Source organism: Prescottella defluvii, from assembly GCF_000738775.1.
Taxonomy (GTDB): domain Bacteria; phylum Actinomycetota; class Actinomycetes; order Mycobacteriales; family Mycobacteriaceae; genus Prescottella; species Prescottella defluvii.
In genome coordinates this window covers 1-56,360 of record NZ_JPOC01000041.1, presented here as the reverse complement: position 1 = coordinate 56,360, position 56,360 = coordinate 1, and the positions used below count along the sequence as shown (strand labels likewise).

At 69.0% G+C, this 56,360-nt stretch carries 58 protein-coding genes and 1 pseudogene (1 of these 59 running past the window's edge); 39 read left to right on the top strand and 20 right to left on the bottom strand.

Annotation, left to right across the window (positions count from 1 at the left end; all coding sequences use genetic code 11):
- The 18 genes from IJ15_RS0116070 to IJ15_RS0115985 form a co-directional block, all read left to right on the top strand.
- Positions 1–140: the final stretch of a hydrogenase maturation nickel metallochaperone HypA/HybF gene (locus IJ15_RS0116070; protein WP_031939370.1), read on the top strand. Its footprint begins 190 nt before the window's first position; the window shows 140 of its 330 coding nt (coding positions 191–330); its start codon lies off the left edge, out of view; its stop codon occupies positions 138–140.
- A gap of 3 nt (positions 141–143) precedes the next feature.
- Entirely contained in the window at positions 144–944 is an 801-nt protein-coding gene (hypB, locus tag IJ15_RS0116065) for a hydrogenase nickel incorporation protein HypB (RefSeq protein ID WP_051918998.1), read from the top strand.
- A gap of 79 nt (positions 945–1,023) precedes the next feature.
- A complete protein-coding gene (locus IJ15_RS0116060; protein ID WP_031939368.1) occupies positions 1,024–2,109 on the top strand; it encodes an NADH-quinone oxidoreductase subunit B family protein in 1,086 nt (361 codons plus the stop codon).
- 40 nt (positions 2,110–2,149) lie between these two features.
- Positions 2,150–3,943, top strand: a complete 1,794-nt coding sequence (locus IJ15_RS0116055) for a nickel-dependent hydrogenase large subunit (protein WP_031939367.1) — start codon at positions 2,150–2,152, stop codon at positions 3,941–3,943.
- An 8-nt stretch (positions 3,944–3,951) separates the two neighbouring features.
- Entirely contained in the window at positions 3,952–4,887 is a 936-nt protein-coding gene (locus IJ15_RS0116050; RefSeq protein ID WP_031939366.1) for a NifU family protein, read from the top strand.
- Positions 4,884–5,555, top strand: a complete 672-nt coding sequence (locus IJ15_RS0116045; RefSeq protein WP_031939365.1) for a DUF5947 family protein — start codon at positions 4,884–4,886, stop codon at positions 5,553–5,555. Before IJ15_RS0116050 ends, IJ15_RS0116045 begins: the two co-directional genes overlap by 4 nt.
- A complete protein-coding gene (locus IJ15_RS0116040) occupies positions 5,552–6,193 on the top strand; it encodes a DUF6084 family protein (RefSeq protein ID WP_031939364.1) in 642 nt (213 codons plus the stop codon). Before IJ15_RS0116045 ends, IJ15_RS0116040 begins: the two co-directional genes overlap by 4 nt.
- Positions 6,190–7,629 (top strand): hypothetical protein, encoded by a 1,440-nt coding sequence (locus IJ15_RS0116035; RefSeq protein ID WP_031939363.1) that lies wholly within the window; start codon positions 6,190–6,192, stop codon positions 7,627–7,629. The genes IJ15_RS0116040 and IJ15_RS0116035 overlap by 4 nt, the downstream gene beginning before the upstream one ends.
- Positions 7,626–7,745, top strand: coding sequence for a DUF6893 family small protein (locus IJ15_RS27075; protein ID WP_031939362.1), 120 nt, complete (start codon positions 7,626–7,628; stop codon positions 7,743–7,745). Before IJ15_RS0116035 ends, IJ15_RS27075 begins: the two co-directional genes overlap by 4 nt.
- Positions 7,746–7,749: 4 nt before the next feature.
- Complete coding sequence (locus IJ15_RS0116025; RefSeq protein WP_031939361.1) at positions 7,750–8,244, top strand: hydrogenase maturation protease; 495 nt, start codon at positions 7,750–7,752, stop codon at positions 8,242–8,244.
- 3 nt (positions 8,245–8,247) lie between these two features.
- Complete coding sequence (locus IJ15_RS0116020) at positions 8,248–8,514, top strand: HypC/HybG/HupF family hydrogenase formation chaperone (protein ID WP_031939360.1); 267 nt, start codon at positions 8,248–8,250, stop codon at positions 8,512–8,514.
- On the top strand, positions 8,511–10,895 hold the full coding sequence (gene hypF, locus IJ15_RS0116015) for a carbamoyltransferase HypF (RefSeq protein ID WP_231569558.1): 2,385 nt from the start codon (positions 8,511–8,513) through the stop codon (positions 10,893–10,895). Before IJ15_RS0116020 ends, hypF begins: the two co-directional genes overlap by 4 nt.
- Complete coding sequence (locus tag IJ15_RS0116010) at positions 10,892–11,638, top strand: phosphoheptose isomerase family protein (protein WP_031939358.1); 747 nt, start codon at positions 10,892–10,894, stop codon at positions 11,636–11,638. The genes hypF and IJ15_RS0116010 overlap by 4 nt, the downstream gene beginning before the upstream one ends.
- A complete protein-coding gene (locus IJ15_RS0116005) occupies positions 11,635–12,342 on the top strand; it encodes a D-sedoheptulose-7-phosphate isomerase (RefSeq protein ID WP_031939357.1) in 708 nt (235 codons plus the stop codon). Before IJ15_RS0116010 ends, IJ15_RS0116005 begins: the two co-directional genes overlap by 4 nt.
- A gap of 2 nt (positions 12,343–12,344) precedes the next feature.
- Entirely contained in the window at positions 12,345–13,442 is a 1,098-nt protein-coding gene (gene hypE, locus IJ15_RS0116000) for a hydrogenase expression/formation protein HypE (RefSeq protein WP_031939356.1), read from the top strand.
- A gap of 18 nt (positions 13,443–13,460) precedes the next feature.
- Positions 13,461–13,733: a HypC/HybG/HupF family hydrogenase formation chaperone gene (locus IJ15_RS0115995; protein WP_031939355.1), complete on the top strand. Its 273-nt coding sequence runs from the start codon at positions 13,461–13,463 to the stop codon at positions 13,731–13,733.
- 28 nt (positions 13,734–13,761) lie between these two features.
- Positions 13,762–14,892 carry a hydrogenase formation protein HypD gene (gene hypD, locus IJ15_RS0115990; protein WP_031939354.1) on the top strand — a complete coding sequence of 377 codons (1,131 nt, stop codon included), beginning with the start codon at positions 13,762–13,764 and terminating at the stop codon, positions 14,890–14,892.
- A complete protein-coding gene (locus tag IJ15_RS0115985; RefSeq protein WP_031939353.1) occupies positions 14,889–15,650 on the top strand; it encodes a DUF6390 family protein in 762 nt (253 codons plus the stop codon). The genes hypD and IJ15_RS0115985 overlap by 4 nt, the downstream gene beginning before the upstream one ends.
- On the opposite strand, the gene IJ15_RS0115980 is transcribed toward IJ15_RS0115985, so the two are convergent.
- The 6 genes from IJ15_RS0115980 to IJ15_RS0115955 all read right to left on the bottom strand — a co-directional run bounded on the left by IJ15_RS0115980 (position 15,634) and on the right by IJ15_RS0115955 (position 20,439).
- On the bottom strand, positions 15,634–16,389 hold the full coding sequence (locus IJ15_RS0115980; protein ID WP_031939352.1) for an energy-coupling factor ABC transporter ATP-binding protein: 756 nt from the start codon (positions 16,387–16,389) through the stop codon (positions 15,634–15,636). The genes IJ15_RS0115985 and IJ15_RS0115980 overlap by 17 nt on opposite strands.
- 1 nt (position 16,390) lies before the next feature.
- Positions 16,391–17,149: a cobalt ECF transporter T component CbiQ gene (gene cbiQ, locus IJ15_RS0115975; protein ID WP_031939351.1), complete on the bottom strand. Its 759-nt coding sequence runs from the start codon at positions 17,147–17,149 to the stop codon at positions 16,391–16,393.
- 1 nt (position 17,150) lies between these two features.
- On the bottom strand, positions 17,151–17,501 hold the full coding sequence (locus IJ15_RS0115970; RefSeq protein ID WP_031939350.1) for a PDGLE domain-containing protein: 351 nt from the start codon (positions 17,499–17,501) through the stop codon (positions 17,151–17,153).
- Positions 17,498–18,181, bottom strand: a complete 684-nt coding sequence (locus tag IJ15_RS0115965) for an energy-coupling factor ABC transporter permease (RefSeq protein ID WP_031939349.1) — start codon at positions 18,179–18,181, stop codon at positions 17,498–17,500. The genes IJ15_RS0115970 and IJ15_RS0115965 overlap by 4 nt, the downstream gene beginning before the upstream one ends.
- 135 nt (positions 18,182–18,316) lie before the next feature.
- Complete coding sequence (locus tag IJ15_RS26720; RefSeq protein ID WP_231569557.1) at positions 18,317–18,499, bottom strand: hypothetical protein; 183 nt, start codon at positions 18,497–18,499, stop codon at positions 18,317–18,319.
- Positions 18,500–18,846: 347 nt separating this feature from the next.
- Entirely contained in the window at positions 18,847–20,439 is a 1,593-nt protein-coding gene (locus tag IJ15_RS0115955; protein WP_031939347.1) for an ABC-F family ATP-binding cassette domain-containing protein, read from the bottom strand.
- Positions 20,440–20,709: 270 nt separating this feature from the next.
- Here IJ15_RS0115955 and IJ15_RS0115950 point away from each other — a divergent pair, with 270 nt between their 5' ends.
- The gene (locus tag IJ15_RS0115950) at positions 20,710–21,201 is read left to right on the top strand and encodes a beta-class carbonic anhydrase (RefSeq protein ID WP_031939346.1); all 492 of its coding nucleotides are present in this window, start codon (positions 20,710–20,712) and stop codon (positions 21,199–21,201) included.
- Positions 21,202–21,272: 71 nt separating this feature from the next.
- On the opposite strand, the gene IJ15_RS0115945 is transcribed toward IJ15_RS0115950, so the two are convergent.
- The gene (locus IJ15_RS0115945; RefSeq protein WP_031939345.1) at positions 21,273–22,016 is read right to left on the bottom strand and encodes an alpha/beta fold hydrolase; all 744 of its coding nucleotides are present in this window, start codon (positions 22,014–22,016) and stop codon (positions 21,273–21,275) included.
- A gap of 89 nt (positions 22,017–22,105) precedes the next feature.
- Between IJ15_RS0115945 and IJ15_RS0115940 the strand changes: the two genes are divergently transcribed.
- Positions 22,106–22,801, top strand: a complete 696-nt coding sequence (locus tag IJ15_RS0115940) for a helix-turn-helix transcriptional regulator (RefSeq protein ID WP_031939344.1) — start codon at positions 22,106–22,108, stop codon at positions 22,799–22,801.
- Between the two features lie 31 nt (positions 22,802–22,832).
- Here the strand turns inward: IJ15_RS0115940 and IJ15_RS0115935 are convergent, their stop codons facing one another.
- Together IJ15_RS0115935 and IJ15_RS0115930 are read right to left on the bottom strand one after the other, a co-directional pair.
- Complete coding sequence (locus IJ15_RS0115935) at positions 22,833–23,486, bottom strand: maleylpyruvate isomerase family mycothiol-dependent enzyme (protein ID WP_031939343.1); 654 nt, start codon at positions 23,484–23,486, stop codon at positions 22,833–22,835.
- Positions 23,487–23,628: 142 nt separating this feature from the next.
- Positions 23,629–25,257, bottom strand: a complete 1,629-nt coding sequence (locus IJ15_RS0115930) for an ABC-F family ATP-binding cassette domain-containing protein (RefSeq protein ID WP_031939342.1) — start codon at positions 25,255–25,257, stop codon at positions 23,629–23,631.
- Between the two features lie 272 nt (positions 25,258–25,529).
- On the opposite strand from IJ15_RS0115930, the gene IJ15_RS0115925 reads away from it, so the two are divergent.
- A complete protein-coding gene (locus tag IJ15_RS0115925; protein ID WP_156112127.1) occupies positions 25,530–26,069 on the top strand; it encodes a hypothetical protein in 540 nt (179 codons plus the stop codon).
- Here the strand turns inward: IJ15_RS0115925 and IJ15_RS0115920 are convergent.
- Both IJ15_RS0115920 and IJ15_RS0115915 read right to left on the bottom strand, forming a co-directional pair.
- Positions 26,044–26,613, bottom strand: a complete 570-nt coding sequence (locus tag IJ15_RS0115920; protein ID WP_031939340.1) for a hypothetical protein — start codon at positions 26,611–26,613, stop codon at positions 26,044–26,046. The two genes, IJ15_RS0115925 and IJ15_RS0115920, sit on opposite strands and share 26 nt — an antisense overlap.
- A gap of 113 nt (positions 26,614–26,726) precedes the next feature.
- Positions 26,727–27,308 (bottom strand): TetR/AcrR family transcriptional regulator, encoded by a 582-nt coding sequence (locus IJ15_RS0115915; protein ID WP_031939339.1) that lies wholly within the window; start codon positions 27,306–27,308, stop codon positions 26,727–26,729.
- Positions 27,309–27,394: 86 nt separating this feature from the next.
- Here IJ15_RS0115915 and IJ15_RS0115910 point away from each other — a divergent pair, with 86 nt between their 5' ends.
- The 8 genes from IJ15_RS0115910 to IJ15_RS0115875 all read left to right on the top strand — a co-directional run bounded on the left by IJ15_RS0115910 (position 27,395) and on the right by IJ15_RS0115875 (position 36,512).
- Positions 27,395–28,423 carry a beta-ketoacyl-ACP synthase III gene (locus tag IJ15_RS0115910; protein ID WP_031939338.1) on the top strand — a complete coding sequence of 343 codons (1,029 nt, stop codon included), beginning with the start codon at positions 27,395–27,397 and terminating at the stop codon, positions 28,421–28,423.
- Positions 28,424–28,479: 56 nt separating this feature from the next.
- The gene (locus IJ15_RS0115905) at positions 28,480–30,228 is read left to right on the top strand and encodes a penicillin-binding transpeptidase domain-containing protein (RefSeq protein WP_031939337.1); all 1,749 of its coding nucleotides are present in this window, start codon (positions 28,480–28,482) and stop codon (positions 30,226–30,228) included.
- 142 nt (positions 30,229–30,370) lie between these two features.
- The gene (locus IJ15_RS0115900) at positions 30,371–32,053 is read left to right on the top strand and encodes an NTF2-like N-terminal transpeptidase domain-containing protein (RefSeq protein WP_081880766.1); all 1,683 of its coding nucleotides are present in this window, start codon (positions 30,371–30,373) and stop codon (positions 32,051–32,053) included.
- A gap of 73 nt (positions 32,054–32,126) precedes the next feature.
- A complete protein-coding gene (locus IJ15_RS0115895) occupies positions 32,127–33,086 on the top strand; it encodes an ABC transporter ATP-binding protein (RefSeq protein WP_031939335.1) in 960 nt (319 codons plus the stop codon).
- Entirely contained in the window at positions 33,083–33,892 is an 810-nt protein-coding gene (locus IJ15_RS0115890; protein WP_031939334.1) for an ABC transporter permease, read from the top strand. Before IJ15_RS0115895 ends, IJ15_RS0115890 begins: the two co-directional genes overlap by 4 nt.
- A complete protein-coding gene (locus IJ15_RS0115885; RefSeq protein WP_031939333.1) occupies positions 33,889–34,455 on the top strand; it encodes a TetR/AcrR family transcriptional regulator in 567 nt (188 codons plus the stop codon). Before IJ15_RS0115890 ends, IJ15_RS0115885 begins: the two co-directional genes overlap by 4 nt.
- Positions 34,452–35,063, top strand: a complete 612-nt coding sequence (locus IJ15_RS0115880) for a TetR/AcrR family transcriptional regulator (protein ID WP_031939332.1) — start codon at positions 34,452–34,454, stop codon at positions 35,061–35,063. The genes IJ15_RS0115885 and IJ15_RS0115880 overlap by 4 nt, the downstream gene beginning before the upstream one ends.
- A 207-nt stretch (positions 35,064–35,270) precedes the next feature.
- Positions 35,271–36,512, top strand: a complete 1,242-nt coding sequence (locus tag IJ15_RS0115875) for a DUF1254 domain-containing protein (RefSeq protein ID WP_197059844.1) — start codon at positions 35,271–35,273, stop codon at positions 36,510–36,512.
- Between the two features lie 66 nt (positions 36,513–36,578).
- Here IJ15_RS0115875 and IJ15_RS0115870 read toward each other — a convergent pair whose 3' ends face one another.
- Complete coding sequence (locus IJ15_RS0115870; protein ID WP_031939330.1) at positions 36,579–37,637, bottom strand: M48 family metallopeptidase; 1,059 nt, start codon at positions 37,635–37,637, stop codon at positions 36,579–36,581.
- Positions 37,638–37,780: 143 nt separating this feature from the next.
- Here IJ15_RS0115870 and IJ15_RS0115865 point away from each other — a divergent pair, with 143 nt between their 5' ends.
- The 5 genes from IJ15_RS0115865 (at position 37,781) to IJ15_RS0115845 (ending at position 42,068) form a co-directional block, all read left to right on the top strand.
- A complete protein-coding gene (locus IJ15_RS0115865; RefSeq protein WP_031939329.1) occupies positions 37,781–38,995 on the top strand; it encodes an acyl-CoA dehydrogenase family protein in 1,215 nt (404 codons plus the stop codon).
- Positions 38,992–40,023, top strand: a complete 1,032-nt coding sequence (locus tag IJ15_RS0115860) for a phosphotransferase family protein (RefSeq protein ID WP_031939328.1) — start codon at positions 38,992–38,994, stop codon at positions 40,021–40,023. The genes IJ15_RS0115865 and IJ15_RS0115860 overlap by 4 nt, the downstream gene beginning before the upstream one ends.
- Positions 40,020–40,757: an SDR family NAD(P)-dependent oxidoreductase gene (locus IJ15_RS0115855; protein ID WP_031939327.1), complete on the top strand. Its 738-nt coding sequence runs from the start codon at positions 40,020–40,022 to the stop codon at positions 40,755–40,757. The genes IJ15_RS0115860 and IJ15_RS0115855 overlap by 4 nt, the downstream gene beginning before the upstream one ends.
- Before the next feature lie 28 nt (positions 40,758–40,785).
- Complete coding sequence (locus tag IJ15_RS0115850; protein ID WP_031939326.1) at positions 40,786–41,385, top strand: histidine phosphatase family protein; 600 nt, start codon at positions 40,786–40,788, stop codon at positions 41,383–41,385.
- A gap of 101 nt (positions 41,386–41,486) precedes the next feature.
- On the top strand, positions 41,487–42,068 hold the full coding sequence (locus tag IJ15_RS0115845; protein ID WP_156112126.1) for a hypothetical protein: 582 nt from the start codon (positions 41,487–41,489) through the stop codon (positions 42,066–42,068).
- Here the strand turns inward: IJ15_RS0115845 and IJ15_RS0115840 are convergent.
- Together IJ15_RS0115840 and IJ15_RS0115835 are read right to left on the bottom strand one after the other, a co-directional pair.
- Positions 42,030–43,502, bottom strand: coding sequence for a peptide MFS transporter (locus tag IJ15_RS0115840; protein ID WP_031939324.1), 1,473 nt, complete (start codon positions 43,500–43,502; stop codon positions 42,030–42,032). The genes IJ15_RS0115845 and IJ15_RS0115840 overlap by 39 nt on opposite strands.
- Positions 43,503–43,542: 40 nt before the next feature.
- Positions 43,543–43,917 carry a DUF3054 domain-containing protein gene (locus IJ15_RS0115835; protein ID WP_031939323.1) on the bottom strand — a complete coding sequence of 125 codons (375 nt, stop codon included), beginning with the start codon at positions 43,915–43,917 and terminating at the stop codon, positions 43,543–43,545.
- Positions 43,918–44,107: 190 nt separating this feature from the next.
- On the opposite strand from IJ15_RS0115835, the gene IJ15_RS0115830 reads away from it, so the two are divergent.
- Positions 44,108–46,273 carry a phosphocholine-specific phospholipase C gene (locus IJ15_RS0115830; protein WP_231569555.1) on the top strand — a complete coding sequence of 722 codons (2,166 nt, stop codon included), beginning with the start codon at positions 44,108–44,110 and terminating at the stop codon, positions 46,271–46,273.
- A gap of 69 nt (positions 46,274–46,342) precedes the next feature.
- On the opposite strand, the gene IJ15_RS0115825 is transcribed toward IJ15_RS0115830, so the two are convergent.
- Both IJ15_RS0115825 and IJ15_RS0115820 read right to left on the bottom strand, forming a co-directional pair.
- The gene (locus IJ15_RS0115825; RefSeq protein WP_197059843.1) at positions 46,343–46,789 is read right to left on the bottom strand and encodes a DUF1579 family protein; all 447 of its coding nucleotides are present in this window, start codon (positions 46,787–46,789) and stop codon (positions 46,343–46,345) included.
- Between the two features lie 199 nt (positions 46,790–46,988).
- Positions 46,989–47,543, bottom strand: a complete 555-nt coding sequence (locus tag IJ15_RS0115820; RefSeq protein ID WP_031939320.1) for a YceI family protein — start codon at positions 47,541–47,543, stop codon at positions 46,989–46,991.
- A gap of 307 nt (positions 47,544–47,850) precedes the next feature.
- On the opposite strand from IJ15_RS0115820, the gene IJ15_RS0115815 reads away from it, so the two are divergent.
- The gene (locus IJ15_RS0115815) at positions 47,851–48,465 is read left to right on the top strand and encodes a hypothetical protein (protein ID WP_031939319.1); all 615 of its coding nucleotides are present in this window, start codon (positions 47,851–47,853) and stop codon (positions 48,463–48,465) included.
- A gap of 66 nt (positions 48,466–48,531) precedes the next feature.
- Here the strand turns inward: IJ15_RS0115815 and IJ15_RS0115810 are convergent, their stop codons facing one another.
- Positions 48,532–50,241, bottom strand: coding sequence for a 2-isopropylmalate synthase (locus tag IJ15_RS0115810; RefSeq protein ID WP_031939318.1), 1,710 nt, complete (start codon positions 50,239–50,241; stop codon positions 48,532–48,534).
- 166 nt (positions 50,242–50,407) lie between these two features.
- Between IJ15_RS0115810 and IJ15_RS0115805 the strand changes: the two genes are divergently transcribed.
- The gene (locus tag IJ15_RS0115805) at positions 50,408–51,091 is read left to right on the top strand and encodes a FadR/GntR family transcriptional regulator (RefSeq protein WP_031939317.1); all 684 of its coding nucleotides are present in this window, start codon (positions 50,408–50,410) and stop codon (positions 51,089–51,091) included.
- 9 nt (positions 51,092–51,100) lie between these two features.
- On the opposite strand, the gene IJ15_RS0115800 is transcribed toward IJ15_RS0115805, so the two are convergent.
- On the bottom strand, positions 51,101–52,264 hold the full coding sequence (locus IJ15_RS0115800; RefSeq protein WP_031939316.1) for a lysylphosphatidylglycerol synthase transmembrane domain-containing protein: 1,164 nt from the start codon (positions 52,262–52,264) through the stop codon (positions 51,101–51,103).
- A 28-nt stretch (positions 52,265–52,292) separates the two neighbouring features.
- Positions 52,293–53,750 (bottom strand): adenylate/guanylate cyclase domain-containing protein, encoded by a 1,458-nt coding sequence (locus IJ15_RS0115795; RefSeq protein ID WP_031939315.1) that lies wholly within the window; start codon positions 53,748–53,750, stop codon positions 52,293–52,295.
- Between the two features lie 167 nt (positions 53,751–53,917).
- Between IJ15_RS0115795 and IJ15_RS0115790 the strand changes: the two genes are divergently transcribed.
- Together IJ15_RS0115790 and IJ15_RS0115785 are read left to right on the top strand one after the other, a co-directional pair.
- Positions 53,918–55,090 carry an AI-2E family transporter gene (locus IJ15_RS0115790; protein ID WP_031939314.1) on the top strand — a complete coding sequence of 391 codons (1,173 nt, stop codon included), beginning with the start codon at positions 53,918–53,920 and terminating at the stop codon, positions 55,088–55,090.
- Between the two features lie 17 nt (positions 55,091–55,107).
- Positions 55,108–55,785, top strand: a complete 678-nt coding sequence (locus IJ15_RS0115785) for a DUF1707 SHOCT-like domain-containing protein (protein ID WP_031939313.1) — start codon at positions 55,108–55,110, stop codon at positions 55,783–55,785.
- 3 nt (positions 55,786–55,788) lie between these two features.
- Here IJ15_RS0115785 and IJ15_RS26450 read toward each other — a convergent pair.
- Positions 55,789–56,360 (bottom strand): annotated as a pseudogene (locus IJ15_RS26450) (MMPL family transporter); the annotation flags it as partial.

The window sequence follows — 56,360 nt, the reverse complement described above, 5'->3', positions numbered from 1 at the left end:
CTCCCGGACTGGCGCACTGCCGAGGCTGCGACACGGACTTTCCCCTGCAGGACCTGGTGCTGCTGTGTCCGTGCGGCAGCGCCGACGTCGAGGTCCTCTCCGGCCGCGAACTGCGGATCATGTCGATGGAAGTGGGTTGAACCATGTGTGCAACGTGTGGCTGCGGCAAGATCGACGAAGCCGGACATATCCATTCGCACGATCATTCGCACGATCATTCGCACGACCATTCGCACTCCCACGCGCCGAGCGCGACGGAGACGATCACGCTCGAGGAGAAGATCCTGGCCAAGAACGACCTGCTCGCGGCGGCCAACCGCACGTGGCTCACCGAGCGCGGCGTGCTCGCCTTCAACCTCATGAGCTCGCCCGGATCGGGGAAGACCACGCTGCTCGAGCGCACCGTTCGAGACCTGTCCGAGACCGGCCCGATCTCGGTGATCGAGGGTGACCAGGAGACGATGCTCGACGCCGAACGGATCAAGGCGACGGGATGTTCTGTGGTGCAGGTGAATACGGGCTCCGGATGTCACCTCGACGCGGCGATGATGCGCGGTGCGCTCGACACGCTGCATCCCGTGAACGAATCGTTGGTGTTCGTGGAGAATGTCGGAAATCTGGTGTGCCCGGCCCTGTTCGACCTCGGCGAGCAAGGTAAGGTTGTCCTGATATCGGTGACGGAGGGCGACGACAAGCCGCTCAAGTACCCGCACATCTTCGCGGTGGCCGACCTCGTGATCGTCAACAAGACGGACCTGCTCCCGTATGTCTCGTTCGACCCGGCGGTGTGCGAACGTAATGCAAGATCGGTGAATCCCGGTGTGCAGGTGGTGAATCTGTCCGCGACCAGCGGTGAGGGGCTGGACCGGTGGTATCGGTGGATCGCCGAGCGTCGCCTGGGATGGGCGACCGACGTTGACATCCGACCCCGGTCCGCGCCTTAATTGTGGTGGGCGTCGCGCAAGTGGGCCGAGGGTCGACTCCGGCGACGCAGGGGCGGATGCGCCCCGGGGAGTGGCCGACATGTCGACACCGACCAAAGCTGCGAACAAGTCAGGGCACGCCGAGGCCGACGATACGGACGAGGGACTCATCCACGTTCTGTGGATCAATGCGGGGCTCAGTTGCGACGGCGACTCCGTCTCACTCACCGCCGCGACGCAGCCGAGCGTGGAGGAGATAGTTTTCGGCGCACTGCCGGGCCTGCCCAAGATCGCCGTGCACTGGCCGTTGATCGACTTCGAGTGCGGGCCCGAGGGCGGCGCCGACGACTTCCTGGAATGGTTCTGGAAGGCCGACCGCGGGGAGCTGGAACCGTTCGTGCTCGTCGTCGAGGGTTCGATTCCGAACGAGAAGTTGCACGACGAGGGCTACTGGTGCGGGTTCGGCAACAATCCGGAGACCGGGCAGCCCGTCACCACGAGCGAGTGGCTCGACCGGCTGGCGCCGAAGGCGACGGCGATCGTCGCGGCGGGCACGTGTGCTTGCTACGGCGGTATCCACGCGATGGCCGGCAATCCGACCGGGGCGATGGGCGTGCCCGACTATCTCGGGTGGGATTGGAAGTCCAAGGCCGGTCTGCCGATCGTGTGCGTGCCGGGGTGCCCGATCCAGCCGGACAACCTGTCCGAAACCCTGACCTATCTGCTGTACCAGGTGACCGAGCAGGCGCCGATGATTCCGCTCGACGAATCGCTGCGACCGCAGTGGCTGTTCGGGCAGACCGTGCACGAGGGCTGTGACCGCGCCGGCTACTACGAGCAGGGCGACTTCGCGACCGAGTACGGCTCACCCAAGTGCATCGTCAAACTCGGCTGCTGGGGTCCGGTCGTGAAATGCAATGTGCCCAAGCGTGGTTGGATGGCCGGAATCGGCGGCTGCCCCAATGTCGGCGGCATCTGCATCGGCTGCACCATGCCGGGATTCCCGGACAAGTTCATGCCGTTCATGGACGAGCCTCCGGGCGGCAAGCTGTCGAGCACGGCGTCCGAGGTCTACGGATCGGTGATCCGCACCCTGCGCAGTGTCACCGGCCGGACGCTGGAGAAGGAACCGCACTGGCGTGCACCAGGGCGCCTGCTCAGGACGGGGGCCGTCCGCACCTGGTAGCGCGACCGCACGCGAACGCCGAGGGAAGAGAGGCATCTCGATGACTGCAACCGTGCCCGAGCCGAAACGGGGGACGGCCGACGACAAGGGCCTGGTCGAGATGGCCTGGGATCCGATCACCCGCATCGTCGGCAGCCTCGGGATCTACACGAAGGTCGACTTCGCCAACAAGACCGTCGCCGAGTGCCACAGCACGTCGTCGATCTTCCGCGGCTACTCACTGTTCATGAAGGGCAAGGATCCGCGCGACGCGCACTTCATCACCAGCCGGATCTGCGGCATCTGCGGCGACAACCATGCGACCTGCTCGTGCTACGCGCAGAACATGGCGTACGGGGTGCAGCCTCCACACCTGGGGGAGTGGATCGCCAACCTCGGTGAGGCCGCCGAGTACATGTTCGACCACAACATCTTCCAGGAGAATCTGGTCGCGGTGGACTACTGCGAGAAGATGGTGTCCGAGACCAACCCCGGGGTGCTCGCGCAGGCCGAGAACACTCCGGCGCCGCACGCCGACCAGCACGGGTATCGGAGCATCGCCGACATCATGCGGGCGCTCAACCCGTTCACCGGCGATTTCTACCGGGAAGCACTCCAGGTCAGTCGGCTGACCCGAGAGATGTTCTGTCTCATGGAGGGTCGGCACGTTCATCCGTCGACGCTGTATCCCGGCGGCGTGGGCACGGTGGCGACCGTGCAGTTGATCACCGACTACACGACGCGGCTGATGCGCTACATCGAGTTCATGAAGAAGGTCGTGCCCATGCACGACGACCTGTTCGACTTCTTCTACGAGGCGTTGCCGGGTTACGAGCACGTCGGTGAGCGTCGGGTGCTGCTCGGGTGCTGGGGCGCCTTCCAGGACCCCGAGGTGTGCAACTTCGCGTACAAGGACATGACCGACTGGGGGCGGAAGATGTTCGTCACCCCGGGCGTGGTCGTGGACAACAAGCTGGTGACGACGGACCTCGTCGACATCAACCTGGGCATCCGGATCATGCTCGGCTCGTCGTACTACGACGACTGGTCCGACCAGGAGATGTTCGTGAGCACCGATCCGCTGGGCAATCCCGTGGACCGGCGGCACCCGTGGAACCAGCACACCAATCCCAAGCCGCAGAAACGGGACCTCGAGGACAAGTACAGCTGGGTGATGTCGCCGCGGTGGTTCGACGGCAAGAACAACCTCGCGCTCGACACCGGCGGCGGTGCACTGGCCCGGATGTGGTCGACCGCGCTCGCCGGAATGGTCGAGACCGACGAGGTGCTGGCCACCGGCCACAGTGTCAAGATCGAATTCCCGAAGACGGCGCTCAAGGGGCCGGCGAGCTTCGAGTGGCGGATTCCGCAGTGGAGCAACACGATCGAGCGAAATCGGGCGCGGACGTACTTCCAGGCGTACGCGGCCGCGATGGCACTGCACTTCGCGCGCAAGGCGCTCGTCGAGATCAACGCCGGCCGGACCAAGACGTGGGAGCCCTTCGAGGTGCCCGACGAGGGCATCGGCTGCGGCTTCACCGAGGCGGTGCGCGGCGTGCTCTCGCACCACATGGTGATCCGGGACGGCAAGATCGCAAACTACCACCCGTACCCGCCGACGCCGTGGAACGCGAGTCCCCGCGACGCCGAGGGCATCCCGGGGCCGTACGAGGATGCGGTCACGGATCTGCCGATCTACGAGGAGAACGGCCGCGACGACTTCAAGGGCATCGATATCATGCGGACCGTGCGCAGCTTCGATCCCTGCCTGCCGTGCGGTGTGCACATGTACCTCGGCGACGGGAAGACCCTGGAGAAGCTGCATTCCCCGACGCAGTCCATGACCGGCGAGTGAGGTGAGGAATGGGGCCGGTTGACGACGAGACACAGATCCGGACACACGAATCTGATCGCTGGCGGGGCGCCGGCGATCGGATCGAGACGCTGCTCGACGCCTCCGCGGCCGGAGGCCCGGTCGCGCGGGAACGCGCCGAGCAACTCGTCCGCGAGGTGGTGGACCTCTACGGTGAGGCGCTCGGTCGCATCCTGGCGATCGGTGAGCACACGCCCGGACTGGTCGACGAACTCGCACGTGACGAACTGGTGTCGAGTGTGCTGCTGGTGAGTGGGCTGCATCCGCACGCCGTGGGCACCCGGGTGCGGACGGCGCTCGACAGTGTCCGCCCGTACCTGGGATCGCACGGCGGTGACGTCGAACTCGTCGACGTGTCCGAGGACGGGGTCGTGCGCCTGCGTCTGCTGGGCAGCTGCCACGGGTGTCCGTCGTCGGCGGTGACGCTGCAACTCGCGGTGGAGGGCGCCGTGCAGGCGGCCGCGCCGGAGGTCACGACCATCCAGGTGGAGACCGACGAGGGCGAGAGCGCGCCCACGCCGGGTGTCTTCCCGGTCGACTCGCTGCTCGCGCACGTGCGGGAGAGCGCTCAGCCCAGCGGAAACTGGCTCGCGGTACCGGAGTTCGGTGAGCTGGAACCCGGCGAGGTGGGCGGGTTCACCGTCGGGGGACTGACGATGCTGGTGTGCCGCCTGGGTGACGAACTCTTCGCGTACCGGGACCGGTGCCCCGCGTGCGGGAACTCGATGGCGGGCACCGCGATGGCGCGCCGTGCCGGCGGTCCGGTGAACGATGCGGTCCTGCGATGTCCGAGTTGCCGTGCCCACTACGACGTCCGCCGCGCCGGGGCCGGGGTCGAGGCGCCGGACGAGCACCTCGATCCGCTGCCGGTCCTGGTGCGGGACGGCGTGCTCTCGGTGGCCGTGCCCACGGCGGTGACCGGGTGAGTGCGCCGCGCGGACCAGGCACCCCCACCGGATCGGCGTTGGGGGTGCTGCGTCGTATCGCGGCGACCAGGCCGGGTGCGCCGGCGGGCGAGCGGTGCGAGATGTGCGCGGTCCCGATCGCCGACGAGCACTCGCACGTCGTGAACATGGCCGGACGACAGTTGATGTGTGTGTGCCGACCGTGCTACCTGCTGTTCACCGAACCCGCTGTGGGGCTGAAGTATCGGGCCGTGCCGGACCGGTACGTGTCGTTCCCGGAGTTCCGGCTGGGTCCGGGGCAGTGGGACGGGCTGGAGATCCCGGTGGGACTGGCCTTCTTCTTCCGCAACTCCGTGCAGGAGCGCACGGTCGCGTTCTATCCGGGGCCCGCCGGTGCGACGGAATCGGAACTGCCGATCGCGGCCTGGGATGCCGTCGTCGAGGCCAATCCCGCGCTCCGCGCGGTGGTCGACGACGTGGAGGCGTTGCTGATCCGGGTGCCGACCACCGGTCCCGGCGGCGCGGAGTGCCACCTGCTGCCGATCGACGCCTGCTACGAACTGGTGGGCCGGCTACGGCGCTGCTGGCGCGGATTCGACGGCGGGCAGGACGCCCGAGGAGAACTCGACGACTTCTTCGCACGGATCGAACGCCGCAGCATCGCGGCCCGCGGGGGAGGTGTGTCGTGACGGCGGTGGATTTCACGGTGCTGTCGATCGCGCCGGAGTCGTTCGCGGTGACCCCCAACCTGATCGCGCGACTGCGGATCACGGAGAGCACCGGTGCGACGGTGCATGCGCTGGTGCTGCGCTGTCAGATTCGGATCGAACCGCGGCGGCGTCGCTACTCGGACGCCGAGGAGGCGGGGCTGCTGGACCTGTTCGGGCCGCGGGAGCGCTGGGGCTCGACCCTGTCGACCTTCCCGTGGCTGCACACCACAGCGGTGGTGCCGGGGTTCACCGGCGAATGCGTGACCGAACTGGTCATGCCCTGCACGTACGACTTCGAGGTGACCGCGTCGAAGTATCTGCACGCGCTCGAGGGCGACACGGTACCCCTCAGCTTTCTGTTCAGCGGAACGGTCTTCACCAAGGGCAGCAACGGTTTCGGTGTCGAACAAGTGCCGTGGGACCGCGAGGCGCAGTTCGACATGCCGGTCGAGGTGTGGCGCGATGTGGTGCGGCAGAACTTCCCGTCGAACGGGTGGATCCGGCTGGACCACGACACGATCGCGGCGCTGGTGCGGTTCAAGGCGGCACGCGGCCTGCTCGGGGTCGATCAGGCCGTGGCCGAACTGCTCGACGGTGTGGGGGAGGTCGCGACATGACCGGGGTCCGCGACCTGGCGCAGCTGCGCGCAGTGGCCGACGCAATCCTCTACGAGGGCTACCTGCTGTACCCCTATCGGTCCACATCGGGAAAGAACCAGTCGCGCTGGCAGTTCGGTGTCGTGGGGCCCGTCGGCGCCGCCGAGCGGGGGCTCGGGGAGGACGCGTCGATGCACGTCGACTGCGTGCTCGACCGGGCATCGGACGACGTCGTCGTCGAGCCGGTGCTGCGGTTCCTGCAACTGCAGGTCCGCACCGCGGAGGCGTCCGGCGCCGCTGGGTACGCGCCCGTCCCGGAACTCGTGGCCGACGGGCAGACCTGGGTGAGCTGGGACGAGGCCGTGGAGGTGGAGATTCCGCTCGGCGCGGTCACCATGCCCGAATTGCTCGCCGGCACCGAACGCGAGATCAGGGTTCCTGGCGGCAGCGACACCGAATCGGTCGGCGCCGCGGGTCGTCTCGTCCGCGAACGGTTCCCGTTGCGCGGCAGGGTCGATCTGCGCGCGACGACTGTGGGTGCTGCGGTCCGGTTGGGTGTCGACGTCCGGAACGAGGCGCGCCTCGACGACCTGGCCCGCCCGGACGTCGCGGCGAAGGACACCGCGATCCGGCACTCGTTCATCGGTGCCCACCTGGTGCTCTCGGTCGCCGGCGGTCGTTTCGTGTCGCTGCTCGACCCACCCGCCGGGTTCGCCGACGCGGTGGCCGGTTGCCGGCAGTTCCGGTGCTACCCGGTGCTCGCGGGTGAGCCGGACCCGTCCGCGCCGGGGACCGGTGACATCGTGCTGGCCACGCCGATCATCCTGTACGACCACCCGGAGGTGGCGCAGGAGAGCGGCGGAGACCTGTTCGACGCCACCGAGATCGACGAGATCCTCACCCTCCGTGTCATGACGATGACCGACGCGGAGAAGGCGCAGGCGCGCGCGACCGACCCGCGGGCGGCGCAGATCATCGACCGGTGCGACAGCATGACGGCCGCCGAGATGCAGCAGTTGCACGGGGCGCTGCGCGATCCGCGGGCCTTCGGTGCCGGGCTCGCCGAACCCCCGACGTTCGTCACCCCCGGTGGCCTGGTCCCCGAGGTGCCCGACGACGTCCCGTGGTGGGATCCGGCCGCCGATACCACCGTTCGTCCCGGGCAGGACGGCGTCCTCGTCGGCGGCGTACGTGTCGCGAAGGGGAGCCTGGTGCGGCTGCGGCCGTCCCGGCGCGCCGACGCGCAGGACCTGTTCTTCGCCGGCCGGGTGGCGCGGGTGGCGACCGTCCACGCGGATGTGGACGGCGGCACACACGTCGGGGTGGTGCTCGTCGACGATCCCGCGGCGGAACTGCACGACTGGTACGGCCGCTACCTGTACTTCGCGCCGGACGAAGTGGAACCACTCGATTCGCAGGGAGTTTCGGCGAACGAGCGAGAGGAGAATCAGTCATGAGGGCAGTAGGAATGTTCTCCACCGTGTTGTTCGCGGCGGTGGCAGCGGCCGGCGTGTGGATCACGGTGCGTTCGATCCCGGACATGCAGCGGTATCTGCGGATGCGTCGGATGTGACGCCGTGACGTCCGCACCTCCGCGTGTCCTGCTCGCAGGTATCGGCAACATCTTCCTCGGCGACGACGGCTTCGGGCCGGCGGTGTTGCAGGCGGTGGCCGGGGGATCACTCCCGGAGGGTGTGCGTGCGGAGGATTACGGGATCCGGGGCATGCACCTCGCGTACGACCTGCTGGGCGGCTGGGACGGGTTGATCCTGGTGGATGCGGTGCCGGACCGCGGAACCCCGGGCGCGATACGCGTGTTCGAGGTGAACCGGGAACTGCCGGACACGTCGCCGCGACTCGACGCGCACGGGATGGATCCGGCGTCGGTGTTCGCGAGCCTCGCGGCATTGGGGGGCGCGCTGCCGCGCACCGTCGTGATCGGGTGCCAGGTGCGGGACGTCGACGAGGGGATCGGGCTGTCCGGACCGGTCGCGCGGGCGGTCCCCGCCGCCGTGGACGCGGCCCGCGCGGTCCTCGCGGAGTTCGGTGCCGGCGTCGGGGTGGAGGGCTGAGTGATGTGTCTGGGAATCCCGGGTCGAGTGATCCGGATGCTCGACGGCTACGGCGGCCAGTTGGCGCTCGTGGACGTGGCGGGCAGCGCGCGCAAGGTCAACATCGGCATGCTCGACGACACGACCCTCACTCCCGGCGACTGGGTGGTGATCCACATGGGGTTCGCGGTGGAACGCGTCGATGCTGCCGGTGCCGAGCAGGCGATGGCGGGGCTGGAACTGATGGGGCGCCCTCGCGACGTGCCGGGCGAGCTGGGCGGTCCGCCGTGACGGCCGAGGCGGCCGACACCGTGCTGGCGAACCGGGCCGCGGTGGCGCGGCACCGGGTGATCGTGCGCGGGGTGGTGCAGGGTGTGGGGTTCCGTCCGTTCGTGGCGCGCCTGGCCGCCGGTCTCGGGCTGACCGGACACTGCGGCAACGACGAGGTGTCGGTGTTCGTCGAGGTCGAGGGCTCGCCGGGGGCGCTGGCCGAGTTCGCCGAGCGGGTGCGGCGGGACGCACCGCCGCTGGCGGTGGTGCTGGAGGTGACGGTCGCGCCGATGCCGGTCCACGGCGACGGCGCGCGAGACTTCCGGATCGTGCCCAGCAGGCACGCCGCCGGTGTGCGGACCCTCGTCCCTCCCGACGTGGGGATCTGCGAGGACTGCGCGCGCGAGATGGCCGATCCCGCCGACCGGCGGTACCGGCACCCGTTCGTGAACTGCACCAACTGCGGTCCCCGCCTCACCGTCGTCACCGACCTGCCGTACGACCGGCCCGCGACGACGATGGCGCGGTTCCCGATGTGCCCGCGGTGCGCTCGCGAGTACCACGACCCCACCGACCGGCGGTACCACGCGCAGCCGATCTGCTGCCCGGACTGCGGGCCGCGAATCTTCCTGGAGGCGAACGGGGTCCGAATCGACGGCGACGACGCGGTGCTCGAGCGGGTGCATCGGGAACTCGGCGCCGGGGGCATCGTCGCAGTGAAGGGGATCGGCGGATTCCACCTGGTGTGCGACGCCGGCAACCCGGACGCGGTGCGACGACTGCGGGAGCGAAAGCACCGTCCTGCCAAACCGTTCGCGGTGATGGCGGCGGACCTGTCGGCAGCGCGGGCGGTGTGCCGCGTCGACGCTGCCGAGCGTGCGGTGCTGCGGAGCCCTCCGCGCCCGATCGTGTTGCTGCGGAAGACCGCGGGAGTCGCCGTGGTCCCGGACGTGGCGCCGGGTCTGGACGAGGTGGGCGTGCTGCTGCCGTACGCGCCGCTGCACCACCTGCTGTTCGTCCCGGTGCCCGGCAGCGACGTCCGGCCGCCGCGCCTGCTGGTGATGACGTCCGGGAACCGTGGCGGCGAACCGCTGTGCTTCGACAACGACGATGCGCGGCACCGTCTCGGTGGCATCGCCGACGCCTTCCTGATGCACGACCGGGACATCGCGGTGCCGTGCGAGGACTCGGTGCTCAGGGTCGTGGACGGCGAGATCCAGCCGATCCGGCGGTCCCGCGGCTACGCGCCGCTGCCGGTGCTGTTGGATCGGCCCGGCCCGGCCGTGCTGGCGGTGGGTGCGGAGGTGAAGAACACCTTCTGCCTCACCCGGCAGGACTTCGCCTTCTGCTCCGCGCACCTCGGTGACATGGGCAGCCTGGAGAGCCGACGCGCCTTCGACGCGTCCGTGGCGCTGCTGTCGGCGCTGCACGACGTCCGGCCCACACTGGTGGTGGCCGACGCGCATCCCGGGTACGCGACCCGGCGGTGGGCGGAGGACTTCAGCGACCGGGCCGGCGTGGACCTGCACACCGTCCAGCACCACCACGCGCATGTCGCGGCGCTGGCCGCCGAGCACCGGCTGATCGGAACACCGTTGCTGGGCATCGCCTTCGACGGAACCGGCTACGGCTGTGATCGCACCGTGTGGGGCGGTGAGATGCTCCGGGTGGGCACCGATCTCCTCGACACCGCCCGTGTGGGGCACCTGCAGCCGTTCTCGCTGCCGGGCGGCGATGCCGCGGTCCGCAACCCGGCACGGGTGGCGCTGGCGCTGCTGCACGAGGCCGGTCTCGATTCCGCCGACCTGCCCTGCGGCCGGGCCCTGGAGGCCGACGAACGAGCAGTTGTGGCAGCGCAATTGGAGTCGGGACAGGGCTGCGTCCGGACCACGAGCGTCGGACGGCTGTTCGACGGCGTCGCCTCGCTGCTCGGGATCCGGCACCGGGTGAGCTACGAGGCGCAGGCCGCGATCGAACTCGAGGCGCTGGCCCGCACCGCCCGCAGCCCCGCGCCGATCGGGATGCAGGCCGCCGGCGGGCAACTGCTTCTCGGCGAGTTGCTCGACGGACTCGTGACGAGTGTCCGCGCGGGCACGCCGGTTCCGGAACTGGCGCTCGGATTCCATCACGCCCTGGCCGCGGCCACCGCACGCCTCGCCGTGGGCGTCGCCCGGGCGGCGGGCATCGACGTCGTCGGACTGACTGGCGGGGTGTTCCAGAACCGGCTGCTGACGTCGCTGCTGCGCCGCCGACTGGAGGGCGCGGGGCTGACCGTGCTGACCCACCACGTGGTGCCGCCCAACGACGGCGGGTTGTCGCTGGGGCAGGCGGTGCTGGGACTCGCGGCGCTCGAGGCGGAGCGGTGCGGACGGACCGAGGCGACCGAGGGGATGCAACCATGACGACGAGCGACACCCGGGTGGAACTGATCGACCGCGAACTGTCCGCGGATCTGGCGGCATCTGCGCTGGCACTGGCCCGCAGATTCCACAACGGCGCGACACTGTGGGTGGTCTCGCCGCAGTGGGAACCGCACGCGCACCACGTGGCGGTCGAGTTCGTCCATCCCGTGATCATGGGGAAGCGGGCGTTGCCGTCGGTGTCGCTCGTGGAACCGGATCCGGTGGCGCAGTGCCGTGTCGCGGCCCGGCCGGGCGATGTGATCCTCGCGGTGGCGTCCGCGGACCAACCGCAGGTCCGCGACATCATGCGCCGCGCGCCGGCCTGGGGCACCGACACGATCTGGATCGGCTCGGGTCCCCGACCCGGCGCCGGCGCGGCCACCCACATCCTGTGGGTGGACTCCGACGACCCGATGGTCCCCGCAACCGGACGGTTCGTGCTGATGTACCACCTGCTGTGGGAACTCACGCACGTGTGCTTCGAACATCCGGGACTGCTCCGCGACCCGGAACCGGCCGACTGCGCCGACGACGTGTGCGTCACGTGCAGCGACGAGGCACGGCTCGCGGAAGTGGTGCTGGTACCGGTGAATTCGTTCGACGGCGTCCTGGTGCGCACCGCGGCGGGGGAGGAACGGGTGGATGCGACGTTGATCGACGACGTCGCCGAACGGGATTTGCTGCTGATCCACGGCGGCGCGGCGATCACCCGCGTCGAATCCGGCGAGGAGGTGCGGCGATGAGCGGCACGGGTCCCGAGTCCGCGCCGGAGGGCACGGACTTCCTGTATCCCTTCATCGAGGCCCACGAGCAGGGCGCCGACACGCTCCTCGACGACCTCGCCGCGTCGGCCCGGGACAAGGCAGCGGAAAGTGCCCGGCTGCAGCGCGACTCGGTCACCGAATGGGGCGAGCGCATCGACGAGGCCGGGGCCCGGATGGCCGAGCGGTTCGCCGACGGCGGTCGGCTCTACACGTTCGGCAACGGCGGTAGTTCGACGGATGCCGCGACGCTCGCATCGCTGTTCAGCCGACCGGCCCGCGGGCGGCCCGTCGCGGCGTGGTCGCTGGCCGCGGACCAGGCGGTCGTCACCGCGCTCGGCAACGATGTCGGCTTCGACCTGATCTTCTCGCGGCAGATCATCGCGCACGCCCGCCCGCACGACATCGCGATCGCGCTGTCGACGTCCGGTAATTCGGACGACCTGATGATCGCGCTGGCGGAGGCGCGCCGACGTGGGCTGCTCACGATCGGATTCGCCGGCCACGACGGCGGCCGGATGGCCGTCAGCGACGACCTGGACTACTGCTTCACCATCCGGTCGCAGAGCATCCACCGCATCCAGGAGAGCCACGCTCTCGTCGGCTACCGGTTGTGGGCGGCGGCCCAGGGACGACTTCTACCGGAACCCGAGCGTTCGACCGCGACACCGGGACAGGAGGGTTAGCCATGGCAACCGAACCCAGGACGGCCACCGAGCGCGAGGACCGGGTGCTGGACCGCATCGCGTCCTTCCGTAAACGTCGGCCCAGGTTGCTCGAGGACGTGGTGACGCTGGCCCACGGGGCGGGCGGGAAATCGTCGGCTGCACTGGTGGACTCGGTGTTCGTGGAGGCGCTACGCAATCCGCACCTCGAGCAACTCGGTGACGCCGCGGCGCTGAGCCTGCCGTCGGGCGAACGAATCGCCTTCTCCACCGACTCGTTCGTGGTGCAGCCGTTGCAGTTCCCGGGCGGATCGATCGGCAACCTCGCCGTCCACGGCACCGTCAACGACCTCGCGGTCTCCGGTGCGCGGCCGCTGTGGCTGTCGGCGGCCTTCGTCATCGAGGAGGGATTTCCCATCGCGTTGCTGCGCGAGATCGTCCGGGACATCGCCGATTCGGCGGCGCAGGCCGGTGTGCACGTGGTCACCGGGGACACCAAGGTGGTCGGGAAGGGCGCGGCGGACGGCGTCTACATCTGCACCGCCGGCGTCGGCGCGCTGCCGGTCACGACGCGGTTGGGCCCCGAGTACGTGCAACCGGGGGACCGGGTGCTGTTGTCCGGCACCATGGGCGAGCACGGCATGGCCGTGATGCTGGCGCGCGGCGAACTCGCGATCGAGGCCGACATCCGTTCCGACACAGCGCCGGTCAACGCTCTGGTGCATGCGCTGCTGGATGCCGCACCGTCCACCCGGTGGATGCGCGACGCGACGCGCGGTGGTGTCGGCACAGTCTGCAACGAGCTGGCCCAGTCCACCGGGTTCGCCGTCGTTCTCGACGAGGAGGCGCTGCCGGTGCAGCCGCAGGTGCTGGGCGCGTGCGACCTGCTCGGCATCGACCCGCTGTACGTCGCGAACGAAGGCAAGTTCGTGGCGGTGGTCGCGGCAGCCGAGACGGAGGCCGCGGTGACGGCGCTGCGCAGCTGCCCGGGTGGCGAGGACGCTGCCGTCGTCGGCGAGATCCTCGCCGAACCCGAGGGCATCGTCGCGCTGCGAACGGCGTTCGGCGGCAGCCGGATCGTGGACATGCTCGTCGGTGATCCGCTGCCGCGGATCTGTTGAACGAGGAAGGAGCCGACCATGTGTCTGGGCATTCCGGGGCAGGTGGTGCAGATGGTGGACACCGAGCAGCACCTCGCGAAGGTGGACGTGAATGGGGTCCAGCGGACGATCAGCGTGCGCCTGCTCGCCGACGACGGACTGGTCGTCGGCGACTGGGTCCTCGTCCACGTGGGCTTCGCGATGGCGAAGATCGACGAGGCCGAGGCCGCGCTGACGCTCGACCAGGTCCAGAAGATGGGCGCCGACTACGTCAACGAGATCGACGCGTTCAACTCGTCGAGAATCAACTGACGCACGCGCGTCACCGAGGAGGGGCACCATGAAGTTCGTGGACGAATTCCGCGATCCGGCGGCAGCACGGGCGCTGGTCCGGTCCATCACCGATCTCGCCGGCGACGACGAGTTCAAGTTCATGGAGGTGTGCGGCGGACACACCCACACCATCTACCGGCACGGTATCGAACACCTGCTGCCGCGGTCCGTGGAGCTCGTGCACGGACCCGGGTGCCCGGTGTGTGTGATCCCGATGGGGCGCGTCGACGACGCGATGTACCTCGCCGAACAGCCCGACGTCATCTTCACGACGTTCGGCGACATGATGCGGGTGCCCGGTTCCCGCGGGAACCTCATCGAGGCCAAGGCCCGTGGCGCGGACGTGCGATTCGTGTACTCACCGCTCGACGCCCTCAAGATCGCGCTCGACCATCCCGACAAGCAGGTGGTGTTCTTCGCGGTCGGGTTCGAGACCACCGCCCCGTCCACCGCGGTGACGTTGGTGCGGGCCCGGCAGATGGGCGTCACGAACTTCAGCATCTTCTGCAACCACGTGACGATCGTGCCGCCCATCAAGGCGATCCTCGAGTCGCCGGACCTGCGGCTGTCGGGCTTCCTCGGCCCGGGCCACGTCTCGACGGTGGTGGGGTTGCGGCCGTACCGTTTCGTGCCCGAGGTGTACGGGAAACCGATGGTGGTCGCCGGGTTCGAACCACTCGACATCCTCGCATCGGTGCACATGCTGCTGCAGCAGATCCGGGACGGTCGGTGCGAGGTGGAGAATCAGTACATCCGCGTGGTCCGTCCCGAGGGGAACACGCAGGCGCTGAAGCTGATGAGCGAAACCTTCGCGCTGCGTCCGCATTTCGAATGGCGCGGACTGGGTTTCATCTCCCAGAGCGCCCTGAAGATCCACCCCGACTACGCCGAGTTCGATGCGGAGGAGCGCTTCTCGATGCCGGGCGTGCGGGTCGCGGATCCCAAGGCGTGCCAGTGCGGCGAGGTACTCAAGGGTGTCATCAAGCCGTGGGAGTGCAAGGTGTTCGGCACCGCCTGCACCCCGGAGACCCCGATCGGCACGTGCATGGTGTCGCCGGAGGGCGCATGCGCGGCGTACTACAACTTCGGGCGCCTGCACCGGGAGACGGCGCTGCTGGTGGGGCGGAGACCCGAGTGAGCGGCCGGGCCGGTCGGGCCCTGTTCGCGCGGTACGCATACGCGCCGAATGCGCTGGGCTACTGCGGTCCTGCCGCGGCGGGACTCGAGGCGGTGGCGTGCGGGGCCGGGACGGACGTCGACGTCGGTGCCGCGGCTCGGCAGTTCAGCGGCGCGTGGCCGTACCAGCAGTTGCTCGCCGAACTGGCGGGGGTGGACGACCCCCTCGACGCGGCGGTGGTGCGCGGCTACTGGACCGGCAACGAACTGACCGCGTCGGTGGATCGGGAGCAGTTCGGCCGGGAACTGTTGGCCCGCTTGGGGGCGCAGGCCGGGCACTACTGGAAGCACCTCACCGAGGACCTGCTGCCCGAGGCGGCGCCGACACATGCCTTCCATGTGTTCGGGGTGTATCCGTGGACCCGACTGCTCGGCACCGGCATGCCGCAGCCGCTACAGGTGCTGGACTCGTGTCGCATCCGCAACGGCGTCGTCCTGGAGTTGCGGCCGGACACCGCCGTGGTGCATTCGCGGGGACTGCAGTTCGACGGCACGAAGCTCTCGTTGGGCCCGCTCGAGGACAGGGCGGTTCGTCGACGTGTCCCGGCCGGCTCGTTCGTACCGGACCTGCGGGTGGGCGACCGGGTGGCCGTGCACTGGGATCTGGTGTGCGACCGGCTCGACGCTGATGAGGCTGCCTCCCTGGAACACTGGACGGACTGGCAGCTGGGGCGGACGAACGTCCGGCTCGCACACGAAGCCGTCACCGATCCGGCGTAGGCGCGGGAAGTACGAATCCCCACGGCAGCTCCAGGCGGTGCGCCGCCAGCAGGTCGGTGTCGCCGAGTATGCGTTCGATCCGTTCGTCCGCGACCAGACATCCGTCATCGAGAATCACTGCACGATCGCATAATTGGGCGGCGTACGGCAGGTCGTGGGTGACCAGCAGCAGGGTGGTGTCGAGGCCTTGGAGCACCTCGGCGAGTTCGCGCCGGGCCACGGGGTCGAGGTTGCTCGACGGTTCGTCGAGCACCAGAACCTCCGGTCGGCACGCCAGTACCGTGGCAAGCGCGACCCGTCGGCGTTGACCGGCGGATAGATGCCCGGCGCTGCGCTGTGCGTGCTCGGCCATCCCCACATGCTCGAGGGCGTCGGCCACGCGGCGTTCGAGATCGCTGCCGCGGACCCCGAAGTTGGCCGGCCCGAACGCGACATCCTCGGCGACAGTGGGCATGAACAGTTGGTCGTCGGGATCCTGGAACACGACACCCACCCGGCGTCGGATCTCGCGGACGCTCCCGCGGCCCAGCTCGAGCCCCCCGATCGACACGCTGCCCGCGGTGGGGGTGAGGACCCCGTTGAGTTGGAGCATCAGCGTGGTCTTGCCGGCCCCGTTCGGTCCCAGCACGGCGACCCGGGCGCCCGCCGCGACCGTGATATCGATGCCGTCCAGCGCCCGGCGTCCGTCCGGGTACGTGAAGGTCAGCCCGCGTACGTCGATCGCTGTCGGGGAAGTCATCTCACACGATCCACGCTGTCGTCGCGATCGACACCACGCACACCGCCGGCGTCAGGCCCGCGCACCAGGCAGCTGGGGGCGCGGGTGTGTCCGCCAACGGCACGGTGCCGGTGAACCCGCGGGACGCCATCGCCAGGTGCACGCGTTCGCCGCGCTCGTAGGCGCGGAGGAAGACGCCGCCGACGCCGCGGGCGGTCGCCCCCACCTGATGCAGGGTGCGCGGGTCGTCGCCTCGGGCGATCCGGGCGGTTCGCATCCGATCGATCTCCCCGGCGAGGATGTCGACGTACCGGAGCATCAGCGTCACGACCGTGACGACGATGCCGGGCACGTGCAGGCGCGACAGCCCGGCCGGCAGCGCGCGGACGGGAGTGGTGGCCGCGAGCGTCAACGACACCAGCACGCCGAGGGTGCCCTTGACGAGGATGTTCCACGCCGCCCACAGCCCGGGCACCGACAGCGAGATCCCGGCGACCGTGACCCGGTCACCCGACTCGGCGAACGGCAGCAGCACCGCGAGCACGACGAACGGCAGCTCGATGAGCATCCGTGGTGCCAGCCAACGCACTCCGATGCCCGCGATACGCCACACCACGACGAGGACGCCGAGATAGAGGGCGAACGCCCACACCGCCTCGCGTGGTGTGGCGACCACCGCGAACACGCCGACGAAGGCCGCGAGGATCTTCACCTCCGCCGGCAACCGGTGGACCGGGGACGTGCCCTCGCGGTAGAGCGGGTGAGTGTGTGCACCGGACACGTCACGGCCCCTGTCGGCGGCGCGCGAGCGCCCGAAACAGTAGTCCGGCCAACACGAACACCGCGATGACCCCCAGTACCCCGGCCACGCCGGTGAGCGCGGAGTCGCCGCGGATCGAGTAGTCGGCGAACGGTGACGAGGACAGGTGGTGATCGGTGGCGCTCTGTGCGATGCAGTCACCCACCAACTGTTCGCCGCCGTCGGTCTCGACCACCTGGCACCCGCGCTGTGTGGTGGAGTCCAGTCCGTCGGGACTGGAACTGGCGAAATAGGACAGCACGCCGGCGATCAGCAGCGCCGCGACCGCGAAACCGACCAGGAACCACGAACGGGTGGCCGCGGGCCTGCTCACGGCGTCGCCGCCGTCCGTGCTGTTCGCACCGGCTGTGTCCGCAGCAGATACACCAGATCGGGTCGGGCCCGGGCGACCGCGACCACCGTGAACGCGGTGATGATGCCCTCCCCGATCCCGATCAACGCATGCGTGCCGAACATGTAGGCGGCGACGGTGTGCAGCGACGTCACCGACGCGCCGCCGATCGCGTACTCGACCACGAACATCGACGCCGCGAGAACCGTTGCGCACCAGGCGGAGATGAACGAGAGAACGCCGATCCCGGCGTCACCGCGTCGAACGAGCAAGGGCCGCAACGCGACGGCCACGCCGTACCCGACCGCGGTCCCGACGAGGGCCATGTTGGTGACGTTCGCGCCGAGCGCGGTGAGCCCGCCGTCCGCGAACAGCAGTGCCTGGACCGTCAGCACGATCGTGATACACAGCGCGCCGGTATACGGCCCCACCAGAATTGCCGCCAGCCCGCCCCCCAACAGGTGACCACTGACGCCGGGCAGAATCGGGAAATTGATCATCTGGACCGCGAAGATGAAGGCCGCGACCAGGCCGGCCATGGGGGCGGTGCGTTCGGTGAGTTCGGTTCGGGCCCGCCAGATCGCGATGCCCACACCGACGATCGCTACGGCCCAGAACAGAGCCGACGTCGGAGCGTTGATGATGCCGTCGCTCATGTGCATGGCGACGATCTGACTCGGCCCACCCGTGTATTCGACAGCCACACTGCCCTCCTGGGGCGAGGGGATCGGTGGTGTCGAGTTTATCGAGTCATGTGAACACCTGAACAGGCTTTCCGGAATAGTCCCGTTCGGGCGTCAGCGCGGACGAAGCAGGAGGTACGCGAGGGCCACCGGAACGACGGTCAGGAGCAGGACGCGGAAGGCCTCGCCCGCCCGGACGCCGATCATCGTGGCCAGGACCGCCGGGCCGAGCGCACCCAGCGTGGACGCGAGAACCAGCAGGATCCGCCGTGTGCGTATCCGCCTCGCACGGGCCACTGTGGCCACTGTGGCCTCTGTGGCCTCTGGGGCTATCGAACGGGCCTGCCACTGCGCGCGGATGTGATCCGTCGTATCGATGCTCGTGCGGTCGCTCGTGGTCGTCTCGGTGGCGTTCACGGCATCTACCTCTCGGCTCGGTCGCCCCCCAGGCTACGGGCAATTTCGGCGCGTTCGGACGCCGTTCTTCGGGGGTCGGAAACCGAAGCAGCGCAATCGGTTCGTTTGATGCCCGTGTGGCTGGTGTGGCGACATTCCGGGACGTTCGTCGCTAGTGCCGTCGATGCCCGCCGTGTTAGCCGCTGCCGCGGGCTCCGTCATCTGTGGCGGATGTCATACGGGCGGCGTCAGGCGTCGACCAGCCCGTCCTCCGTGAGTTCGAGCCGGCGCGTGATGCCGATGTCGCGCAGGAACTGCCGATCGTGACTCACGACGATCAGCGCTCCGCGGAACTCGTTCAACGCCTGCACGAGATGGTCCAGCGAGGGCAGGTCGAGGTTGTTCGTCGGCTCGTCGAGCAGCAACAGTCGCGGCGGTGGCTCCGCCGTCAGCAGCAGCGCGAGCGCCGCCCGCAGTCGTTCGCCGCCGGACAGCGTCGCGACTGCGGCATCGGCCTCGGCACCGCGGAACAGGAACCGGGCCAGGCTGCCCCGGATCCGTTCGACGGAGGCGTGGGGCGCCGCGGTCGCGACGTTCGCCGCCACCGACAGCTGCTCATCGAAGATGTCGAGGCGCTGCGGCAGGAAGCCGAACGGCACCCGGGTGCCGCAGTGCGTGATCTCCTGCAGTGCGGTCGTCTTGCCGACGCCGTTGCGGCCGGTGAGCGCGATCCGTTCCGGTCCGGTGACGGTGAGATCGACAGTCTGGCCGGTGCGCAGTCGCGTGCCGGCCAGTTCGATCACCTGCTGCCCCGGATGCACCGCGGTGTCCGGGAGGTCGATGCGGATCTCGCGGTCGTCGCGCACCCGATCCTGCGCCTCGGTGAGCGCCTTCTTCGCGTCGTCGACCTTCTCGATGTGGTTGCCGCGCAGCTTGCCTGCCGATTCCTGGGCAGCCCGCTTTCGCATACCCATGATGATCTTGGGTTCGCGCTTGTTCTCGAACATCTTCTTGCCGTAGCGCGCGCGACGATCCAGTTTGATCTGCGCCTCGATCAGCTCGCGGCCCTGCTTGCGGACATCGCTGCGCGCGTCGCGGACGGCCGCCTGCGCGGCCTGCTGCTCCGCCTCGATCGCCCGCCGATAGTCGTCGAAGTTACCGCCGAACAATCGAATTCGACCGTCACGCAGTTCGGCAATCGCGTCGACCGACTCGAGCAGATCACGGTCGTGGCTGACGAGCAGGACGGTGCCGGGGAACTGCCGGACTGCGGCATCGAGCAGATCGCGGCTGGTCTCGTCGAGGTTGTTGGTCGGTTCGTCGAGCAGCAGGATGTCCGGCTCGGCCAGCAGTTGTGCGGTGAGCCCGAGCAGCGTCGTCTCGCCGCCGGACAACTCTCCCACCGTCCTGTCCAGGTCGGCGATGTCGGCGACGATGCGCCGCAGGCCCAGCCGGTGCAGGATGGACACCGCACGCTCCTCGATGTCCCACGCCGCACCGACGGTGTCGAAATCGCTGTCGGTGCCGACGCCGGACTCGATGCGCGCCAACGCTTGTCGGACATCGGCGATTTCGAGGATCGCGTCGACCCGCACGCCCGGATCGAGCGTCAGATCCTGCGGAAGGTAGCCGACGGTGCCGTGCGTGGTGATCGACCCGCGCGCCGGTTGCAGGCGGCCCGCGATCAGCTTCAACAGCGTGGACTTGCCACAGCCGTTGAGACCGACGAGCCCGGTTCGTCCCGAACCGAAGACGGCGTCGAGGCCGTCGACGACGGGGGAGCCGTCGGGCCACGAGAAGGTGAGATCGGACAGGGATACGGACGTGGAGGGATGTGCCATGGAGACTCCGAGAGGTTTGCGTGCGAGGCGCAGTCCTGTGCCGTGGCACACGACGCGCAGGGCGCGGGATCACCTCTACAGGAGCAAGGGCCTGTCCTATCGATCGGAAACACGAACGTCGACCACGGTATGACCGGTTCAACCGCCGCGCAACCGGTTTATTCCGCTCACGGGGAGCGGAAGGGTTCCGCGGGCGCGCAGGCGCGACGATCATGGAAGGCGTGCGCGGGCATTCGACCCCGCTCGACCTCAGGAACCCGGGAGACGCCGATGACGGTCACCGACGAATACCTCGAGAACAACAAGCGCTACGCCGAGACCTTCTCCGGACCGTTGCCGCTCCCACCGAGCAGACATGTCGCGGTGGTCGCGTGCATGGACGCGCGACTGGACGTGTACCGGATCCTCGGGCTCGGTGCCGGCGAGGCGCACGTGATGCGCAATGCGGGCGGCGTCGTCACCGACGACGAGATCCGGTCGCTCGCGATCAGCCAGCGACTGCTCGGAACACGGGAGATCATCCTGATCCACCACACCGACTGCGGCATGCTCACCTTCACCGACGACGCGTTCAAGCGCGCCATTCAGGACGAGACCGGCATCAAGCCGAACTGGTCGGCGGAAGCGTTCCCCGATGTGGAGGAAGACGTCCGGCAGTCGCTGCGGCGCGTGGCGAACAGCCCGTTCGTCACCCTCACCGAGTCGTTGCGGGGCTTCGTGTTCGACGTCGCCACGGGACGGCTCACCGAAGTCCGGGACTGAGCGGTTCGCGGTGCCCGGTCGCGCCCGTCGACCGAGCACCGCGGCCATCCTTCCTCGAGTCTGTCTGCGGTTCAGCCGGCTGGGGGAGTCGCTGCTGCGGCGATGACGCGGGAGAGGTCGCCGGGGCGGCTCCACATGGGCCAATGCCCGGTCGGGAGGTCGACGAGGTCGACATGCTGGAGGTTCGACACCTCGGCGAACATGGGATGACCCGCGTCGGCCAGTTCCACGATCTGCGCGCTCGGGATCGAGCAGCACACCAGAGTGGTCGGGACCGCCAGACGCGCATCGTTGGTGAGCTTCACTTCCTGGCGGAGCACGGGACCGGGTTCCGGAACGGCCCTGGCTCGAAACCGCTCGAGAGCTGCGGAGCTCAGGCCCTCGAGGCTGGCCTGCTCCCCGAGCGCGTCGAAGGGCGGCAGGGGAAACTCGTTCAGATCCTCGGGCGCATCCGGGGCGAAGACACTGCCGGACGCGACGGGTCCACTGTCGACCCACACCACCCGGCGGACAAGTTCAGGATGCTGATCGAGCACCAGGCTCACCGGCGCGTTGGCTCCGCTGTGCGCCACGACGACCACCGGCCGGGCCTCGGACTCCTCGGCCTGGGTCATGGTCTGCACGATCGCCTTCGCCTGGTCGTCGAGCGTCCTGGACGCCCGCTCGGGGTCCCGCTCGTCGAGGCCGGGAAGCGTCATCGGGATGGTTCGCCAGCCGTCAGCGGTCAGGTGTTCGCGCACCTCGTCCCATGCCCAAGCCCCCAGCCAATGGCCGGGGATCAGGATGATGGTCGGGTTGCTCGCGTTCGTCGTCACATCACGATGCTCTCAGGCCTCCGGGACAACGGTGTGTCACCATTTTGGCATGAATTTTCGGCGGGGTGGGAAATGAGCCGGGGAGTGAGATGAAGAGGGCGGAGCGGCTCCACGCACTGTCCGAGATGCTGCGGCGCAGCGGATCGCGTGGATGCACTGCCGAGCGACTGGCACAAGAGTTCGGCGTGTCCGTGCGGACGGTCAAGAGAGACCTCACCGCACTCGAGAACAGTGGCGCGCTGATCTGGTCGCGCCCGGGCCCCGGCGGTGGCTACGGGCTCGTCGCCCGCAGCACGCTGCCGCCGGTCAGCCTGACCCCCGTGCAGGCAGTGGCGCTCCTCGCGGCAGTCTCGGCCGCACCCGATGCCCCCTACGCCGATCTCGCCTTGGCGGGCGTTCGGAAGATCATGGACGTACTCGATCCACGGACCCGGACGAAGGCCGATGAGCTGGCCAGTCGCGTCTGGGTCGATGCGCCTCCCACTCCGCGCACGATCAAGTCGGCACTGGAGGAAGCGATGGCCGAGCAACGGGTGGTGCGCATCCGCTACACCTCGGGTGACGGCGACAAGACCACCCGCGACGTCGAGCCGGTGATGTTCGCCTCCAGGAACGGCCATTGGTACCTGATCGGATGGTGCCGGCTACGCGGCGATATGCGGTGGTTCCTGGTGTCCCGGATCGAGCACGCCAGTGCAACCAGGATTGCCTGTAGCGGCCATACCGTCGACGAGATCGGCATCCCCCCACCGACAGCGAGACCTGTTAATGGCCAACGTGATTGAGGAACTCGATCAACCTGTCCGGTCAGTACGATCAGACGTTCGGCGGCGGGCAGTCAGATGCGCTGCCGGTCCGGCCTCTCAGCGTCGCCAGGCCGGGGCCCTCGAGCTCGCCCGTGACATCGTGGCGGCCGGCGATGGACATGAGCAGCGCCTCGCCTGATCCGCGGATCTCGGGTCCGCGTCCCGCGGCCCAGTCCAGGTCGGTGGCGACCAACCGAAGGCCCCGGATGCGTCTGCGCGCACCGATCGGGGGCGCGATGCGCGCGAAGCTCAGCGCGGGCGCGAGCCGCTCGGCGGGAATGTCCCGGGGGATGCCGAGCGGTCGACGAATGTCCTGCTGGTGGATCATCCCGTCGACGAGCGCGATTCGGCTCCCGAAGGCGGTGGTCAGCCCCCTGGGTTGCAGGCTCCGGTCCAGTAGATCGACGAGCTGTTGCGGGCCCTGCCCATCGAAATCTGCCAGTCCGATGTCGTTGGCGCGATCGAACCGCAGCCGGCCGCGCATGAACCGGCTCACCACCCCGACCGGGCCCAGCTCCTCGTAGCTCAGCATGTGGGCAACGACGTCGCGGACAGTCCAGCCGGCGCACAGCGACGGCTCTTGCCACTGCTGCGCGGTCAGTGATTTCAGGAGAGCTGCGAGCTGGGCCCGCTCGGCGTGAGCCAACTCCGTCACGTCACGCATCAGACCTCCCGGACCGGTGACAGCTGCGCGGTCGCAGCTGTCACCGGTGTCCCGGTTTCGGCGGCGGCAGTCATGGACGCAGTATTTCCCACGCCGAGCCGGCTGTCGGCCGAATCGCGTCAGGCGGGGTGCCGCCTCGCCTTCACCGCATCTCGGCACCGAGGGCGAGCCGGGGCCAGCGCGCCAGGTCGGCGAGTAGCTGCCGATCGTGGGTGGCCACGACGACAGTGGCAGGCGTAACCGACAGTGCGGCGGTGAGTTCCTCGACCAGAGATACCGACAGGTGATTGGTGGGTTCGTCGCAGAGGAGCATCGTGGGCCGGGCCGCGAGTTGCATTGCGAGGTGAAGTCTGCGCTGTTGGCCTTGCGAGAGCTTCCCGACGGGAACGCCTCGGGATCGCTTCTCCAGCAGGCCCGTCGATGCGAGGGGGAGTGGATCGACGTCGAGGTGCAGGTCGAGACTCCGGATGTGGCGCTCGTAGAGTTCGTGCGCGGTCAGTTCGGGTTCCCACGCCGGAACTTCCTGGCCGATCAGCGCGATGCGGGCACCGGCGCGGCGATGAACGCTGCCCGTTGTCGGCGTCAGCTCACCGGCGAGCACGGCGAGCAGCGTCGATTTGCCTGCACCGTTGTGGCCGGTGACGAGCAGCCGGTCACCCGCATCCAGGGAAAGCCCGACCGGGGAGTCCAGCCGGTCTGCCACCGTGACGTCGTCGCAGCGAAGCAGCGGGGCACCCGAGCGGACCACCAGGTCGGGAAACCGCAGTCGCAGAGGGGGTTCGGGCACGGTGACGGTATGGGCCTCGAGATCGGATCGGCGCCGCTCGAGTGCCTGCACCAGACCGGGTGCGCGGGACTGGCGCTGGTGCTTGCCGTGCCCCTTGTCGGGGCGCCAGCCGGTGCGGAGCCGGTCGCGGGCCTGCGCGACGGCTTCCTGCAGGCGGGCACGCTCGGTGAGCTGTTCGTCATGCTCGTGCACCCATCGTTCGCGAGCCCGCCGTCGCCCGTCCTGCCATCCGGTGTAGCCGCCGGCGAAGAGTTGCGGGCGATCGTCCTGGCTCGGATCCAGATCCAGGAACTGCTCGGCAACCTCGTGCAGGAGCGCGCGATCGTGGCTGACGATCGCGAGTCCGCCGGAGCGGGATCGGAGGCGTTCGGTGAGGAAGTCCAACCCGTCCCGATCCAGGTGATTCGTCGGTTCGTCCAGCAGGAGGATGTCCTGTGCGGACCCGAGCAGACAGGCGAGGCGTATCCGGTAGCGCTGGCCGACGGAAAGCGTCGCCAGCGGGCGCTCCCGGTCGCTGCACGCATGTAGAGCAGCCAGCGCGATATCGATGCGGCGCTCCGCATCCCAGGCATCGAGCCGGGTCGCGGCATCCAGGGCCGTGGCGTAGGGCTCGTCGGCCCCCGGCTCGCCGGCCGCGAGCCGAACCGCCTCGATGTCCAGTGCCCGCAACGCCAGGACGGATGGTTCGATGGTTTCGGCGATCAACGTGCCGACGGTCTCATCCGCACGAAAAGGTATGGCCTGCTGAGCGATACCCAGTGAGCCGACTCGGCTGACCGACCCGGCGTCGGGCTGCCGAATTCCTGCGAGTACGTGCAGGAGAGTGGTCTTGCCGCGGCCGTTCTCGCCGACGACGGCAAGCCGTGAACGATTGGACACCGTGACGGAGACATCCGTCAGGACCGGTCGGGATCCGAGGGTGACGTGGACCGACTGTGCTCGGATGTGGGCCTGCGCGCCGGCAGGAAGGGGGAAGACGGACATCGATTCTCCGCAGCTCGAGATGGAGCCGGGACAGCACGAAATTGCCGCCCGGCGTGAATTCCCGGGACGGCGGCTTCAGAGAGGAGTGGAAACTCGGGTCGCCGCCGTCAGCGGAGCGACCAGGGCTTCATGAATCCGGTGCCTGCAAACATGTGCTGGACAGTAGTCGATGCCTCGAACAGTCTCCACCGGATATCGAGGTCACGCTGATCCCACGCAGGCCGTCAGGGAGTCGGCGGCCCGGATCCGTGCGGGTCTGTGAGGATGGGCGCATGACCACTCGGGAGCGAGGCCATGTCCGTGGTGTTCCGTCCGACGTGGTCAGTGCTGCGTTCTGGGTGACGGCGGCGTCGGCACTGGCGCTGACGCTGTTCGCGTCGAACACGTGGGTGTGGGTGTTGTACGTCGTGGTGGGCGCCGGGATCAGCATTGCTTGGTGGAAGTATCGGCGGCACAGCAGGTTCCGGATCCTGTTCGGAGTCGTGTGCGCGCTTCTCGCCGCCGGGGCTCTGCTGCTCGCCGGGCGAGCGGCCGTCGCGACCGTCGTCGTGCCCATCGACAGCATGGGGCAGCGGACGGTGGAGTGCGGCTCCGTCGTCCGCCCGGCACCGGAGGGTCGGCTGCAGGTGTCGGGGATTCCTCAGCGCGAGTTGGCGAGAGTCTGCGCCGATCGGCGCGGCTTCCGCGCGAACGGTGTCGCAGGGCTGGTGGTCGTCGGCCTCCTCATGACAGTCCGGGCGACCGGGCACTTACTTCCCCGACGTGGCGTGACATCGACAGTCTCGGTCAGATCTGCGGTCCCTCCGATCTGAGGTCGTCGACCTTGCGCATCGCCTCGCGCAGTTCGGCGAGCCACTCCTCGGCGTGCTGGCCGGCGAGCTTGACCGTCCACGCCAAGGCGTCGGACCTGGAGCGGGCGACGCCGGCGTCGACGAGGGTGTCGAGGACCTTGCGCTCGGGTTGTCGCAGCCGCGTCATCACCGGAACGGCGAGGTGTGTGAACAGGATTCGCCGACCGCCGATCGTGACGCTCCACGCAACTTTCCGGCCGTAGCGAGCCTCGGCCTCGTCGGCGATCTGCATGCGTTCAGGCCGGGTGGATTCCCGGAACCGGGAGACGCGCCCCGCCGCGGCGGCCTCGGAGCCCTCGGAGTCCTCGGTCTCGCCGGCTTCGACCGGTGGAAGTTCGCCGGTCACGACGATCTCCTCGCGATCCACCTCGACGGTGGCGGGGCCGGTGAACCAGTCGTCGGGGAGTCTGCCGGCGAACCAGTCGGCGGCGTCCGAGGCGTCGGGTGAATCGGCCTGCTGCCAGCCGCCGGGGCGTCCGAATCCGTGGCCGTGTGCCTTTCTCATGATCGTCCTCCTCGGGTCGATCTGCTTGCACTGATTACATGATTACTCCGCTGGGGCGGGAGCGCCACCGCCGAACGGGTCTGTTTCGCGCCCGCGGATCGGTACTGCGGCGGTCAGCGAGCGAGATGGAACTCCAGCAGGATGCGGAGCTGGGTGTGCGCGTCGGCGAACGGGCGACTCGACTCGAGCGCGCGGCTCTGCACGATCGCACCCTCGATCGCGGACAGGAGAAACCCTGCCGTCGAGCGCGCGGCCGCTGCTTCGATTCCGGCGGCCACCATGCCGTCCGCGAGCCGGGCGGTCCAGTCGTCGAACGCCTGGCCGGCGGCCGCCTGCACCGTCGGGTCCAGTTCGTCGAGTGCGGCCGCCATCATGAACGAACCGAGGCGATACTCGCTGGACTCGAGTGGTTCGAGCCAGAATGCGAAGAGTTCGTCCAGCCACCGCGACACCGACGGCGTGCTCGCCAGCTTGTCCGCCGTCACGGCCACGTGCGAATGGACGACCCGCGACACGATCCGTGCCGCCGTCTCGACGAGTTGGCCCTTGCCCGCCGGGAAGTGCTGATACAGGGAATTGCGCGACGCGTTGCTTCGCTTGAGCAGCTCGGTCAGGCCGGCGGCATGCACCCCGTGCTCCTGCACCACGGCGATCGTGCTCGTGAGGAGTCGAGCTCGCGGCCGTGGGGCGGTCATGCGGGGTCCTCCAGGGTTGTATGAACCGATCGGTTCATGTTAGATCGCATCCATGTGAACTGATCGGTTCACATGGAGAGGATGCCGTGCCAGCCCCCATCGCCACCGCCGGTCCCGTCGCTCACGCTGCCCTTCTGGGTCTCGGGGCGTACCGACCCCGCCGGGTCGTGCCCAACGCGGAGATCGTCGACCGGATCGACTCGTCCGACGAGTGGATCCGGACCCGCTCCGGAATCACCGCTCGTCGCTGGGCCGAGCCGGACGAGACCATCGTCTCGATGAGCGTCGCGGCCTCCCGCGACGCGCTCGCTGCCGCCGGTCTCGCCGCAGACCAGATCGACGCCGTCGTGCTGGCCACGTCCTCACAGATGGTGCTGGGACCGTCGGCGGGGGCGGTGGTCGCCACCGAACTCGGCATGCACGACACCGCCGCCTACGACATCTCCGCCGGCTGCGCAGGCTTCTGCTACGCGCTCGGCAATGCCGCTAGCCTCGTCCGCGCCGGGCAGGCGCGACACGTCCTGGTGATCGGCGTGGAACGACTGTCCGACCTGCTCGATCAGACCGACCGGACCTGCGCGTTCATCTTCGCCGACGGTGCCGGCGCGGTCGTGGTGGGGCCCGCCGAGGCCGAGGGTATCGGTCCCGTCGCGTGGGGATCGGACGGAAGTCAGACCGCGGCGATCAAGCAGGACAAGGACTTCCAGCAGTACTTCACCGAGGTGGCGGAGCGCGGATCGGATGCGGAGCGACCCTACATCCGCATGAACGGCCAGGCCGTGTTCCGCTGGGCGGTGACCTTCCTGGAGAAGGCGTGCCGTGATGCCCTGGAGAAGTCCGGAATCACCGCCGCCGACCTCGACGCCTTCGTGCCGCACCAGGCCAACAGTCGCATCACCGACGCCCTGATCCGGACCCTCGGCCTGCCCGACACCGTCGCGGTGGCCCGCGACATCGTCGAGACGGGCAACACCAGCGCGGCGTCGATCCCGATGGCGATGGAACAACTCCTGCGGTCCGGCGGCGCGAAGCCCGGCGACACCGCACTGCTGCTCGGATTCGGTGCCGGATTGGCGTATGCCGGACAGGTCGTCCGGCTCCCGTCGATCGCCTGAGCTGCCCGGAGTGGCGTGGACAGCGAATCGCCCACGGTGCGGGCATCATCGATGTCATGCCCGCACCGCGCCTTTCGTTCCGTACGAACCTGATCGCACTGACCGCCGCGTCCGCGCTCGTGCTGGCCGGATGCGGAGGGAACGATCCCTCCGCGGAGCAGCAGTTCGCCGACGCCCTCGCGACCGGTGACGTCCGGACGGCCGCGGACCTGACGACGGATCCGGCCGCCGCGTCGACCGCGATGACCGCGATGTTCGACGGTCTGTCCGCGCAGGGGCACAGTTTCAGCGTCTCGCAGAGCGGCGACTCGTTCACCCTCGACGCGGACTGGGACTTCGGCGACGGGAAGCAGTGGCGCTACTCCACCGAGGGCACGGTCGTGAACGTCTCCGGTGAGCAACGGCTCTCGTGGGATCCCGCGCTGCTGGTGCCGGGTCTCGTCGACGGTTCGACGGTGCAGTTCACTCCGACGTCCGGTCCGCCGCCGCAGGTGCGGGCGAGCGACGGCCGGCCGATCATGGCGCAGCAGGTGGTCACACTGGTGAATCTGCAGCCGTCGGTGGACCCCGCTGCCGTGGCGCCGTTGCTCACCCCGATCGTCCCGACGATCACCGCCGAGTCGCTGCGCGGTGACCTCGCGCAGGCGGGCGGCAAGCCCGTCACGGCGGTCACGTTGCGTGAATCCGACATCGCCCCCATCCGGGCGCAGTTGGCGGCGATCCCGGGCGTGGAACTGGTGGACCAGACTCGACTGCTCACCGTGGACAAGGCACTGTCGTCGCCGGTGTTCGCCGACCTCGCGACCCTCTGGCAGGAAGGGCAGGAGGCGTCGGCCGGGTGGGCGGTGCAGATGGTGGAGTCGGACGGACGCACCCAGTGGCTCGCCGGGCAGGACGGCGCCGCCGCCCCGGACATCGACACCACGCTGGACCTGACGTTGCAGACGGCGGCCGAGAACGCGCTCGCGGGCGTCCCGCAGCCGGCGGCGATCGTGGCGTTGCGGCCGTCGACCGGCGCGGTCCTCGCCGTCGCGCAGAACGCCCCCGCCGATGCGGAGGGGCCGATCGCCCTCACCGGCCTGTACCCGCCCGGGTCCACGTTCAAGACGGTGACGACGTCGGCGGCGCTGCAGGCCGGGACAGTCACGCCCGACACCGTGCTGCCCTGCCCGGGCACCGAGAACGTCGAGGGGCGCCAGATTCCCAACGACGACAACTTCGATCTGGGGTCGGTGCCGCTGCATTCGGCGTTCGCGCACTCGTGCAACACAACGATGGCGCGGTTGGCCGTCTCGCTGCCGCCGGATGCGCTGCAGCAGGCCGCGCTGCAGTTCGGTCTGGGGCTGGACTACACGACGCCGGGGCTGACCACCGTGACCGGGGCGGTGCCGGCCGCGGACACCCCGGCGCAGCGGGTCGAGTCGGCGATCGGGCAGGGGGAGGTGACGGCGTCACCGTTCGGGATGGCGTTGGTCGCCGCATCCATCGCCCACGGATCCACGCAGGCGCCGATGCTCGTCGCCGGGAAACCCGGCACGGCCGACCGTACGGTCGCACCGGTTCCGGCGACCGTCGACGACGACCTCCGGTCGATGATGCGGGAGACGGTCACGGACGGGACCGCGAAGGTCCTCGCCGATCTTCCGAACCTCGCGGGCAAGACCGGCACGGCGGAGTACGGTGTGGGCACAGGCTCACACGGATGGTTCGTGGGCATCGACAACGACCTCGCTTTCGCGGTTTTCGTTGCGGGAGCGGATAGTTCGGGCCCTGCTGTGGACGCCGCCGGTCGTTTCCTGCGGTAGCTCCATCGGGGTCGGGTGGGTCTCGAGGCGATCTCGCGTGGTCACGAAGAGGTATAGGCACTGGGGGTCAGTGCCGCAATCGTGACTTCTTCGTAGGCGATCCGTGCTTGTTACGCATGTGACAAAAGGGAGGATTGTTGCCATGGGTTTCCGAGCCTCGCCCCGCTTACGGCGCCACCGTGCGATCGCCCTGCCGCTCGGACTCGTCGCCGTCCTGGCCGTCGCCCTGGTGTCCTGCGTGGGACAGAAGACCGACGCGAGCGCGGAGTCGGTCGTCACCGATTTCGTCCAGGCGCTCAACGACCGGGACGCCTCGGCCGCGGCGTCGTTGACGTCGTATCCGAACGCGGCCGAGGATTCCATCCAGCAGATGTTCGACGGACTCGACGCGAAGGAATCCACGTGGACCCTCGCGCAGTTCATGGAACTCAACGGCGATTCCGGCTTCTTCACCGTCGACACCGCCTGGAACTTCGGAGAAGGCAAGGACTGGAGCTACTACGTCGACGGCGGTGTCCGGAAACTCTCGGTGGGCTGGCGGGTGTCGTGGGATCCGACCCTGCTCGCGCCGCCGCTCGGACACGGGCGCATCGTCCAGTACGACCGGACCGATGCCGCGGCGCCGCGCGTGCTCGACGGCGCGGGCAACCCACTGATGGCGGAACAGACGATCAACGCGATCACACTCGACCCGTCCACGATGCCCGATCCGGTCGTGACGACCGATCGGGTGGCGAAGGCGCTCGAACCCGTCGCCCCACTGGTGACCGCGGACGCGCTGCGCAAGGACCTCGCCGCGAAGCCGGGGGAGAGAGTGGTCGCGGTGCTGCTGCGCGACCAGGACTACCAGTACCTCGAACGTGACCTCCAGGGCATCCCCGGCGTCGTCGTCGACAAGCAGCCCAAGCTGATCACCACCGACCGCCGGATCGTCACACCGCTGCTCGATCCGCTGCGGGCGGTGTGGCAGGCGAACCGTGACGCCACCGCCGGGTGGGCGGTCAACGTCGTCGAACCCGGCGGTGCGATGCAGCAGCAGGTGGGCTACCAGGGCCCGCCCGGCCCCGACATCAAGGCCACCCTCGACTCCCGGTTGCAGTTGGCGGCGGAGAATGCCGTCGTCAGTGTCGGAACGCCGTCCGTGATCGTCGGGATCCGGCCGTCGACCGGTGCGGTCGTCGTTGCGGCGCAGAACAATCAGGCATTCGAACAGGGGCCGATCGCCTTCTCGGGCCTCTACCCGGCCGGCTCCTCGGTGGACCTGGTGCGCCGGGCCGCGGCGCTGCAGTCGGGGGTCGATCCCGGGGACGTCAGCGACGACGACCTCGAGCGCGCCGGTCGGCAACTCGGCGTCGGCCTGAACTACGAGATGCCCGGCCTCGACCCGGAAACCGCGGTCCTCACCGCGTCTCAGTCGGGGGTGGACCAGGTGATGAAGTCGCGGAACGGATCGGAACCACAGGTCAGTCCCTTCGGTCTCGCGATGATGGCGGCGTCCGTCGCCCGCGGCAGTGCCCCGATGCCGATGATCGTGGAGGGCCAGCAGGCCACCGCGAAGAACGTCGAGGACGCACTGCCCGCGCATGTCGCCGACCAGTTGCGGAACGCGATGCGCGACAACGTCCAGGCCGGGCCGGCATCGTTCCTCAAGCAGTACCCCGACCTGATCGGGATGGCGTCCGGCAACGACAGCGACCGATGGTTCTTCGGCTCGCGTGGCGACCTCGCGTTCGCGGTCTTCGTCGCCGACGCCGACGGTGGGGACCGGGCGCTGAAGATGACCGACCTGCTGATGCGGGAGATGGCCAAGCCGATCGAGAAGTAGGCGAACCGGGAAAGTCGCCGACCGGATCGACGCCGCTTCGACAAACCTACCTACATGTAGGTAGGTTGACGGCATGACCGAACCCCCTGCCATTCACCTGCACGAACTCACCAAGAGATACGGGAACCGGACTGTCGTCGACCGGTTGACCCTCCGCGTCGAGCGCGGCGCGCGGACGGTCCTGGCGGGCCTGAACGGGGCCGGAAAGTCGACGACGATGGAGATCGTCGCGACCCTCCGCACGCCGACGTCGGGCACCGTCGAGGTGTTCGGACACGACGCGGTCCGCGACGCCCCGTCCATCCGTCGCCTGCTGGGGCTGACGCCGCAGAGCAACACGCTCGACCCTCTGATGACGCCGACCGAGGTGCTCGTCCTGCAGGCGATCGTCCTCGGGCGGACCTCGGGTGCCGCGAAGCGCCGCGCCGGCGAACTCGTCGATCTGTTCGGGCTGTCGGCGCACGCGTCGACACGCCTGTCGAAGTTGTCCGGCGGTACCCGCCGCCGCGTCGACCTGGCACTGGCGCTGGTCGGGGATCCGCAGCTCATCGTGCTCGACGAGCCCACCGCGGGGCTCGACCCGTTGAGCCGGCTGGAGCTGTGGGACGAGTTGCGTCGGCTCAACCGCGAGCGCGGAACGACGCTGTTCATCTCCACGCAGGACCTGCACGAGGCGGAGGTGCTCGCGAGCGAGTTGCTGGTCCTGCGCGCCGGGCGACTCGCCGGCCGGGGCAGCCCCGACGAGCTCAAGAGTCACACCGGCACGCGGACCCTCGCCGTCACCGTCGCGACGCCGGACCGGCTCGCCGAGATCGTCACCCGGCTGCGGATGCCGCACACACTCGCGCGTGACGAGTCCACCGAGATCCGGTTCGCGCTCACCGGCGCCGGCCGAACGGGGGAGTCGTGGCCGGCGGTCATCGGCGAGCTCGCCGCCTTCACCGACGACATCACCGGGCTCCGGCTCGAGGAGCCGACGCTGGACGACGTGTTCGCCAGGCTGGCAACCGATCACGAGGGGGCACCGGCATGACGACGGCAATCGACCTCGGCGGTCCCCGGGCCGACGCGGACGGCGGTTCACCCGTCGGCGTCCACGTCGCTGCTGCCGCCCGTTCCCTGCGGACCGTGGTGCGACTGCCGATGCTGCTGATCAGTCCGCTCAGCATGTCGCTGTTCTTCATGCTGATCTACTCGGGCCAGCTCTCGCGGGCAGGCGACGCCTACCTGGACGGCACCACGTTCATCGCGTTCATTCTCCCGCTGATCCTGCTGACCGGTGCCGTCACCGGCGCCGCGACCGCCGGGGAGCTGGTGGCCCGCGACGTCGCCGGCGGATACCTCGACCGGTTGGCGCTCGCCCACGGCAGCACCCGGCCCTTCGTCGTCGGTCCGTTGATCGCGGCGTCGATGGTGGTGCTCGCCCAGGCGGTCCTCACGATTCTGGGTTCGCTCCTCCTGGGACTGCGGCCCAGCAGTTTCGGCGACATCGTCCTCCTGGTCGCGTGGACCGTCGCGGTCGGCGTCGGGGTGGCATCGGTAGGGGTTGCCGCGGCCGTCCGATCCGGGACCTCGTCGACGGTCAACGGCGTCACGATGCTGTTCTTCGGGCTGTCGTTCTTCACCGGTGTGCTGGCCCCGGCCGATCAACTCGCCGGATGGATGCGCGTGATCGCGTCGGTGAACCCGATCACCTATCTCCTCGAGGCGATGCGGGGCACGGTGGGCAGCGCGGGTGTGCAGGCGCCGCTCGCCGCCGCCGTCATCGTCACTATCCTTGTCGTCGGTGGAATCGCAGCCTGCGCCGCCGCACTGACGCACCGGAGCAAGACACGATGACACCCACCGACACCAAGGCGCGCCTCGTAGAGACGTTCGCCCGGCACCTCGCGACGAACGGATACGCGGGGCTCTCCCTCATCGAGGTGGTCCAGGAGGTCGGCATCAAGAGGCCGTCGCTCTACCACCACTTCCCCGGCGGCAAGGATGCGCTGTACGCCGCTGCCGCACACGATTTCATCGATCGGCAGCACGAGAAGCTCCAGGCCGGGCTTGCGTCGGACGGCGACCTCACGGATCGGCTCGTGGCGATCGTGCGCGCGGTGGCCGACCCGAGCGGGGCGCAGGTGTCGTTCGACCAGCGACTGTTCGACGCGCTGCCGCTCGTCGACGACCCGATCCGGGACGAGGTGTCGCGGGCGTACGTCACCAAGCTCCTCGACCCGGTCGAGGCCGTCATCCGCGATGCCGTCGAGGCCAGGGAACTCGCCGGTGACGAGGGCTTCCTGACCAACGCCCTCCTGCATCTGGCGCGTGCCACGGACCTGCGGCCCGACGACGACTCGCTCGCACCGAAGCTGGTCGCGCTCTTCCTGAACGGCGCGCATACGGTGGGGGCATGACATCGGACGGGGCAGCGGGATCGTGGCGGCACTACGGCGACACTGCGCTGCCCGGGCCGCTCGCGGCGGCGCTGGAGGTGTTCGCCGAACGCGGGTACGAGGGGGCGTCGATTCGTGAGATCGCCGCGCGGGCAGGCCTGTCGGTGCCGGGGCTGTACCACCACTACCCGTCCAAGCAGTCGATGCTGGTGGCGCTGACGCAGGTGATCATGGCGGACCTGCTCGACCGCAGCCGACGCGCCCTCGCCGAAGCGGGCCCGTCGCCGCGCGAGCAGTTCGACGCCGTCGTCGAATCGCTGTTGCGGTTCCACATGGTCCGGTGGGCACAGGCATTCGTCGCCTCCACCGAGATGCGCAGCATGGAACCGGAGGGACGCGCGGAGTACGTCGCGATGCGCGACGAACAGCAGCGCATGCTCGACGCCATCGTCCTGGCCGGGGTGCAGGCCGGCGACTTCCGGACGCCCTACCCCGGCGATGCGAGCCGCGCCGTCGCCACGCTCTGCATCGCCGTCGCCGGCTGGTACCGACCCGACGGGCCGCTCAGTCCCGACGAACTGGTGGAGCGGTATCTCGTGATCGCGCGGGGTGCGGTCGGTGCTGTGTGATCAGCCCGAGTCCCAGCGTCCCGATCGATGCCAGCGCGGCGCGGCAGTGCGCGTTCGGTCCGAAATAGGCACCGCGACTGTGCGCGCCATTGGGTAACTTCAGTCCGGGGACGCGGCGCGTTGCCGACGGATGTTCGTAATCCGACGTGTTGCAATGGCGGTGCGGCCGTCCGGCCGTTCGACAACGACACTGAGGAAGTGGTTCGAGTGGCGATTTCCGAGAAGCTCGCGTGCGACGCGTATCTGTACGCATACTCGATCGACGAGGCGTACAAGTTCCTCTACGAGACGACGATCGAGCCGGGGCTCGCCCTCAACCAGTTCCAGCTTCTGCGTGATCTCGCCGACGACACCTACACGGCGCATCCCACGATCAACAACGACACGTTGCATCTCCAGGGCTGGTTCGACGTCGGTGCGGAGCCGGTGATCGTCACGATTCCGGACTTCGACGAAGACCGCTACTGGATTTTGCACACGATGGACTTGGGGCACTACACGAACGCCATGATCGGCTCTCGCACGCGCGGTGCTCGTGGCGGACGTTTCCTCTTCGCCGGCGCCTCCTGGGAGGACGAGGTCCCGGAGCAGATTGATCTGGTCGTGCGTTCGGAGTCGGACCTCGTCAAGGTCATGGGTCGCATCATGACGACCGGTGGGGACGACCTCGAAGTGGCTCGCAGCCTTCAAGACCGGTGGAAACTGGAGACGCTCTCGGCATTCCTCGGGGTGCCGGGCCCCGAGCAGCTCACCCGCGAGTATCCCGACCCGGCGGCTACGAACTGGCTGCAGCGCGTCAATTTCGTTCTCGATGCTGGTTCGATGGCGCAGGCGGACGCGACGTGGTTGGCGAAGTACAAGGAAATCGGCCTCGAGCCCGGGAAGACCGATTTCGTGCCCGAACAGTTGGAGGCTGCCGAGCGGGGCGAGCTGCTGGGACGGGCTCACCTCCGTGACCTGGCTCCGCGAATGACGAACTCGGGCAAGCTTCTGGGCACACGGGACGACCTTCAGGACGGGCCGCGCGACCTCTTCGCCGAGGGCACAGTCATCGGTCAGTGGGGCCTGCCGCCGGTCGAGTCGGTATACCTGAAGGTCGAGACCGGCTCCGACGGGAGGTCGATCAACGGGTCCGACGGCAAGACCTACCGCGCCCGCTTCCTGCCTCCGGACGTGAGTGAATTCTGGTCGTTCACCGTGTACAGCACCGACGACCGCCTCATGGCGCACAACGCGATCAACCGGCACAGTCGAGGCGACCGCACCATGACCCCCGACACCGACGGCTACTACACGATCGTGTTGAGCGCCGACGCCGACGCCCGTGCAGACGACCCGAGCTTTCTACCTATCCCGGAGAAGGACTCCTACCTGATCCTGCGCATGTACGGCCCGAGTAAGGCTGTCCGGGAGATCGGGTACACGATGCCCGCGTTCGAGGTGGTCTGAACCCGCGGCGTGCCTGCCCGGAACTGTAAGTCGATGTTGTTCGGCGAGTGGAAGATCGGTGCCAGGTCAGTCGCCGGAGCCTCTGCGCCAGTGTGAGAAGCGCTCCTTGATGTCCGCCGCGACCTCGCCGACGCCGTGTCCGACCGCGCCGACGGCATCGCCGAGACCGCTGCCGACGTCGCGCAGCACCCGGATCAGCGGATCGTCGGACTGATCGAAGTTCTGCTTGTACGTCTTGGCGGCGTTGCGGAACTCGTCGCCGATCCGGGCATCGTCATCCGTTGAACGGTGCGGGTACTCGCCGCGGAGAACCTGTGCGTACTCGCCGCCGTCCACCCACCGCTTCAGCTCGGCCGCCCGGAGCACCGAGAACGGGTGGGAGAGCAGTTCGATGTTGAGCAGCTTGAGGACACCGTCGCGCAGATCGCCGCTCGCGTCGTACTCGGCGGCCTGCGCGAGGAACGCGTCCGGGTCGATCTCCTCGACCCGGGACCCGCCGGCCAGCTTCATCTGGACCCGTAGGGCGGTGTGCACGTCCTGACTGCACAGCAGGCCCGCCCGATCGCCGGACAGCTCCGACTTGCGTTGCCACTCCATCAGTCCCGCGATGATCGCACGCAGTGCCCAGCCGCCGACCGGCACCCAGCCGATGGTGCCGGCCAGCCGCATCAGGTGCAGCAGGATGGTGCGGTACACCGCGTGCCCGGACAGCGCGTGGCCCAGTTCGTGGCCGATGACGAAACGCTGTTCCTCGTAGTTCATGACGTCGAGCAGGCCGGTGGTGACCACGATGAACGGCTTGTCCATGCCGATCGTGAACGAATTGACCGCGGGGGACTGGAAGACGAACAGCTCGGGGGTCTCGTCCGCCCCGAGGATCTGCACGCAGTCGCGGAGCAGGTCGTCGAGATCGGGGAACTGGCGCTCGTCGACGCGGATCGAGGTCGCGAGGTACATCAGCCGATGCTGGCGCTCGCGCAGCAGACCCGACACGGTCCGCAGAACGGTGTCGAACCCCTTGAGCGTGCGGAGCGTGACGAGCGCCGCCCGGTCTGCCGGATGCTCCCAGGCGCGCGAACTGATGCCGGGAAACTCGATTCGTGTGCGATCAGGGCTGGTGGTCACATCGTCCTCCCCTAGTCGATGGTTTCCATCAGAGTAGCGACTGGCCGGTTTGTCCGGTCGGGGCTTGACGGCCGATCGCCACTGTGCGACGGTAAGCCCGACCGACCGAGCGATCGCTCGGTCGCTGTAGTCGGAGGTGTGGCGTGGCTGTTGATCTGTCGTACTCGCCCGAGGTGGACGCGCTGATCGCGCGCACCACCGAGTTCGTGCGGGACGTGGTCCTGCCGATCGAGGACGCCCACGGCGGCGATATCGCCGCGGCCGGAGGCGACGCGCTGCGGGTCGAACTCCAGGCCGAGGCGAAGGGGCGGGGACTGCTCGCCCCGCACGCACCCGTCGAGTACGGAGGCCTGGGCCTGGACATGAGCGATCGCGCGCCGGTGTTCGAGGCCGCCGGGTACTCGTTGTTCGGGCCGACGGCCCTGAACATCGGCGCACCCGACGAAGGCAACGTGCACCTGCTCGCCCACGTCGCCGACGCCGCGCAGAAGGAACAGTTCCTCGGGCCGCTCGCCCGCGGCGAGGTGCGCTCGGCGTTCGCGATGACCGAACCCGCGCCCGGTGCCGGCTCCGATCCGTCGGCGCTGACCACCCGCGCCGAGAAGGCGCCCGGCGGTTGGAAGATCAACGGCCACAAGTGGTTCATCACCGGTGCGGACGGTGCCGGCTTCTTCATCATCATGGCCCGCACGTCCGGGACGCCCGGTGACCGCGGTGGCGCGACGATGTTCCTCGCGCCGGCATCCGCACCCGGTATCCGCGTCGGCCGGCACATCGACACGCTCGACCGCGCGATGATCGGCGGCCACTGCGAGGTGTTCTTCGAGGACCTGTTCGTGCCGGACGAGGCCGTCCTGGGCGCCGTCGACGAGGGCTTCGCCTACGCGCAGGTCCGACTCGGGCCGGCCAGGATGACGCACGTGATGCGGTGGCTGGGGGCGGCGCGCCGCGGGCACGACGTCGCGGTCGCGTACGTCGCGCAGCGCGAGGGTTTCGGATCCCGGATCGGCGATCTCGGGATGACCCAGAAGATGGTCGCCGACAACGAGATCGACATCGCCGCCACCCGGTCGCTGCTGGTCCGCGCGTGCTGGGAACTCGATCGCGGGCAGACCGCGTCGGACTCCACCTCGATCGCGAAGACGTTCGGGTCCGAGGCGATCTTCCGGATCGTGGACCGCTCCATCCAGATGTGCGGCGGCATGGGCGTCTCCGGCGACCTGCCACTCGCCCGCCTGTCCCGTGAGGTGCGTCCGTTCCGGGTGTACGACGGTCCCTCCGAGGTGCACCGCTGGGCGCTGGCCAAGCGTGTCGTGGGCAAGGCGAAGCGTGCCGCCCGCGAGGCGGGTCGCTCGTGACCGCGGCACGGCTGGACGGCCTCGACCTGGTTGCGCTGCAACGGTTCTTCACCGAGTCCGAGGTGTCCACCGTCGGTGACCTTCGCGCCGACCTGATCTCCGGGGGCAAGTCGAACCTCACCTACCGGGTGTTCGACGACGCGTCGCAGTGGGTGCTGCGGCGTCCGCCGACCGCGGGTCTGACCCCGTCGGCGCACGACGTCGCCCGGGAGTACCGGGTGTGCGCCGCACTGCAGGACTCTCCGGTGCCGGTGGCGCCCACGGTGGTGCTGTGCGAGGACGAGTCGGTGATGGGCGCGCCGTTCGCGGTCACCGGATTCGTCGACAGCCGGGTGATCCGGACCGTCGACGACCTCGCCACCCTGACCGATGCCGAGATCGGCACGTGCACAGATGAACTGGTGCGAGTGCTCGCGGCGATGCACGAGGTCGACTACCGGGCCGTCGGGCTCGGGGATTTCGGCCGGCCCGACGGGTACCTGACCCGGCAGATCGCGCTGTGGGCGCGGCAGTGGGAGCGGGTCCGCACCCGTGAACTGCCGGACCTGGATCGGCTGCACGGACTGCTCGCCGACTCGATCCCGGCCACCTCGCAGTCCGCGATCGTGCACGGCGACTACCGGATCGACAACACCCTCGTCGCGCTCGACGACCCGGGCCATATCGTGGCGGTGGTGGACTGGGAGATGTCGACCCTCGGTGACCCGCTCTCCGACCTCGCTCAGATGTGCGTCTACCGGCATCCCGCGCTCGACGTCATCCTCGGCGAACCCGCCGCATGGACCAGCGACCGTCTGCCGTCCACCGACGCCATCGCGCAGATGTATGCCGACGCGAGCGGCCGCACCGTCGACCACTGGTCGTTCTACCTGGGGCTCGCTAGCCTCAAACTCGCGGTGATCGCCGAGGGCATCACCCACCGCCACCGTGAGGGCGCCACCACGGGAGAGGGATTCGCGCAGGCGCACGAGGCCGTCGCGCCGCTGGTCGCGGCGGGTCTCGCCGCCCTGGCAGGAGGAGAACGATGACGAACAGTGCACTGATCACCGGAGCGTCCCGCGGCATCGGGCTGGGCATCGCGCAGCGCCTCGCCGGCCAGGGCTACGCGCTCACCGTCACCGCACGGGACCGGACGCGGCTCGACAAGGTCGCCGCGCAGTTGCGGTCGGCGGGGGCACCCGACGTCGTGGCGGTCGCCGCGGACATGGCCGACCCCGATGCGGCCGCCTCCATCGCCGAGACCCACGAGGACCGGTTCGGATCGATGCGGGCGCTCGTCCTCAACGCCGGCGTCGGCACCGCGGGACCCGTCGCAGAGTTCCCGATGCGACGGTTCGACAAGACCATCGCCGTGAACTTCGCCGCCCCGTTCGCGCTCCTGCAACGGTCGGTGCCGCTGTTGCGCAAGGGCGCCGCCGACAATCCGGGCCGAGGCGCGAAGGTGGTCGCGATCTCGTCCATCACCGGCGTGTACGCCGAAGCGAACCTGTCGGTGTACGGCGCGACCAAGGCCGCGCTGATCTCGCTCGTCGAGACCCTCAACCTGGAGGAGTCCGGCAACGGGATCTCGGGCACCGCGATCGCCCCGGCCTACGTCGACACCGACATGTCGGAATGGACCAAGGACCGCATCCCCGCCGACACGATGCTCACCGTCGACGACGTCGTCGAACTGGCCGACGTCGTGCTGCGCCTGTCGGACCGGGCGGTGCTGTCGAAGCTGGTGCTCAGCCGCGCGGGCGCCTCGGGATACGAGGCGTGAGAGTGGATTCCGATCCCGGGGGCCGGACGTGCAACTGATCCTCGTCCGGCACGCGTTGCCCGAACACGCCGTCGTCGACCGGGGCCGCGCCGACCCCGGTCTGACGGTGCGCGGCCGCCGTCAGGCGCGTCGGCTCCCGGAAGCGCTCGCGGCGGACAAGGTCGCCCGCATCGTCGTCAGCCCGCAGCGACGCGCCGTGGACACGGCGGCGCCCCTCGCCGCGGAACTGGCGTTGCCGACCACCGTCGACGAACGTCTCGCCGAGTACGACGTCGATCAGGCTCGCTACGTACCCATCCACGAGGCCCGCGATCTCATGCCGGAAGCCTACGAACGGATCCGCGCCGGCCTGCTTCCCGAGTTCGTCGACGAACACGGATTCCGCACCCGCGTGCTCGACGCGATAGCCGACATCGTGGCGCAGTCCGACCACGAGGACACCGTCGTGATCGTCGCGCACGGCGGCGTCCTCAACATCGTCCTGCAGCAGATCCTCGGACTGGCTCGGCCGCTGACATTTCCGCTCGACTACGTGTCGATCAGTCGGGTACTTCTTTCCCGCAACGGTTCTCGCCGGGTCGCGTCGGTGAACGAGACCTCGCACGTGCGCGATCTGTTCGTCCGCTGAGCCCGTCCCACGGCGCGGCCCTCGCGTGTAGGGTCGAGCGCAGGTGACCCCGCGCCCGACGGCTTCGTCCGTCGGACCCTCCGAGTGCGCGGGGAACGATGATGACAACCGACGCACGTCGGCCCCTGTGGATGCTCGTCGATCTCGAACCCGGCTACGACCGGCTCCGTGTCGGCGATGTGATCGAAGGTTCGGCGGTATGGCTCGAGGCCGGCATCGATATCCAGGACAGTCCGATCCCCGGCGAGATTCTGTCCACCGATGTCGCGGCCGTCGTCGGGGACAGCGCCGGCCCGCATTGCGTCCTCGACCTGGGCGCGCTGGGATCGGTCCTGGCGGGCGCCCGGGGTGAGACGGGATCCGCGGTCCGGATGTCCGGGACCCCGATGCTCGACCGCTACGCCTGGGCGACGTCCCGACTCCGATCGAAGGTGCGCGGCCGCATCGTCCGGACCGGAGTCCTGGTCCGGTCGCATTCGAGCCCCGGTGAGCCCGGTTGGTACGACGGCGCCGGCCTGTGGGACGGACCGCTGCGATTCCGGTCCGTGCCGCCGTGGGAACGGGTACAGACGTTCGCCCCCGGGCGGGGTGCGTGCGTCGAATGGTACTGCGTGGAAATCGAACCCGTCGACGACGCGACTTCCTCAGTGCACCCCGCGCATGAGGCGTCGGATCCACGGTGACAGCACCGCCAGCACCACGCCGATGCCGATGGACACCAGCCCGACGGTGGCGAAGTACGGGACCTCGTTGCTCTCGTCGTAGTAGCCGGACAGGGTGCCGGCGAGACTCGAACCCAGGGCCACCGACAGGAAGAACAGCGCCACCATCTGGGTGTGGAACACCGCGGGGGCCAGCTTCGTCGACAGCGACAGTCCCACCGGCGACAGCAGCAGTTCCGCGAAGGTGAACAGCAGCAGGATCCCGGCCAGGCCCAGCAGCGGTGCACTGTTGGTGCCGCCACCGGACATCGGGATGAAGCACAGGAACGCGACACCCATGATGCCGGTGCCGAGCGCGAACTTGATCGGCGACGACGGCTGGCGGGAACCGAGCTTGGTCCACGCCGCCGCGAACACCCCGGCGAAGACGATGATGAACACCGGGTTGATCGACTGCACCCACGTCGGCGGGAACTCCCACCCGAACAGGTTGCGGTCCAGCCTCTTGTCGGCGTAGATCGCCACGGTCGTGAACTGCTGCTGGAACAACGACCAGAACGCGGCGCTCGCAATGAACATCGGGATGAACGCGAACACCCGGCTGCGCTCGGTCCCGGTGATCCGACTGCTCGTGAGGATCACGGCAAAGTACGCGACGGCCGCGACGACCGTCAGCGCCACGACGACCTCCGACAGGTTGCCGGTGCTGATCACCCCCGTCAGCGACAGGACCGCGACGACGACGACAGCCACGATGGTCAGCACCATCACCCGCGGGCGGTCGGCCGCCGGCAGCGGATTGGGGGCGCTGGCACCGATCCCCTGCAGGTGCCTGCGCCCCAGCGTGTACTGGATCAGGCCGAGCGCCATGCCGACCGCGGCGAGCGCGAAACCGACATGGAATCCCCAGTTGTCCTGCGCCCACCCGGTCAGCAGCGGGCCGAGCAGGCCACCGAGGTTGATGCCCATGTAGAAGATCGAGAAGCCCGCATCCCGGCGCTCGTCGTCCGGCGCATACAGGTCGCCGACGAGCGAGGTGGCGTTCGCCTTGAGCCCGCCGCTGCCGAACGCGATCAGCACCAGCCCGACGCCGACACCCGGCAGGTCCGGAATGATCGCCAGGCTGATGTGGCCCAGCATGATCAGGCACGCACTGTAGAAGAGGGTGCGCTCGGAGCCCAGGAGCCTGTCGGCCACCCACGCACCGACGATCGTCGACAGATAGACGGTGCCGCCGTACGCGCCGACGATGCTCGTCGCCGCGGCCTTGTCCAGACCCAGCCCGCCGTCCGCCACGGTGTAGTACAGGTAGTACAGCAGGATGCCCTGCATGCCGTAGAACGAGAAGCGTTCCCACATCTCGACGCCGAACAGGTTGGCCAACGCGAACGGCTGTCCGAAGAAGCCGTGATCCGAATCGGATCTTCCGGACTGCGATTCGACCCTCGAACTCATCGGAGCCTCCGATTCATCCGTGCGTCGCGTGGCCTCGGACTCAGCTGAGGCTGCGGCGCCGCCTGACTGTTTGGTAGAGCGCCCGCCAACCGACGAGGAACAGCGCCAGGAACGACGCGGCGACGAGGATGAACGAGAACGCGGTGCCCTGATCGCTGACCACCCGCAGCAGCATGCCGAACACCAGCGCGGACAACCACACGATCACCCCGGTCGGGAAGGCCAGGGTGGCGTCGAACTTGTCGCGGTAGAGCAGGAACGTGATCAGCCAACCACCGGCCAGGCCGACCAGGAACGGCCACGCCGTCGTGAGCAACCCGCTGAGAACGGCTTCCTCGTGACTGCTGCGACCCGCCGCGGCGAACGCGAGGACCAGCACGATATCGACTACGGCGGCGGGCAGGTACTTCTTCACGACGACCAGCCTATGCCGCCGCCAGATCCGTCACGACGGACCCGCCGCAATCCGCGCGCCGCGAGGATTCACCGCGTCCACCGCGTCCACCGCGGACGGGATCGCGGATGTGGCCGATTCGGCCCCGGCCCGTGCACGGCTTCGATAGCCTCCGCGCAACTGCGGCCGATTCGCCTGCTCAGGAGGTCCCGTGACGTTCGAGATGTCCCGCCGTCGTTTCATGGCCCTGGGCGCGGGCGCTGTCGGCGTCGCTGCGGCCGGATCGCTGCTGCCGCCGTCCCTGCAGGCGGCGCTCGCATCCCCGGTCCCACCCGGGAGCCTGGACTCGATAGAGCACGTGGTGCTGCTGATGCAGGAGAACCGGGCCTTCGACCACTACTTCGGGACGCTGCGCGGCGTCCGCGGGTTCGGCGACCCCAACGCACTGCGCCTGCGCACCGGCCGAACCGTGTACGAGCAACCGGACCGGGAGTCCGTCGTCGTGCCCTACCCGATCCGGGACGCGGCGGACGCCGCTCGGATGGACACCCAGAACGTCGACGCCCTCGACCACGAGTGGGCCGGCGGTCAGGCGGCCGTCGCCGACGGCTGGCACGACGGTTGGATCCCCGCCAAGACCGCGGCGACGATGGCCCACTACGACCGCCGGGACATCCCGTTCCAGTTCGAACTTGCCGAGTCGTTCACCGTGTGCGATGCCTACCACTGCTCGGTCCCCACCTCGACCGCACCCAACCGTAACTACTGGATCAGCGGCTACACCGGGTTCGAATCGAACGGCACCCGCGCGGTCACCAACGACTCGTACATGCCGTGGCACGCCGGGTACACGTGGACCACCGTCCCCGAACGCCTCGAGACGGCCGGGATCAGCTGGCGGACCTACCAGGAGTGGGACAACTTCACCGACAACAACCTCGAGTACTTCGTCCGGTTCAAGCGGATCGTGCACGGACTGCTCGGGCATCCTGTACTGCTGCCGTACCAGTTCCCCACGCTCGCAGCGCTGTACGCGGCACTGCCGTTGCTGCCGCCCGACGTGCAGAACCTGCTGCTGGGGTGCCTCGACGAGGGCGTCGCCCGCCTCGACGCGGCCGATCGGCGACTGTACGACCGGGCGCTGCGCCGCGAACGTCCCGGCACGCTCGCCGACGTCTTCCGCGCCGACGTCGAAGCCGGCACGCTCCCGCAGGTGTCGTACCTGGTGCCGTCGGCCGTGGACTGCGAGCACCCGATGACCTCGTCACCGGCGTCGAGCGCCTCCCTGGTCTACAAGGTGCTCGACGCGATCGCCTCCGATCCCGAAACCTGGTCGAGGACAGCGATCTTCCTCAACTTCGACGAGAACGACGGCTACTACGACCACGTGCCGCCGCCGCTGCCGCCACGGGACGTCGCCGACGAGCACGTCGGCGACCTCCCGCTCGGACTCGGACCGCGCGTGCCGATGACGGTGATCTCGCCGTGGACCGTCGGCGGCTACGTGTGCTCGCAGGTGTTCGATCACACCTCGATCACCCAGTTCCTGGAGAAGCGTTTCGGATTCACGCAGCCCGAGATCAGCGGGTGGCGGCGCACCGTCGCCGGTGACCTGACGTCGGCGTTCGACTTCGGCAGTCCCCGGGCCCGGCCGTCGCTCACCCCGCCGCAGCCCGCTCCGCCGCTCACCCCGCGCTGGAAACCGGCCCCACCCGAGCAGCAGCGGATGCCGGTGCAGGAGAGTGGAACCCGGCCGGCACGAGCCCTGCCGTACCAGCCGGACGCGGACGCCGTGTTCGACGCGCAATCGCGGGTGCTGTCGGTCCGCCTGCGCAACACCGGCACCGAGAGTGCGCACCTGGCGCTGTTCCCGTACGCAGGCGAGTACGACCGGCCCCGCCACTACGACGTCCTCGGAGACCGGCTCGACGCGGTGCCGGTGCCGGGGGAGCGCTACGACCTGACGATGATCGGCCCCAACGGATTCCGGCGGGAGTTCGCGGGATCGACGACCGGACCCGGGGCGGACGTCCAGGTGGACACGACGATCGACGCGTCAGCCCGGACGGTGCGGGTGTCCGTGGTCAACCACGGCTCCGGCGCCGTCACCGCCGAACTGGCCGGGAACCAGGCATCACTCGCACCGGGCACCACACGGACATGGACGGTCCCGTCGCAGCGGGGATGGTACGACGCGGCGCTCGCCCTCGGCGAGGACCCGGCATTCCGCCGCCGCTGGATGGGGCACATCGAGAACGGTGCGGAGAGCGTCGGCCAGGAATCTGTCGAGGTGGCCGCGACCGGAGACCTGACGCTGCTGCCGCAGCCGCCGGTGAGCGGTTCGGCGGGACTGCCGGTGTCACTGCCCGGGTCGTAGCAGAATCGGACGTGCCGACCACCTGCTGCGCTGGTTCGGGACACCGGGCGACTGATCTCCGGCGACCCCCTATGCGGTTGCGACGAAGCGCATGTCCATCCAGTGGATCCAGCCGCCGGTGTCGTCCTGCCGTTCCCAGCGCGCCGTCATGGACGATCCGTCCGCGGACGGCCGGAGGGTGCTGCGCATCCCGTCCCCCAAGAACGTCCATGATCCGTCCGCGTCGAGGTGTGCGGTCATCGTTCCGTACGCGCCGGAGCCGTCGAACGCTCGCATGGCGTACGTGTCGGCCTCGGCGTCGTATCCGCCGATGAGCTCCAGCGCGTGCACGTGGTCGTCACCCATCATCACGTCCACACGGTGGACGACCCATTTCCCGCCGGGCATCCACTCGTACTCGTCGGTGCCGTCGATCGTCGCGACAGCCTTCCCGTCCTCGTCGAGCACGGTGCCCGATGTCTGCCATCGTCCGATGATGGTCTCGAACGGTCGCATGGTCCCGGTGGTGGCTGTCATGTCGGTCCTCTCGCGGTCGAGCGACGTTGCGCCTGGGTGCGCACGGAGATCGGTGGTGCTCTCGGGTAGACCGGCCACCGGTCGAAAACTCATCGGTCCGGACTCTGCCTCATGACGCCGACGATGCGAGGGGATACGCAAAACGCACCCGCTGCGACCGGGGGAGGTGGTCACAGCGGGTGCGTGGTCGGAGCGAGAATCAGGCCTGGAGGCCGGCCTCGATCTCGAGGTTGATGGTGATCTTGTCGCCGACGACGGCGCCGCCACCCTCGAGGGGCATCTCGATGTTGATGCCGAAGTCCTTGCGGTTGATGGTGGTGGACGCCTCGAAACCGGCGACCGGGCCGTTGCCCATGCCCGGGTTGACGCCGAGGCACTCGAGCGCCAGCTCGACGGGCTTGGTCACGCCGTGCAGCGTGAACTCGCCCTCGACCACGAAGTTCGAACCGGCCGGGCGAACGGCGGTGGAGACGAACGTCGCCGTGGGGAACTGCTCGACGTCGAAGAAGTCGGCCGACTTGATGTGGCCGTCACGCTGCTCGTTGTTGGTGTCGATGGAGGCGACCTGGATCTCGGCCCGCACGGACGGGGTGCCGTCCTCGGCGATCGTGATCGAACCGCTGAAGTCGTTGAACGTGCCACGGACCTTGCTGACCACCAGGTGGCGGACCATGAAGCCGACGGTCGAGTGAGTCTGGTCGATGGCCCACGTGGTGCCGGCGGACAGGTTGGGCAGGGTGATGGCAGTGGTCATGTGTGTGCTCCCGAATGCAGTTAGTTGAAACTTCAAAGACTGTGGTTACAACGGTGGCAGCGGTGCGGGCATTCCGCAAGTGGACGTGATGCCGGTCACAGTCGCGCCCGAGGGTTGCGGGCCGGGTAAGTCCGGCGTCGAGAAGGTAGTTCTTACTCCCGGGTAAGTATCCGTGGTACGTTCGCCCTGTTTGGCTGCTATGTCCGTCGTCACTATCTGCGGACTGCCACGTATTCGCTTCTGCCGCGCCGGATCTCGGAGCTGGTGGGGCTGTGGTGATCCGTGCCCTGAATGCAAGGAGAAGCCGTTGTCGAAGAAGACTGTTACCCGTGGTGCCGGCGCTGCCGTCGCGCTGACCGGCGCCCTCGCCCTGGCCCTGCCGGGGTTCGCGTCCGCCGCCCCGGACACCGAGGTGCCCGCTCCGAAGATCACGGCCAGCGCCGACGGCGACGTGATCGACATGACCGTCACGCAGACGAGCAGCGGGCAGGGCGTCACCTGTCTGCCCATCGTTCTGAACGCGGCGGACGCACTGCCCCTCGCCGCGCTGCCGACCGATCAGTGGCCCGGCTTCGGCGACCTTCTCGGCAAGGTCTACTACATCGGAAATCAGACGACCGACGCGTCGCCGACCTCGGAGAGCACCACCGCGACCGAGGAGGGCGAGGTCAACACCGGCCTGCTCAAGCCGATCACACCCGGCGCGTACGCCGTGGTCGGAGCCTGCTTCGACGCCGCCGACCCGATGTCGGTCCTGTCCTACAGCTACCAGGTCGTCTTCTCCCCGGGAGGCTTCGGCAGCCTGGGTCAGGCACTGGACCTCGGCAGCACCACCATCAAGATGGACGGCGGCAGCGGCATCATCGCCGACCTGCTGAAGAGCGGCGCCGGCAGCAGCATGCTGTCCGCAGCCATCAGCTGATCCCTCGTCCCTCGGTGCCGGCCGAAACACGTTCGAGGTAAACGTGTTTCGGCCGGTACCCGGCGGTCACTGCGGCTGCGGAGCCTTCGCGCCGGCGACCGTGGCCAGTACGGCGCGAAGCGCGGACGCCGTCACCGACTGGTCGAAGCCGACACCCCAGCGCGCGTCCCCGTCACCGTTGCGGCAGCGCGCATAGGTGACCGCCCGGCTGTCGCTGCCCGAACCCACCGACTGCTGCACCAGCGACAGCACCTCGACGGGACGGCCGTGCTCGGCCAGGATCCGGGTGAGCGCCTCGACCGGCCCACTGCCGGAGGCGTCTCCGACGACCGTGGACCCGTCGAACTCGACCCGCACCCGGAGGTGGTCGCCGGCCTCGCGATGCTCGAGCGACCACGGGCCCAGGTGCCCGTCGAAGCCGTACTCGGCGTGCAGCAGCTCCCACAACTGCTCCGTGGTGATCTCCGCACCGCTGCCGTCGGTGGCCCGCTGGACGCGTTTCGCGAAGTCGATCTGCAGCGGCCGGGGCAGGTCGACGCCGAATCCGGTCTGCAGCAGGTACGCGATCCCGCCCTTGCCGGACTGGCTGTTCACGCGGATCACCGCCTCGTAGTCGCGTCCCACGTCGCGGGGATCGATCGGCAGGTACGGCACGTCCCACTGCGCCAGCCCCGGGTCGATCCCAGCCGCTTCGGCGGACGCGTAGTGGTGTGCGAACCCCTTCTTGATCGCGTCCTGGTGGGTGCCCGAGAACGCGGTGAATACCAGGTCGCCGCCGTACGGGTGCCGCTCGTGCACCTCGATCCGGTTGCAGTACTCCACCGTTCGCTTCACGGCATCGATATCGGCGAAGTCGATCATCGGATCGACGCCCTGCGCATGCAGATTGAGTGCGAGCGTCACCAGATCGACATTGCCGGTCCGCTCACCGTTGCCGAACAGGCAGCCCTCCACGCGCTGCGCGCCCGCCAACACCGCCAGTTCGGCGCACGCCACCCCGGTGCCGCGGTCGTTGTGCGGGTGCACCGACAGGATCACCGAGTCGCGGCGCGCCAGGTTCCGATGCATGTACTCGATCTGGTCGGCATACACATTCGGAGTCGAGATCTCCACCGTCGCAGGCAGGTTGTGAATCACCGGCCGGTCGGGGGACGCGTCCCACAGTGCGGTGAGGCTGTCGCACACCTGCAGCACGAAGTCGGGCTCGGTCAGGTTGAACACCTCGGGCGAGAACTCGAACCGCACCCCCGGTTGGTGCTCGGCGCCGCGGGCCACGTCCTGGGCGGCATCGAAGATCAAGCGGTGCAGCGACTCCCGATCGTGACCGAGCACGACATCGCGCCACGTGGGCGCGGTCGCGGTGTACATGTGCAGCACGACGTTCGCCAGCCCGCGCACCGATTCGAAGGTGCGCTCGATGAGATCGGCCCGTGCCGCCGTGAACACGACGATCGTGACATCGTCGGGGACCAGGTCCTGCTCGGCCAGGTTGCGGACGAAGTCGAAGTCGGTCTGGCTCGCCGACGGGTAGCCGACCTCGATCTCCTTGTAGCCCATGTCGACCATGAGGTCGAAGAAGCGTTGCTTGCGGGCCGGATCCATCGGTTCGGCGAGTGCCTGGTTGCCGTCGCGCAGGTCGACCGGCACCCACAGCGGCGCGGCGGTGGTGCGGGCGGTGGGCCAGTGACGGTCGACGAGTGGCACCGGGACCCGCTCGGTGTGCGGGCGGTAGCGGTGGCTGGGCATGGACGACGGGCGCTGGCGATTCCAGTTCATGGGAGGGCTCCTGTGCGGATCGAATCGGTCCGACCGGCACGACGGAACCCCGCGGCGGGGTGCCGGTCCGGTCAGACCCCGCCGCGGCAACCGAGGAGCAGTCCACGACAAGCCATGCGCGCTAAGCTAGACCACGGAAACTTGTCTGACAACCTGAGGAGTTCGATTGACCGCCCCGCTGCGCCGAAACCTGCTCGCCGATCAGGCCGCTGACCAGCTACGCCGCCGGCTGCAAGCGGGGGAGTGGGAGATCGGCACGAAACTGCCGGGGGAGACCACGTTGGCCACCGAACTCGGGATCGGACGGTCCACGGTCCGGGAGGCGCTGCGGCTGCTCGCCGGGCAGGGGATGCTGCGACCCCGACAGGGCTCCGGGGTGTTCGTCGAACGCCTCGAACCCGAGACGGACGGCTGGGAGACGGTGGTGCGGACCGAGGCGATCGCCGCCGTCGTCGAGGTGCGCACCGCGATCGAGGTGGAGGCCGCCCGGCTCGCCGCGTCCCGAGCCACCGGCGCCGACATCGCCGCGATGCGCCGGGCGCTGGACCTGCGCGCGGCCGCGGCCGACGCGCCCGACCGGGAGTTCGTCGACGCCGACATCGAGGTCCACCGCGCCGTCGTCGTCGCCGCGCACAACCCGGTGCTGACGGAGTTGTTCGAGACGTTCACGCCGCGGCTGGCCGAAGCCCTCGTCGACATGATCGGTCTGCTGGGCCTGCGGGATCACCGCGCCGAACCGAACGCCGACGAGCATCTCGCGCTCGTCGACGCCATCGCCGCCGGCGACGTGGAGGAGGCTGTCCGGGTCAGCCGCGCGCACCTCGAGGCGATGGCCGCCGAACTCGGTTGAGCGCCGGCGTCACTCGCCGGACGGCCGGGGCGTCTCGACGTGCGGTTCGCGAATCGATGATGTCGGATCCGCGGCGATTCCACGCTCCGGCAACGCCGTCGTGTCGCGCTGTGCGAGTTCGATGTCGAATCCCGAATCCTCGTGCTGCTGCCCCCGGAACAGGAACAGGAAGATGATCCAACCGACGATCGCGACGAGGATGAAGCTCACGCCGCGGTACACGAATGCGGCCGCCACCGCCTGCGACGCGCTGATGCTCGCGGCGGTGGTGAGGGCCGCGATCAGCGTCGCGTCGACGTAGACGAGACCGCCGGGCGCGCCCGGAATCGTGGCGACCGCCTTGCCCGCCGCGAACGCGATCAGCAGTCCCGGGAGCAACGGCTCGGCGCCGATCGCGAAGCACGCCGCACCCAGGCACACCACGTCCGCGACGCGATGGACCGCCGACCAGCCCAGCGTCAGCGCCGCATCACGCTTCCCCAACTGGACCGAGTCGAGTTGCTCGATGGTGGTCCGCACCGCATCCATGCCCGTGTCGGCGGGCTTGCCGCGGAGCCGGTTCACCCGGACGAGCACCCACCGGGCGGCGGCCCCGATGGAATCGGGATGTGCCGAGACGTACCGACCCGCGTACAGCAGTGCGATCAGCCCGGCCACCGAGAACAGCAGCGTGAACGGACTCACCGACCCGCCGACCAGCAGCGCGCCCGACACACCGATCAGCGCCAGCCCGGCCGCCGCGATCACACCCGAGATCGCCAGCTGCCACGACGCGACCACCGGACTGGCTCCCCAGCGCCGGGTCTCCTTGTACGTGAACGCCGTGGAGAACACCTGCCCCGCGGGCAGCGTCAACGCCATCGCCGTCGACCCGTAGATCACCGCGGCGGACTTGCGCTGGCTCACCGCAACCCCGCCGGCGTGCAGCAACTGCTTCTGCACGCGGCCGTAGCCGCTCAGTGACACCGCCTGCGCGACGATGCACAGCGCCAGCCAGCCCCAGTGGATCTCCGACAGGGCCTGCCACGACTCGTGCAGCCGCGGCCACAGGTAGATGCCCTCGCCGATCAACAGCGCCAGCAGCAGGACGCCGGCCACCCACTTCAGCCACCAGAAACGCCCGCGCGGCCGACTCCTGTCGCCGCCTCGGGGGTCGGGCTCCGGCTGTGCCACGAGCCCAGCGTAACCATCCGGACTCACATCACTCCGGATACAGCACGGGCCACGCGAGATGCGTGTTGCGGCGACGGCCGCGCAACTGCACCTGATCGCCCAACTCCCAGTGCGCCTGCTCCTCGTCGTCGGCGAAGTACAGGGCGCTGGTCGAGGCGAGGACCCGGCTCGGCCGCAGCTTCGCCAGCTCGGTGAGACGGGCCGCCTCGTTCACCGGATCGCCGATCACCGTGTACTCGAACCGCTCCGCCGCGCCGATGTTGCCGGCAACCGCGAGACCCGCCGACACGCCGATACCGATGTCGAGGCCGGTGATCTCGTTGAGCGCGAAACGCAGCTCCCGGGCCGCCGCCAGCGCCGCCGTCGGTGCATCCGGCCGATCCAGCGGGGCGCCGAAGATCGCCAGCGCCGCATCGCCCATGAACTTGTTGACGAACCCGTGATGCCGGTCCACGACGTCCACGATCACCCGGAAGAACTCGTTGAGCAGCTCGACGACCTCACCCGGCGGGCGCTCCGCGGCCGCACCGGTGGACCCGACCATGTCGACGAACAGGACCGCGACGAAGCGGGTCTCGCCGCCCAGTTCGGTGCCGAACTGCAGTGCGCGCCGGGCGACGTCCTCGCCGACGTGCTGACCGAACAGCTCACGCAGCAGCTTCCGCTCGTCGGACTCGCGCATCATCCGGTTGAAGCCGACCTGAAGGCGGCCGATCTCGGAACCGTCGAACACCTCCACCCGCACGTCCGTCTCGCCGCGCTGCACCCGCTCGATCGCACGGCGCAGTTGCCGGATCGGATCGGAGATCTGGCTGGCGGTGAGCATCGACAACGCGAACGCCTGCCCGATCGCCATGATCGACAGCAGCAGGATCGCCCACGCCAGCGACCCCGGTGAGAAGTTCAGGTCGGTCGTCAGCTGGGTGACACACAGCAGGATGATGCCGATGACCGGCATCAGCGTGCCCAGGCCCCACGTCATCGCCAGGCGGGTGCCGACGCCGGGCGCCATCGTCCGATCGAACTGGCCCTCGCTGAGGGCCTGCGCCGCGACAGGACGCAGGATCCGCTCCCCGAGCATGTACGTGAAGCCGAACGTCGTCGTCGCGGCCATGCAGACCGTGACGACGACCGCGATGGACAGCTGGGGCATCTCCTCCACGGTCAGGAGCACGAAGATCACCCCGCCGAGGAACCACAACACCAGATGCACGATCGCCTGGCGCAGCGGCGCATGCAGCGCCGCCATCTGCTCACTCCGCGTCGGCGGACCACCCCGCAACTGCCAGCGGATCACCGACCGCAGCATCATCGCCGCGGCCGTCAGACTGACGACACCGGCGAACATGAGGTAGATGCTGAAGACGGCGAAGTTCCGGACGTGGTCGTTGATGATGGCGGCCGACTCCGGAATCGGGATCCCGTACCGGACGAACGCGAACACCAACACCGCGCCGATCAGGTTCGCCCCGAGCATCGAGAGCATGTAAAGAGGCCAACGACTACGAATCGTCAGCGCCACTGCTCGGTACGAAGCCCACACGACCTCATAATTTAGCGGGACACACTTCGCGACTCGGCAGCGCACACGGTTGCTGCGCCGGACGGTCGTTTCGCCGCCACCGGCGGTCGTCCTCCCGATACGCTCGCGCGGTGAGCGACGAGGAGTCGGAAGGGGCCGCGGTTCACCCGCTCGTTCGGGTCGGCGCCGCGTGGACGTGGCGTCTGCTGGTGCTGTTCGCGGGTCTGCTCGCCCTCGGATTCGTCGTCTCGAAACTCGACACGGTCGTCATTCCCGTCGCGATCGCGCTGCTCGCGTCGGCCCTGCTGATCCCGGCGGTGGACTGGATGCACCGGCGCGGCGTGCCCCGCTCCGCCGCCGTGATCATCGCGATCGTCGGCACCATGGGCGTCGTCGGCGCGATCCTCGCGTTCGTCGTCGAACAGTTCGTCGAGGGCCTGCCCGGACTGAGCGACCAGTTCGCCGACAGCGTCACGACGGTCCAGGAGTGGCTCACCGAGGGTCCGCTGCACGTGCGTGAGGAACAGATCCGCCATGCGGGCGACAACATCGTCAAGGCCGTCCAGTCCAATCAGGAAGCACTCACCAGCGGCGCACTCACCACCGCGACCGTCATCGGTGAGATCTTCGCCGGTGCGTTCCTCACCCTGTTCACCCTCATCTTCTTCCTGTACGGCGGCGATCAGGTGTGGGAGTTCGTCACCCGACTGGTCCCGAACAGCCAGCGCGCCCGCGTTCGCCTGGCCGGACGGCAGGGATTCAACTCGCTGGTCGGGTACACCCGGGCGACGGTGGCCGTGGCCGCGGCCGACGCGATCGGCATCGGCACCGGACTCGCGATCCTCGGTGTGCCGCTCGCCCTGCCGCTCGCGTCGCTCGTCTTCATCGGCGCGTTCATCCCGATCGTCGGAGCCTTCGTCACCGGCTTCCTCGCCGTCCTGGTCGCACTGGTCACCAAGGGCCTGCTCACCGCGCTGATAGTGCTCGGCATCATCGTCGGCATCATGCAGCTCGAGGGGCATGTGCTGCAGCCTCTGCTGCTGGGCCGCGCGGTCCGCCTGCATCCGCTCGCCGTCGTCCTCGCCATCACCACGGGCATCGTGCTCGCGGGCATCGTCGGGGGTCTGCTGGCCGTGCCGATCGTCGCGTTCCTGAACACCGCGGTCCGGTCGCTGTGCGCCGAGGACCCGGAACAGGCATACGAGTCGCTCGTCGATGCCGACCCGTCGGTACCGATGTTCCCCGTGAAACCGGACGAACCAGGCGACGGAGGCGTCGGTCGCCCCACCGCGCCCCCCGACTGAGAACTATCCTTGCCCGAATGGAGGCAAGAGATCTGCGGGTGTCGGACGCCGAACGCGAGCACGTCGGTGAGTTGCTGCAACGCGCGGTGGGGCAGGGAATGCTCTCGCTCGGCGAGTTCACCGAACGGATGGACACCGCGCTGGCAGCGAAGACCCGCGGCGAACTCAACGCGGTACTCGCCGACCTGCCGGGAATGCAGATCGATCCGTCGTACCTCGCCGGTCAGCAACCCGGGTCCGGGCCGGCCCCCGTGCCGCCCGGCCCGCCGCCCGCGCACCTCCCGGTCCCCGGAGCGTCCGCCGGGCCCATCGCCGGACAGTCGGCCCAGCAACCCCTCGTCATTCGCAGTCGCATGTCGACGATCACCCGCAAGGGTCGCTGGCACGTTCCCCCGAACGTGTTCCTCGACTCCCGGATGGGCACCTCGACCCTCGACTTCTCCGAAGCCGTCATGCAGACGCAGGTGGTCCATCTGACGGTCGACGACTCCTGCGGATCGATCACACTGATCGTTCCGGCCGAGGCGACCGTCGACCTCAACGAGGTCGACGCCGTCGCGGGTTCGGTGTCGAACAAGGTCCGGACCGGTCCGCCCTACGGGCCGCTGCACCTCGTGGTCCGCGGCCGGGTGCGGTTCGGGTCCATCACCGCCCGCCACCCGTACGGCACCACATTGCGCAAGATGCTCGGCTGACGGTCAGTCGTCTTCCCGGTGGTGGCGGGCGAGCAGTTCGCTGACGCTCACCGCCACACCGTCCCCACGACGATGCCGCCCGGTGTCGGTGTCGTCGTCGGATGCCTCGTCGTCGTGCCGAGCTTGGGACTGGGGCTGGGGTTCGGGCCGGGGGAGCGGTTCAGGGGCGGCGTCGGGCGCGACGACCGGCATCGCGGCCGTGTTCGGTGCCCGCAACGCGGACAGCCACGCGACCTCTCCGTCGTCGTCGGAGATGGACGGCCGCGGCCGCCGGCTCTCCGGCCCCGGGGCCGGAGCAGGCACCGGCGCGGCGACGACCGGACCGGGGGCGGAAGTGGTTGCCGGTGCGGGCTGCTCGGGTCGTGCCGCACTGCGACGCGGAGTAGCCGCACGGGCCCGGGGGGCCGTCGCGATCCGGGGGATCGGTTGGGTGAGGGGATCGGCGTCTTGGGCCGGCCCCGCGGGAGCCATGGCGTGAACCTGCTCGTGGTTCCGCGGTGCGGCCGGGGTATCCGTCGCCGTCAGTTCGGGTACGTCGCCCGAGAGGCGTTCGTCGTCGAGGATCGGTTCGCCCA

Coding starts and splice junctions, on each gene's coding strand:
- IJ15_RS0115820 (WP_031939320.1), bottom strand. CDS start 47,543: ATGACCACTGCCATCACCCTGCCCAACCTGTCCGCCGGCACCACGTGG.
- IJ15_RS0115785 (WP_031939313.1), top strand. CDS start 55,108: ATGGAGGCAAGAGATCTGCGGGTGTCGGACGCCGAACGCGAGCACGTC.
- IJ15_RS0115795 (WP_031939315.1), bottom strand. CDS start 53,750: ATGCTCTCGATGCTCGGGGCGAACCTGATCGGCGCGGTGTTGGTGTTC.
- IJ15_RS0115880 (WP_031939332.1), top strand. CDS start 34,452: ATGACATCGGACGGGGCAGCGGGATCGTGGCGGCACTACGGCGACACT.
- IJ15_RS0115900 (WP_081880766.1), top strand. CDS start 30,371: ATGGGTTTCCGAGCCTCGCCCCGCTTACGGCGCCACCGTGCGATCGCC.
- IJ15_RS0115825 (WP_197059843.1), bottom strand. CDS start 46,789: ATGACAGCCACCACCGGGACCATGCGACCGTTCGAGACCATCATCGGA.
- IJ15_RS0115930 (WP_031939342.1), bottom strand. CDS start 25,257: ATGTCCGTCTTCCCCCTTCCTGCCGGCGCGCAGGCCCACATCCGAGCA.
- IJ15_RS0115965 (WP_031939349.1), bottom strand. CDS start 18,181: ATGCACATGAGCGACGGCATCATCAACGCTCCGACGTCGGCTCTGTTC.
- IJ15_RS0115940 (WP_031939344.1), top strand. CDS start 22,106: ATGAAGAGGGCGGAGCGGCTCCACGCACTGTCCGAGATGCTGCGGCGC.
- IJ15_RS0115950 (WP_031939346.1), top strand. CDS start 20,710: ATGACGGTCACCGACGAATACCTCGAGAACAACAAGCGCTACGCCGAG.
- IJ15_RS0115895 (WP_031939335.1), top strand. CDS start 32,127: ATGACCGAACCCCCTGCCATTCACCTGCACGAACTCACCAAGAGATAC.
- IJ15_RS0115915 (WP_031939339.1), bottom strand. CDS start 27,308: ATGACCGCCCCACGGCCGCGAGCTCGACTCCTCACGAGCACGATCGCC.
- hypB (WP_051918998.1), top strand. CDS start 144: ATGTGTGCAACGTGTGGCTGCGGCAAGATCGACGAAGCCGGACATATC.
- IJ15_RS0115855 (WP_031939327.1), top strand. CDS start 40,020: ATGACGAACAGTGCACTGATCACCGGAGCGTCCCGCGGCATCGGGCTG.
- IJ15_RS0115980 (WP_031939352.1), bottom strand. CDS start 16,389: ATGACTTCCCCGACAGCGATCGACGTACGCGGGCTGACCTTCACGTAC.
- hypE (WP_031939356.1), top strand. CDS start 12,345: ATGGCAACCGAACCCAGGACGGCCACCGAGCGCGAGGACCGGGTGCTG.
- IJ15_RS0115925 (WP_156112127.1), top strand. CDS start 25,530: ATGACCACTCGGGAGCGAGGCCATGTCCGTGGTGTTCCGTCCGACGTG.
- IJ15_RS0115905 (WP_031939337.1), top strand. CDS start 28,480: ATGCCCGCACCGCGCCTTTCGTTCCGTACGAACCTGATCGCACTGACC.
- hypD (WP_031939354.1), top strand. CDS start 13,762: ATGAAGTTCGTGGACGAATTCCGCGATCCGGCGGCAGCACGGGCGCTG.
- IJ15_RS0116055 (WP_031939367.1), top strand. CDS start 2,150: ATGACTGCAACCGTGCCCGAGCCGAAACGGGGGACGGCCGACGACAAG.
- IJ15_RS0116020 (WP_031939360.1), top strand. CDS start 8,248: ATGTGTCTGGGAATCCCGGGTCGAGTGATCCGGATGCTCGACGGCTAC.
- IJ15_RS0116060 (WP_031939368.1), top strand. CDS start 1,024: ATGTCGACACCGACCAAAGCTGCGAACAAGTCAGGGCACGCCGAGGCC.
- IJ15_RS0115840 (WP_031939324.1), bottom strand. CDS start 43,502: ATGAGTTCGAGGGTCGAATCGCAGTCCGGAAGATCCGATTCGGATCAC.
- IJ15_RS0115810 (WP_031939318.1), bottom strand. CDS start 50,241: ATGAACTGGAATCGCCAGCGCCCGTCGTCCATGCCCAGCCACCGCTAC.
- IJ15_RS0116005 (WP_031939357.1), top strand. CDS start 11,635: ATGAGCGGCACGGGTCCCGAGTCCGCGCCGGAGGGCACGGACTTCCTG.
- IJ15_RS0116010 (WP_031939358.1), top strand. CDS start 10,892: ATGACGACGAGCGACACCCGGGTGGAACTGATCGACCGCGAACTGTCC.
- IJ15_RS0115995 (WP_031939355.1), top strand. CDS start 13,461: ATGTGTCTGGGCATTCCGGGGCAGGTGGTGCAGATGGTGGACACCGAG.
- IJ15_RS0116050 (WP_031939366.1), top strand. CDS start 3,952: ATGGGGCCGGTTGACGACGAGACACAGATCCGGACACACGAATCTGAT.
- IJ15_RS0115885 (WP_031939333.1), top strand. CDS start 33,889: ATGACACCCACCGACACCAAGGCGCGCCTCGTAGAGACGTTCGCCCGG.
- IJ15_RS0115890 (WP_031939334.1), top strand. CDS start 33,083: ATGACGACGGCAATCGACCTCGGCGGTCCCCGGGCCGACGCGGACGGC.
- IJ15_RS0115955 (WP_031939347.1), bottom strand. CDS start 20,439: ATGGCACATCCCTCCACGTCCGTATCCCTGTCCGATCTCACCTTCTCG.
- IJ15_RS0115920 (WP_031939340.1), bottom strand. CDS start 26,613: ATGAGAAAGGCACACGGCCACGGATTCGGACGCCCCGGCGGCTGGCAG.
- IJ15_RS0116035 (WP_031939363.1), top strand. CDS start 6,190: ATGACCGGGGTCCGCGACCTGGCGCAGCTGCGCGCAGTGGCCGACGCA.
- IJ15_RS27075 (WP_031939362.1), top strand. CDS start 7,626: ATGAGGGCAGTAGGAATGTTCTCCACCGTGTTGTTCGCGGCGGTGGCA.
- IJ15_RS0115845 (WP_156112126.1), top strand. CDS start 41,487: ATGACAACCGACGCACGTCGGCCCCTGTGGATGCTCGTCGATCTCGAA.
- IJ15_RS0115935 (WP_031939343.1), bottom strand. CDS start 23,486: ATGCGTGACGTGACGGAGTTGGCTCACGCCGAGCGGGCCCAGCTCGCA.